55 protein-coding genes and 1 pseudogene are annotated in these 57671 nt (G+C 44.0%); 41 read left to right on the top strand and 15 right to left on the bottom strand.

Features of this window, described 5'->3' with window-relative positions; genetic code table 11:
* Positions 1-186: 186 nt before the first annotated feature.
* Both L4B77_RS04075 and L4B77_RS04070 read right to left on the bottom strand, forming a co-directional pair.
* On the bottom strand, positions 187-900 hold the full coding sequence (locus L4B77_RS04075; protein ID WP_429748658.1) for a DUF3306 domain-containing protein: 714 nt from the start codon (positions 898-900) through the stop codon (positions 187-189).
* Positions 890-1354, bottom strand: coding sequence for a DUF3305 domain-containing protein (locus tag L4B77_RS04070; RefSeq protein WP_429748656.1), 465 nt, complete (start codon positions 1352-1354; stop codon positions 890-892). Before L4B77_RS04070 ends, L4B77_RS04075 begins: the two co-directional genes overlap by 11 nt.
* Positions 1355-1766: 412 nt before the next feature.
* Between L4B77_RS04070 and L4B77_RS04065 the strand changes: the two genes are divergently transcribed.
* The 10 genes and pseudogenes from L4B77_RS04065 (at position 1767) to L4B77_RS04020 (ending at position 11171) form a co-directional block, all read left to right on the top strand.
* Entirely contained in the window at positions 1767-2597 is an 831-nt protein-coding gene (locus L4B77_RS04065) for a formate dehydrogenase accessory sulfurtransferase FdhD (protein ID WP_429748654.1), read from the top strand.
* 407 nt (positions 2598-3004) lie between these two features.
* Positions 3005-3946: an MBL fold metallo-hydrolase gene (locus tag L4B77_RS04060; protein ID WP_046225231.1), complete on the top strand. Its 942-nt coding sequence runs from the start codon at positions 3005-3007 to the stop codon at positions 3944-3946.
* A 1-nt stretch (position 3947) separates the two neighbouring features.
* The gene (locus L4B77_RS04055; protein ID WP_004733741.1) at positions 3948-4262 is read left to right on the top strand and encodes a hypothetical protein; all 315 of its coding nucleotides are present in this window, start codon (positions 3948-3950) and stop codon (positions 4260-4262) included.
* An 83-nt stretch (positions 4263-4345) separates the two neighbouring features.
* A complete protein-coding gene (locus L4B77_RS04050; protein ID WP_429748702.1) occupies positions 4346-5230 on the top strand; it encodes an MbnB/TglH/ChrH family RiPP precursor modification enzyme in 885 nt (294 codons plus the stop codon).
* The gene (locus L4B77_RS04045) at positions 5223-6008 is read left to right on the top strand and encodes an HvfC family peptide modification chaperone (protein WP_048615926.1); all 786 of its coding nucleotides are present in this window, start codon (positions 5223-5225) and stop codon (positions 6006-6008) included. Before L4B77_RS04050 ends, L4B77_RS04045 begins: the two co-directional genes overlap by 8 nt.
* Complete coding sequence (locus L4B77_RS04040; RefSeq protein ID WP_017083666.1) at positions 6005-6613, top strand: HvfX family Cu-binding RiPP maturation protein; 609 nt, start codon at positions 6005-6007, stop codon at positions 6611-6613. The genes L4B77_RS04045 and L4B77_RS04040 overlap by 4 nt, the downstream gene beginning before the upstream one ends.
* 108 nt (positions 6614-6721) lie before the next feature.
* Positions 6722-8338, top strand: a complete 1617-nt coding sequence (locus tag L4B77_RS04035) for a cytochrome ubiquinol oxidase subunit I (protein WP_429748650.1) — start codon at positions 6722-6724, stop codon at positions 8336-8338.
* A 9-nt stretch (positions 8339-8347) separates the two neighbouring features.
* Positions 8348-9484: a cytochrome d ubiquinol oxidase subunit II gene (gene cydB / locus L4B77_RS04030; RefSeq protein ID WP_429748648.1), complete on the top strand. Its 1137-nt coding sequence runs from the start codon at positions 8348-8350 to the stop codon at positions 9482-9484.
* A gap of 26 nt (positions 9485-9510) precedes the next feature.
* Positions 9511-9618 (top strand): cytochrome bd-I oxidase subunit CydX, encoded by a 108-nt coding sequence (gene cydX, locus L4B77_RS04025; protein ID WP_082151276.1) that lies wholly within the window; start codon positions 9511-9513, stop codon positions 9616-9618.
* A gap of 282 nt (positions 9619-9900) precedes the next feature.
* Positions 9901-11171 (top strand): annotated as a pseudogene (locus L4B77_RS04020) (hypothetical protein).
* 154 nt (positions 11172-11325) lie between these two features.
* Here L4B77_RS04020 and L4B77_RS04015 read toward each other — a convergent pair.
* A complete protein-coding gene (locus tag L4B77_RS04015; RefSeq protein WP_009846736.1) occupies positions 11326-12909 on the bottom strand; it encodes an ABC-F family ATPase in 1584 nt (527 codons plus the stop codon).
* Between the two features lie 448 nt (positions 12910-13357).
* Here L4B77_RS04015 and L4B77_RS04010 point away from each other — a divergent pair, with 448 nt between their 5' ends.
* On the top strand, positions 13358-15703 hold the full coding sequence (locus L4B77_RS04010; RefSeq protein ID WP_429748644.1) for an ATP-binding protein: 2346 nt from the start codon (positions 13358-13360) through the stop codon (positions 15701-15703).
* A gap of 1 nt (position 15704) precedes the next feature.
* On the top strand, positions 15705-16595 hold the full coding sequence (locus L4B77_RS04005; protein ID WP_429748642.1) for a mechanosensitive ion channel family protein: 891 nt from the start codon (positions 15705-15707) through the stop codon (positions 16593-16595).
* A gap of 158 nt (positions 16596-16753) precedes the next feature.
* On the opposite strand, the gene L4B77_RS04000 is transcribed toward L4B77_RS04005, so the two are convergent.
* Together L4B77_RS04000 and L4B77_RS03995 are read right to left on the bottom strand one after the other, a co-directional pair.
* On the bottom strand, positions 16754-18781 hold the full coding sequence (locus L4B77_RS04000; RefSeq protein WP_429748640.1) for a sensor histidine kinase: 2028 nt from the start codon (positions 18779-18781) through the stop codon (positions 16754-16756).
* Positions 18771-20234 carry a sigma-54-dependent transcriptional regulator gene (locus tag L4B77_RS03995; RefSeq protein ID WP_429748638.1) on the bottom strand — a complete coding sequence of 488 codons (1464 nt, stop codon included), beginning with the start codon at positions 20232-20234 and terminating at the stop codon, positions 18771-18773. The genes L4B77_RS04000 and L4B77_RS03995 overlap by 11 nt, the downstream gene beginning before the upstream one ends.
* A 301-nt stretch (positions 20235-20535) precedes the next feature.
* Here L4B77_RS03995 and L4B77_RS03990 point away from each other — a divergent pair, with 301 nt between their 5' ends.
* The 6 genes from L4B77_RS03990 (at position 20536) to L4B77_RS03965 (ending at position 25824) form a co-directional block, all read left to right on the top strand.
* Positions 20536-21342 (top strand): ABC transporter substrate-binding protein, encoded by an 807-nt coding sequence (locus L4B77_RS03990; protein ID WP_261839644.1) that lies wholly within the window; start codon positions 20536-20538, stop codon positions 21340-21342.
* A gap of 147 nt (positions 21343-21489) precedes the next feature.
* Positions 21490-22188 (top strand): ABC transporter permease, encoded by a 699-nt coding sequence (locus tag L4B77_RS03985; RefSeq protein ID WP_261839645.1) that lies wholly within the window; start codon positions 21490-21492, stop codon positions 22186-22188.
* Between the two features lie 10 nt (positions 22189-22198).
* Complete coding sequence (locus L4B77_RS03980; protein WP_429748635.1) at positions 22199-22918, top strand: energy-coupling factor ABC transporter ATP-binding protein; 720 nt, start codon at positions 22199-22201, stop codon at positions 22916-22918.
* Positions 22896-23480, top strand: coding sequence for a molybdenum cofactor guanylyltransferase MobA (mobA, locus tag L4B77_RS03975; RefSeq protein WP_429748633.1), 585 nt, complete (start codon positions 22896-22898; stop codon positions 23478-23480). The genes L4B77_RS03980 and mobA overlap by 23 nt, the downstream gene beginning before the upstream one ends.
* Entirely contained in the window at positions 23480-25297 is a 1818-nt protein-coding gene (locus L4B77_RS03970) for a bifunctional molybdopterin-guanine dinucleotide biosynthesis adaptor protein MobB/molybdopterin molybdotransferase MoeA (RefSeq protein ID WP_429748631.1), read from the top strand. Before mobA ends, L4B77_RS03970 begins: the two co-directional genes overlap by 1 nt.
* Positions 25298-25557: 260 nt before the next feature.
* Positions 25558-25824, top strand: a complete 267-nt coding sequence (locus tag L4B77_RS03965; protein ID WP_261839649.1) for a DUF2960 domain-containing protein — start codon at positions 25558-25560, stop codon at positions 25822-25824.
* 164 nt (positions 25825-25988) lie between these two features.
* Here the strand turns inward: L4B77_RS03965 and nagK are convergent, their stop codons facing one another.
* Together nagK and L4B77_RS03955 are read right to left on the bottom strand one after the other, a co-directional pair.
* Positions 25989-26897, bottom strand: coding sequence for an N-acetylglucosamine kinase (nagK, locus tag L4B77_RS03960; protein WP_261839650.1), 909 nt, complete (start codon positions 26895-26897; stop codon positions 25989-25991).
* 163 nt (positions 26898-27060) lie between these two features.
* Complete coding sequence (locus L4B77_RS03955) at positions 27061-27807, bottom strand: tRNA-uridine aminocarboxypropyltransferase (protein ID WP_429748700.1); 747 nt, start codon at positions 27805-27807, stop codon at positions 27061-27063.
* Positions 27808-27875: 68 nt separating this feature from the next.
* Here L4B77_RS03955 and L4B77_RS03950 point away from each other — a divergent pair, with 68 nt between their 5' ends.
* Both L4B77_RS03950 and L4B77_RS03945 read left to right on the top strand, forming a co-directional pair.
* Positions 27876-28685 carry a sterol desaturase family protein gene (locus L4B77_RS03950; RefSeq protein WP_429748628.1) on the top strand — a complete coding sequence of 270 codons (810 nt, stop codon included), beginning with the start codon at positions 27876-27878 and terminating at the stop codon, positions 28683-28685.
* Between the two features lie 142 nt (positions 28686-28827).
* A complete protein-coding gene (locus L4B77_RS03945; RefSeq protein WP_261839652.1) occupies positions 28828-29313 on the top strand; it encodes a C40 family peptidase in 486 nt (161 codons plus the stop codon).
* Between the two features lie 123 nt (positions 29314-29436).
* Here L4B77_RS03945 and L4B77_RS03940 read toward each other — a convergent pair whose 3' ends face one another.
* Positions 29437-29781: a DUF3802 family protein gene (locus L4B77_RS03940; protein ID WP_261839653.1), complete on the bottom strand. Its 345-nt coding sequence runs from the start codon at positions 29779-29781 to the stop codon at positions 29437-29439.
* A gap of 550 nt (positions 29782-30331) precedes the next feature.
* On the opposite strand from L4B77_RS03940, the gene L4B77_RS03935 reads away from it, so the two are divergent.
* Positions 30332-31198: a fructosamine kinase family protein gene (locus L4B77_RS03935; protein WP_429748625.1), complete on the top strand. Its 867-nt coding sequence runs from the start codon at positions 30332-30334 to the stop codon at positions 31196-31198.
* 37 nt (positions 31199-31235) lie between these two features.
* Positions 31236-31439 carry a CPXCG motif-containing cysteine-rich protein gene (locus L4B77_RS03930; RefSeq protein WP_372091180.1) on the top strand — a complete coding sequence of 68 codons (204 nt, stop codon included), beginning with the start codon at positions 31236-31238 and terminating at the stop codon, positions 31437-31439.
* A gap of 129 nt (positions 31440-31568) precedes the next feature.
* Here the strand turns inward: L4B77_RS03930 and L4B77_RS03925 are convergent, their stop codons facing one another.
* Positions 31569-32177: a riboflavin synthase subunit alpha gene (locus tag L4B77_RS03925; protein ID WP_429748623.1), complete on the bottom strand. Its 609-nt coding sequence runs from the start codon at positions 32175-32177 to the stop codon at positions 31569-31571.
* Between the two features lie 161 nt (positions 32178-32338).
* Between L4B77_RS03925 and L4B77_RS03920 the strand changes: the two genes are divergently transcribed.
* The gene (locus L4B77_RS03920; protein WP_429748621.1) at positions 32339-33709 is read left to right on the top strand and encodes an MATE family efflux transporter; all 1371 of its coding nucleotides are present in this window, start codon (positions 32339-32341) and stop codon (positions 33707-33709) included.
* A 115-nt stretch (positions 33710-33824) separates the two neighbouring features.
* On the opposite strand, the gene L4B77_RS03915 is transcribed toward L4B77_RS03920, so the two are convergent.
* Entirely contained in the window at positions 33825-34667 is an 843-nt protein-coding gene (locus tag L4B77_RS03915) for a DNA ligase (protein ID WP_372091178.1), read from the bottom strand.
* 308 nt (positions 34668-34975) lie between these two features.
* Between L4B77_RS03915 and L4B77_RS03910 the strand changes: the two genes are divergently transcribed.
* From L4B77_RS03910 to L4B77_RS03845, 14 genes are all read left to right on the top strand, one after another.
* Positions 34976-35305: an STAS domain-containing protein gene (locus L4B77_RS03910; protein WP_372040991.1), complete on the top strand. Its 330-nt coding sequence runs from the start codon at positions 34976-34978 to the stop codon at positions 35303-35305.
* A gap of 62 nt (positions 35306-35367) precedes the next feature.
* Complete coding sequence (locus tag L4B77_RS03905; RefSeq protein WP_429748618.1) at positions 35368-36204, top strand: OmpA family protein; 837 nt, start codon at positions 35368-35370, stop codon at positions 36202-36204.
* Entirely contained in the window at positions 36201-38300 is a 2100-nt protein-coding gene (locus L4B77_RS03900) for an SLBB domain-containing protein (RefSeq protein WP_429748616.1), read from the top strand. The genes L4B77_RS03905 and L4B77_RS03900 overlap by 4 nt, the downstream gene beginning before the upstream one ends.
* Positions 38300-38989, top strand: a complete 690-nt coding sequence (locus tag L4B77_RS03895; protein WP_429748614.1) for a P-loop NTPase family protein — start codon at positions 38300-38302, stop codon at positions 38987-38989. Before L4B77_RS03900 ends, L4B77_RS03895 begins: the two co-directional genes overlap by 1 nt.
* A 339-nt stretch (positions 38990-39328) precedes the next feature.
* Positions 39329-39733 carry an Hpt domain-containing protein gene (locus L4B77_RS03890; protein WP_429748612.1) on the top strand — a complete coding sequence of 135 codons (405 nt, stop codon included), beginning with the start codon at positions 39329-39331 and terminating at the stop codon, positions 39731-39733.
* Between the two features lie 226 nt (positions 39734-39959).
* Positions 39960-41480: a sigma-54-dependent transcriptional regulator gene (locus L4B77_RS03885; RefSeq protein ID WP_429748610.1), complete on the top strand. Its 1521-nt coding sequence runs from the start codon at positions 39960-39962 to the stop codon at positions 41478-41480.
* A complete protein-coding gene (locus L4B77_RS03880) occupies positions 41461-42573 on the top strand; it encodes a glycosyltransferase family 4 protein (protein ID WP_429748608.1) in 1113 nt (370 codons plus the stop codon). Before L4B77_RS03885 ends, L4B77_RS03880 begins: the two co-directional genes overlap by 20 nt.
* Positions 42574-42818: 245 nt before the next feature.
* The gene (locus L4B77_RS03875; protein WP_429748606.1) at positions 42819-44195 is read left to right on the top strand and encodes an O-antigen ligase family protein; all 1377 of its coding nucleotides are present in this window, start codon (positions 42819-42821) and stop codon (positions 44193-44195) included.
* Positions 44196-44288: 93 nt separating this feature from the next.
* Complete coding sequence (locus L4B77_RS03870) at positions 44289-45074, top strand: acyltransferase (RefSeq protein ID WP_261837358.1); 786 nt, start codon at positions 44289-44291, stop codon at positions 45072-45074.
* Complete coding sequence (locus tag L4B77_RS03865) at positions 45067-46185, top strand: glycosyltransferase (RefSeq protein ID WP_372068090.1); 1119 nt, start codon at positions 45067-45069, stop codon at positions 46183-46185. Before L4B77_RS03870 ends, L4B77_RS03865 begins: the two co-directional genes overlap by 8 nt.
* Positions 46182-47606 (top strand): GumC family protein, encoded by a 1425-nt coding sequence (locus L4B77_RS03860; RefSeq protein WP_429748603.1) that lies wholly within the window; start codon positions 46182-46184, stop codon positions 47604-47606. The genes L4B77_RS03865 and L4B77_RS03860 overlap by 4 nt, the downstream gene beginning before the upstream one ends.
* 277 nt (positions 47607-47883) lie before the next feature.
* Positions 47884-48981, top strand: coding sequence for a glycosyltransferase (locus L4B77_RS03855; RefSeq protein WP_429748601.1), 1098 nt, complete (start codon positions 47884-47886; stop codon positions 48979-48981).
* Positions 48978-50165, top strand: coding sequence for a glycosyltransferase family 2 protein (locus L4B77_RS03850; protein ID WP_429748600.1), 1188 nt, complete (start codon positions 48978-48980; stop codon positions 50163-50165). The genes L4B77_RS03855 and L4B77_RS03850 overlap by 4 nt, the downstream gene beginning before the upstream one ends.
* Before the next feature lie 9 nt (positions 50166-50174).
* Entirely contained in the window at positions 50175-50834 is a 660-nt protein-coding gene (locus L4B77_RS03845; RefSeq protein WP_429748698.1) for a sugar transferase, read from the top strand.
* Between the two features lie 174 nt (positions 50835-51008).
* On the opposite strand, the gene L4B77_RS03840 is transcribed toward L4B77_RS03845, so the two are convergent.
* From L4B77_RS03840 to artP, 5 genes are all read right to left on the bottom strand, one after another.
* Positions 51009-51233: a hypothetical protein gene (locus L4B77_RS03840; RefSeq protein WP_429748599.1), complete on the bottom strand. Its 225-nt coding sequence runs from the start codon at positions 51231-51233 to the stop codon at positions 51009-51011.
* A gap of 137 nt (positions 51234-51370) precedes the next feature.
* On the bottom strand, positions 51371-52039 hold the full coding sequence (artM, locus tag L4B77_RS03835) for an arginine ABC transporter permease ArtM (protein WP_372040978.1): 669 nt from the start codon (positions 52037-52039) through the stop codon (positions 51371-51373).
* On the bottom strand, positions 52036-52722 hold the full coding sequence (gene artQ / locus L4B77_RS03830) for an arginine ABC transporter permease ArtQ (protein ID WP_372040977.1): 687 nt from the start codon (positions 52720-52722) through the stop codon (positions 52036-52038). The genes artM and artQ overlap by 4 nt, the downstream gene beginning before the upstream one ends.
* Before the next feature lies 1 nt (position 52723).
* Positions 52724-53455 carry an arginine ABC transporter substrate-binding protein gene (locus tag L4B77_RS03825; RefSeq protein WP_429748596.1) on the bottom strand — a complete coding sequence of 244 codons (732 nt, stop codon included), beginning with the start codon at positions 53453-53455 and terminating at the stop codon, positions 52724-52726.
* An 85-nt stretch (positions 53456-53540) separates the two neighbouring features.
* The gene (gene artP / locus L4B77_RS03820; protein ID WP_429748594.1) at positions 53541-54269 is read right to left on the bottom strand and encodes an arginine ABC transporter ATP-binding protein ArtP; all 729 of its coding nucleotides are present in this window, start codon (positions 54267-54269) and stop codon (positions 53541-53543) included.
* A gap of 646 nt (positions 54270-54915) precedes the next feature.
* On the opposite strand from artP, the gene L4B77_RS03815 reads away from it, so the two are divergent.
* From L4B77_RS03815 to L4B77_RS03800, 4 genes are all read left to right on the top strand, one after another.
* On the top strand, positions 54916-55473 hold the full coding sequence (locus L4B77_RS03815) for an iron transporter (RefSeq protein ID WP_429748592.1): 558 nt from the start codon (positions 54916-54918) through the stop codon (positions 55471-55473).
* A gap of 63 nt (positions 55474-55536) precedes the next feature.
* Positions 55537-55875 (top strand): cupredoxin domain-containing protein, encoded by a 339-nt coding sequence (locus tag L4B77_RS03810; protein ID WP_261837368.1) that lies wholly within the window; start codon positions 55537-55539, stop codon positions 55873-55875.
* Positions 55876-55877: 2 nt separating this feature from the next.
* Complete coding sequence (locus L4B77_RS03805; protein ID WP_429748589.1) at positions 55878-56720, top strand: FTR1 family iron permease; 843 nt, start codon at positions 55878-55880, stop codon at positions 56718-56720.
* Positions 56704-57615 carry an EfeM/EfeO family lipoprotein gene (locus L4B77_RS03800; RefSeq protein ID WP_372040973.1) on the top strand — a complete coding sequence of 304 codons (912 nt, stop codon included), beginning with the start codon at positions 56704-56706 and terminating at the stop codon, positions 57613-57615. The genes L4B77_RS03805 and L4B77_RS03800 overlap by 17 nt, the downstream gene beginning before the upstream one ends.
* The last annotated feature ends 56 nt before the right edge of the window (positions 57616-57671 follow it).

Here is a 57671-nt window from a genome sequence, read left to right as displayed (position 1 = left end):
TCCGTCGACTTAACTTGGCAATCTACAATACAGTTGATGATTAGCAATATTTAGCAAATGCCATGCCAGATTATTTATCCTTACTATTCAGTAAATTAGTACGACTTAACCTCTATTTTGACGATAAAAAAACCGCTTGGGACATTTTGTCGCAAGCGGTTCATTGAGTGTTTAGTCAAAATGTACCTATTCTTTGTGTGGTATATTTTGTCCCATCTCGTTCAGGTCAGCTTCGTCTGACATTGTAGCGTCAACATCTGAAACTGTATTTTTATACAGTTCACTTCCTTGTTCGGTTATTTCGGCACTTTCTGAAGTTTCAAGTTCATTCTCCGACACCTCAAGATCGCTTCCAGAATTATCTAAAACGTCGCCTTCATCTTTATTATCAATGACCTGCTCTTCTTCTGCTGTGGTTTCTTCTTCCGTTTTGTCTTTAACCCAATCACGCAAGGTTTCAGCAACCCCTTTAGAAAGAGACGTCAAATTACTGTAATCGTCGTCGTAATCATCTAAACCATCACGAACGTTGAACTCTTCTGAGAGGAATAATTTACGCAATGCCGATTTTTTTACGCTTTCTGAGGCTTCTGACACCAATAATTGAGCAACAGACAAGTCTTCAGTCGTTTCTGATGCTATCTCCTGAGAGTCAATCGCGTGAGAATCGACAGCGTGAGCGTCTTTATTGTGTTCTGGAGACTCATTTTCTAAAGCACTATTTTCTAAAGTCTCACGCTGTAATGACTCCGATGTTTGTGCGTCTAAAGATGAAGCAGCAGACGAAGCCTCAGCGGAAGTAAGCTCAGTTCCCTCAAGCGTTTGTTGCGCTTCTAATGGTTGGTCGGTCGATTGATCAAGTTTTCGTTGCGACCAACGGCTAAAGAAGTTAGTTGCCATTTGATCGACCCGCGCCTTTACGTTTTTTACGTCTCGCTTCTAATAACTCACCATGACGACCGATGAAGGCTTCCATCCAAGCTTGAACAGGTAACGGAATGTCGTATGAAAGGACTTGGTTGTCACCGTCCATGTATTGTCCTGCAACGGTTTGTGATGCTGTAAGTAACTGAATCACAGGCTTAACACCCGAGTCGACATTATCCATCACCAAAAAAAGCTTCGGCCGCTGAGAGCTTAAGTTGAATCGATAGTCGGTACGCTCGTCTTTATGTAATTGGAGTAAACAAACGTCTTGAGTATCGTCTTCTGGCGACAGTTCAAACCCCGTCAATTCCCATTGTGTAGTGACCCAGATGCCTGTTTTGATCTCTTTCTCTACTCTTTGGACACCGATTGGCCAAGAAGCTTCTGTTTTTTCATAGTGCTCTTTGAATTCTTTTATCTGAGACATACTTTACCCAATTGATTTTCTTTGGTCTGAATGCATTTAGGACATTTTGTACTGTGTGCAATCATCTAACCTTATAAAGCAATAAACACGCCAATAGAGGTCACTCCCAAGAGCGTATCTACAGCGTTCGTTATCAAGTTGTCACTATAACGTTAGTTGATACTGGTTATTTCAGACAACTCCGCCCGGTGAACTCTGATATTTTGCGCTTTTTTAATCTAATGCTTCATGTTTCCATCAATCCCCGTTATTTTGGAATAAGATTTGCAAACGCTACTCTCAGAACTATGACATGTTCGGAGCGATAATCGAAAACGAACTAACAAACTAGCGCATTACTGAATGAGAGCTTTAGTGCTCTTGTTGACTTCTTATCTCATAAAATCGCTATCTCATTAAGTAGGAAATGACTGTGGTAAAACCCAACATAATAAAAACCAGTGAGAACCCACTTCAGACAATCGAAGTTGAAGTGTTTGATGAATATGGCGAAAAGCTCACCAAACAGATCGCGTGTGAGCGCCCTCTTACCGTGATGTTGAACTGGAAAGAGATCGTAACGTTAATGACATTGGGCTCACGTCCTGAGTCATTAGTATTAGGCTATTTGAAAAACCAAAGCTTCCTTTCTGATCCGGAAGCAGTTGAATCTATTATCATCGATTGGGAAACCAGCTCTGCTGCGGTGATCACCAAAGAAGACACGAGCCAACTTGAGCAAGCGCTTAAGAAGAAGACAGTAACTTCTGGCTGCGGTCAGGGCACCATGTATGGCAACGTAATGAAGCAGTTGGAAGATTACCAAGTGCCTCAAAACAAGATTAAGCAATCTGAAATCTACACAGCGCTTGAAGCGTTGACGCATTACAACGATACCTACAAGAAAGCAGGCGCAGTGCACGGTTGTGCGGTTTGCAAAGACGACAAGGTTCTATCGTTTGTTGAAGATGTTGGCCGACACAATGCCGTTGATACATTGGCTGGTGAGATGTGGCTTAACAAAGAGACCGGTGAAGACAAGATCTTCTATACCACAGGCCGTTTAACGTCTGAGATGGTGATTAAGGTTGCTCAGATGGGTATCCCTGTTTTGCTATCGCGCTCTGGCGTGACGCAAATGGGCTTAGACTTGGCTAAGAAGTTCGGCATCACAACGATTGCTCGCGCTAAAGGTTTACGCTTCCAAGTGTTCACAGGGGCAGACAAGATCGACTTTGATGTAAAAGGCGAACAATCAGCGTAAGTTCTTTAAAGGCCAACTTCTCTAAAGAAAATGCTATCTAAAGCTAGTTTTCTGGTGAACTTATATAAGGTGTAGGCGAAGGCTGGCACCTTTTCTTTTATTCCATTTACGCTCCTTAGCACTCCCTCTGCTTACTCCATCATTTAATCCCACAATTTTTACAGCCAGTTCGCTGTTATCCCCCTTTCTGCACATTATTTCAGCAATAGAACGCGCTTAATATTGGTGTTTAGTTTTACTTAACGTTGATTTCAAAATTACTAGATATACCAAACGTTAACAATTCTTTATCTTATGCTCCGTGAACAGAACGAAGCACGCACTTATCGTGCTGCTTGGCGAAAGTTTCACTTCTTTGAATGCTCACTTCGAAGAAAACACATAAGAAAAAAGAATTGGATAACAATATGAAACAGCCTTTAAAAGCTTTAGCAATAGCTCTTGGATTGACCTTGGGCGCCAACTGTCACGCAATTGAACTTAAGCCGGTCGATACCGACTTTACATTACAAATACTGGGTTCGGGTGGTCCTATCTCGGATGACCTACGTGCATCATCAGGTGAAATCGTATGGTGGAAAGGCAAATCACGAATCATGATTGATGCCGGTGGCGGTGTCTACCTGCGTTTCGGTCAAGCGGGTGCAAAACTTGAAGACCTAGATTTCATGGGTATCACTCACTTCCATACCGATCACGTCAATGACATGCCCGCTCTTCTTAAAGGTGGCTACTTTTTTGAACGTGAAAAGGCGTTGGAGATTTCAGGTCCAGCCGCAGGTTCAGCCTTCCCTAGCCTTAACGGTTACTTCGCAGCGAACTTTGACCCAGACCATGGCGCATACGCTTACCTTGCTGGCTTATACGATGGAACCGATGGCCTATTCCCAGTCAATCTTACCGATGTTGACTATCAATCCACAGTGCCAACCGTTGTTTACGAAAAAGATGGTTTGAAGATCACTGCTCTGGGTATTCCTCATGGTGATGTGCCTTGTCTCGCTTACCGAATTGAAAGTGAAGAAGGCGTGATGGTGATTTCAGCTGACCAAAACGGTAGCAACCCTGCATTCTTAGACTTCGCTCGTGGCGCCGACATCATGATGATGCCAATGGCGATTCATGAACAAGCCGATGGTGTCTCGACATTCATGCACGCTAAGCCTTCTGTCATTGGTGAAATTGCGAAAGAGATCAATCCAAAAATGTTGGTACTTAACCACTGGATGGGTCTAGGCCTTAAGCGCAAATCTGAATCAATCAAAATTGTACGCGAATACTACGACGGACCAATCATGTCTGGTCGTGATTTAGCGAGCTTCCCTATGTCTGCTGTAAAGGAGAAATAATATGAACAACAAAATCGCCCTATCAATCGCGATCACGTCTGTGATTAGCCTTAACTCTGCAATGGCATTTGCTGATGCACCTGCCGAAGCCCCTGTTGAAGCTAAACAATCTTCAGGACACGGTGGTAAATGTGCTGCGGGTAAATGTGGTACAGAAAAACGCTTCGAAAAAGCGGAACTGACAAGCAACCCTCAAGACCGTTTAGTGCGTGCTCGCGACGGGAAATGTGGCTTAACGGCTGAAGGTATCTCGCCAAGCAAAGAGCGCATCTTAACGGCGAATAGCAAGGTGACAGGTGGAGTATGTGGCCAGTAGAAACGCATAAAACCAAAGCTTTAAAAGCCAAAGCTTTAGCATCAAATGACCAAGCCCCTAAAAGCAGCGAGTTAAACCATAAAGTGCGAACCATTCAGAATACAGACAAAGGCATTGGGCTACGCAGTGAGCATATTGAACTGCTCGCTCGTTCCCCGAAGCATCCTGATATTGATTTTCTGGAACTGGCTCCCGAGAACTGGATTAGCTTAGGTGGTCTTAAGCGCGAACAACTACAGGATATAGCGAAGCAATACCCTTTGATCGCACACGGTTTAAGCTTATCCATTGGAGATTGTCAGCCGCTTAACACGAAGTTTGTACGTCAGGTTGGTCAATTTCTCGATGAACTGAATATTCAGGTATACAGCGAGCATCTGAGCTTCTCTCGAGACAGCCAAGGGTATCTGTATGAACTGTTACCCGTGCCACGTCACGCAGAAAACATCGGCTATTTAGCGGACAGAATCAAGCAAGTCCAAGACATCATTCAACGTCCTTTGGTAATGGAGAACATCTCTTATTACCACAACTACGGAGATGAGATGCCTGAGGGTGAGTTTATCGCTGAAATAGCAAAGCGTAGTGGCTGTGAGTTGTTGGTCGACATCAACAATCTCTACGTGAACAGTCAGAACCACCACTTTGATGCCGCTGAAATGCTTAAGGCTTTACCAAGCGATGCTATTCGCTATTACCACATTGCTGGGCATTTAGTTGAAAGTGATGGCTCAGGGGGAAGTAAAAAATCGCTGATTGATACCCACGGTATGCCGGTACAGCAAGCGGTTATTGACTTGGCGCGTTACACCTTCTCTATTCATGGCAGTAAACCGTTATTGCTCGAAAGAGACAACAACGTTCCGCCTTTGGTCGTGCTGACTGAGGAATTACGAACGATGCACAGTCAGGTTCTAGATGCTGGTGTTGCTCATCGCCCAATGAATCAGGAGTTGGTTTATGCATAACCCACCTAGCATGATGATCACTCAAACACACGCACTAACCGCACTGATACGTTCGCCACTTGAAGACAACGCAGTGTGTCGATACAGCGAGTTCATTAGAGATAACGTATTTGGTGTATTGAACAACACATTCCCGCTGTTTTGTCAGCAAGTCGACCAAGACCAACTACTGATATTGGTTGATGAGTTTGTTGTCGTGCATTACGCCTCAGAGCCAGAGTTTCATCATATAGCCACTGAGTTTGTTAGCTTTATCCAGCGTCGCACTCAACCAATGGGTATGTCTAATCTGAGTGATTTGTCTACTTTGAGTGCGAGTCATGATCTTACAGCCGACCAGCTAGCGGTGTTGGAGTACGAATGGTGTGCCTTTTGCGTTGAAATTGACGCTTCAAAGCAAGTATTGCCGATGTCATGGGCGGGTGACCTTCGTGTTGATGAACAACAGCTTCAATTGGGTTTGTTAGTCAACAGTACGATGAAGCTCGTACAGGTACCTTTCCTTGTTCATGGTGAGTCACTGACGTTTCTAACACAAAGGCGACACCCCATTTATTACGCGATTTATCGCGACCGTGACCAACGCGTCAACACGATAAAACTAAGAGAAATTGATGTTGCGATTATTCAAATAATTCAACAACAACCAAATCGTTCTTTAGCCGATATAAAACAAATAATTGCTCAACAATTGGCGAGATTCGAGTTTATTAATTGGGTCGAACATTTCAGTGAAGTTGAACTGATTGGCGTTCACTCTTTAGGAGAAAAATTATGATTAAGTCAGCCCTCAGCTGGTACGACGCTATTGTCGAAAAATGCAAACAATACGATTACTTAGTACTGCTTTCAGTACGTCTTTATTTGATTCCGGTGATTTACGTCGGTGCACGCTCTAAAGTGTTGGGCTTCTCGGGAACAGTGGCATGGTTTGGTGCTTCAGCAGCCGACGGTGGTCTTAACCTTCCCTTCCCTGAGCTACTGGCATTCCTAGCGGCAGCGACCGAAGTATTAGGTTGTATCTGTATCGCGTTAGGTCTGTTTACTCGCTTTATCTCGATTCCAATGATTTTCATGATGAGCGTAGCAAGTGCAATGGTTCACTGGAAACACGGTTGGGATGCGATTGCGACTGGTGGTATGGAAGCAACCGTTCGTCTTAACGGCTTCATCGAATGGCTCGCGGTTAACTTCCCAGGTCGTTACAACTACATCACAGAACTTGGCGACCCGGTAATGCTGAACAACGGTATGGAGTTCGCAGGCACCTACTTCGTGATGCTGTTAGTACTGCTTGTTTACGGTGGTGGCCGTTACGTGAGTGCAGATTACTGGCTACGTAAACAGTTCTCTAAAAAACAAAACAAAGCACTTCGTTGGTAATAGATTCTTTTCACACAGCTACATGTAAAACCCTTAATTAGTTCTCTCTAATTATCATCTTATTTTCCATTATCTTACCCGTCACACTCGTGGCGGGAAGGAGTTTTTATGCTTACAGATGTCGTTGATCTGTCGCGGTTTCAATTCGCAAGTACCGCTCTTTATCACTTTATATTCGTCCCCCTAACTATAGGCCTCTCCTTCTTACTCGCAGTGATGGAATCGCTGTATGTCATGACCAACAAAACCATCTACAAGGACATGACCAAGTTTTGGGGTAAGTTGTTTGGTATTAACTTTGCTGTCGGTGTTGCTACCGGCTTAACCATGGAATTCCAGTTCGGTACTAACTGGGCTTATTACTCGCATTATGTAGGCGATATCTTTGGCGCTCCGCTCGCCATTGAAGCCTTGATTGCGTTTTTCTTGGAATCAACCTTAGTCGGTATGTTCTTCTTCGGTTGGGACAAGCTTTCTAAACGTCAGCACTTATCGGTAACGTGGTTGACTGCGTTGGGTTCGAACTTCTCTGGTCTGTGGATTCTGATGGCCAATGGCTGGATGCAAAACCCGGTGGGCGCAGAGTTTAACTTCGAAACCATGCGTATGGAGATGACAGACTTCGTTGGAGTGATCTTCAACCCAGTGACTCAAGTGAAGTTCGTGCATACCGTTGCGGCAGGTTACACAACCGGCGCGCTATTTATCATGGGTATCAGTGCTTACTACATGCTTAAAGGGTGTGATTTACCGTTCGCTCGTCGTTCATTTGCAGTCGCAAGTGCTTTTGGTATGGCTGCGATTGTGTCGACAGTGATGCTAGGTGATGAATCTGGTTATGAATTGGGTGATGTTCAACAGGTGAAGCTAGCGGCTATCGAAGCTGAATGGCACACAGAAGAAGCCCCTGCCTCATTCACACTGTTCGGCTTCCCGAATCAAGAAACCATGGAAACGGACTACGCGATTAAGATCCCTTACGTGATGGGTATTATCGCGACGCGTTCTTTGGATACGCCAGTTGTAGGCATTCATGATCTATTGGCAAAGAACGAAGAACGTGTTCGCAGCGGCATCTTAGCTTATGGGCTATTAGAAAAACTGCGCTCTGGTGATAAATCACAACAAAATATCGATGATTTTGAATCGGTTAAACATGACTTAGGTTATGGATTACTGGTTAAGAAATACAGCGATAACGTGGTGGATGCAACGGAGCAACAGATCAAACAAGCAGCCAAAAACACAATCCCAACGGTTGCCCCTCTATTCTGGAGCTTCCGCATCATGGTGGTATGTGGCGTCTTGATGTTTGCCATCATTGGTCTTTCATTCGTACAAATTTGTCGTCGTAAGATTGGTACCAATCGTTGGTTACTGAAAGCAACAATATGCGCGATTCCACTTCCTTGGATTGCTTGTGAAGCTGGTTGGTTTGTTGCGGAATATGGTCGTCAGCCTTGGGCTATTGGTGAAATTCTGCCAGTAAATATGGCGGCTTCTAATCTACCCGCTTCAAGTCTATGGATCTCTATCGGATTGGTTTACTTGTTCTACACCGCGTTCTTAATTGTAGAAATGTTCCTGATGGTTAAGTTTGCAAAAATGGGCCCGAGCGCACTGAAAACAGGTCGCTATCACCATGAGCAATCAAACCAAGATCTAGCCCTTACAGGTGAGCAAAGCGCACCGCGTCAGCTAGATAAAACTATCGACCTTCATTAAGGAATTCAGATGTTTGATTACGAAAATCTTCGCCTGTTTACATGGGCAGTTATTGGCGTGTTGTTGATCGGTTTTATCATTACCGATGGTTTCGACATGGGCGTTGCGGCGTTGCTCCCTGTTCTAGGGAAGTCGGAAGTTGATCGACGAATCATGATTAACTCGATTGCCCCTCACTGGGATGGCAACCAAGTATGGTTGGTTACCGCGGGTGGCGCTATCTTTGCGATATGGCCTGCAATCTACGCGGCTGCGTTCTCCGGGTTCTATTTGGCCATGATTATCGTGTTGGCGACCTTGTGGTTAAGACCGCTCGGTATGGATTACCGCGCTAAAATCGACAACCCGCAATGGAAGAAAGCTTGTGATATTGCACTTATCGTCAGTGGCTTCATTCCTCCGGTTATCTTTGGTGTTGGTTTCGGTAACTTGATGATTGGCGTTCCGTTTGAATTTAACGAATTGCTAATGATGTCATACCAAGGTGGTTTCTGGGATCTACTCACGCCCTTCCCACTGCTATGTGGCTTGGTGAGCTTGGCGATGGTTGTCACACAAGGCGCGGCATTCCTACAGATGAAAACGACGGGTGATTTAAAACAACGTGCGCAGAAAGTGATCGTATGTATGGCGCTTGTCACTGTCGGACTGTTTATTGTTGGTGGGATATACGCGTATACACTTCCGGGTTACCTGATTACTAGCCCAGTTGTGACTGATGGTGTTTCAAACCCGTTATTAAAACATGTCATGAAGTTTGATGACTTACTGCTACATAACTACGAAAACTATCTGGTACTTTGGGGAATTCCTGCACTAGGCATCATCGGAATGCTGAGCTGCGCAGTGATGACTCGACTTAACCGCGCTGGTTTGGCCTTCGCTTCTTCGAGCTTATCGATAGCAAGCATCATAACGACAGCGGGCGTTGCCCTATTCCCAATGATCATGCCATCTAGCTTGATGCCATCGCATAGCTTAACGCTGTGGGACGGAACATCGAGTGAGTTAACACTGAGCATTATCTCGGTTGTCGCAGTTATCGTGGTGCCAATTATTTTGGGTTACACAATCTGGTGTTACTACAAAATGTTCGGTCGACTAGACAGTCAATATATTCACGATAACAGCTCGTCACTGTATTAATTAAAGATGAAATAGGAGGATAACCTATGTGGTATTTATGTTGGGTACTGGGCGTCTTACTCGCCTGCGCGTTTGGAATCATTAATGCGCTGTGGTTAGAACACACCGACTTTCTCGATGAACAAAACGAATAAAGCTGATCGGTAAAGTTACTAACAACTGCTAACTCGATAGTAAGCTAACTACTTAAAATAACTGAAAGTCCTCACTTAATACGATGCCTGCAATTTCAAAGACTGCCGACATGAGTGTTAATGAGGACTTTTTCTTTTCGCATCTAATCTCATGTGCTTAACGTCATCTTATCCAGCAAACTAGACTCTTCAAATTACTAAGTTAATCGTCAAGTTGGTGCATATCATCGACTAAGTTGCTTTCCCCACCAACCGACCTTGCTTTAATAACCCTATAGGATATTGGTTGCATATCCATCAGAACCTCAGCATCGTTTGCTGTCTCTTTCTATTCGCAGTAAGTTTATTTTAATCAACCTCACCCTGTTCATTTCTGTTTTTATCTATGCCATCTAAGAGCAGTTTAGCTTAGATAAATTGGAATCATTGGAGATCGCTGCAACCGAAAACCTCAGAAGCTCAGTCGATTTATTAACACTTAGGCGACATGAGAAAGACTTTTTGCTCGCCACGATCAAAAATACGCAGAGCGTTTCGATAAAACCGCCGACACATTGAATCAAAGATTGGTGACGTTGAACCAAACCCTAACCTCGCATGAACTTCACCTGACCGATCAAATGACGAAGATCTCCGATACTCTTCATCAGTACCAGAAACAGTTCCACCAGATCGTCGTTCAAGTGAACGACATTGAACGCACCACCCCACCTTTGGGCTTTGTCGCCGCTCTTGATGGAAAAAGAACAGCGCTGAAGTCAGCAATCGAATCAGAATCAAGTTTGGCACTGGAACTTGCGTTGTTAGAGCTGATTGAAAAAGACTTCCATTACCTCACACATATTAATAGCCAAACGAATGCAGCGTTAACCAATGCTCTTGTTGAGTTTGAACCCTACTCCCAAACTTCGATTGCGACTGAACAAGCCTATTCCGAATATAAGGCTGCGGTTGAAACTCTGTTGGTTGCTAACAGCAATCTAGGTTTGTCTGCAGAGTTGGGGCTTAGAGGCGCCTTACGTAGCAATGTTCATCAAACAGAACAAGCCATTGAAGAAGTGCAGAATGAGATAAGCCAAGCGATTACAGCGGCAGTTAGAAACACACAAAACATGTTACATCTGTTTGGTGCAGCTATCGTCGCTCTGCTTTCTCTGTTATTGGTGTTCATCGGTTGCAACATCCTGGGTTGTATCAAAGTGATAATAGAATCCACGATTCATGGTTTAACCACTGGAATAGACAAGACTGTCGCTAAGATGACAGCGAGCTTAGAACAAACTGAGCTGGTGAAAAGCCAAACCAAAGATGTGGTGAATGCGATAGAAGGAATACACTTCCAAGTTGGCGAGATGTTCGACTTAAACAGTCAGATCTCAACAGCGTCCGAAGAGCAATCGATGGTTTCGGTTGAGATTGACCGAAACATTACGGATATCGCTCACCTTGCCAGTGATACCTATACCGTGGTTTCTGGATCAGTACGTTGCAGTGAACAAGTCTCGAGTGTGAGTATGAAGCTAGAGAAGATTGTCGCGCAGTTTAAGTACTAGTGATTAGTGATTAGTGATTAGTGATTAACGCAAGCTAGTTGATTTATGCGGTATGGAAAAACAAAAGGCCTCTATCTGATTGCTAAGATAGAGGCCTTTCTAATTTTGAATACGTTCTAACGTGTTATTACGTATTAGCTCTTGCTACACGGTATTAGCCGCGTGCTTTCAAGAACTCAGCGTAAGTACCGCGGAAATCGTTGATTTTGCCATCTTTGATTTCAAGGATACGAGTTGCAAGCGAATCTACGAATACACGGTCGTGAGAGACGAAGAACAAGGTGCCTTTGTAGTTCTCAAGCGCTAAGTTAAGCGCTTCGATCGATTCCATATCCATGTGGTTTGTTGGCTCATCCATTAGCAGGATGTTTGGTTTATGCATCATGATCTTACCAAGAAGCATACGACCTTGCTCACCACCAGAGATAACCTTTACCGATTTCTTAATGTCGTCTTGACCAAATAGCATACGACCTAGGAAACCACGAACAACTTGCTCGTCTTCGCCTTCTTGGCGCCATTGGCTCATCCAGTCAAACAAGTTCATGTCTGTCTCGAAATCGTGTGCGTGATCTTGTGCGTAGTAACCGATGTTTGAGTTTTCAGACCACTTGTACTCACCAGTGCGAGGCTCAAGAGCGCCAGCCAGTGTGTTCAGCAGCGTTGTTTTACCCACACCGTTCTCACCGATGATCGCAACACGCTCACCGACTTCGAAAATACCGTCAAACTTGTTGTATAGGTCTTCTTCAAAACCTTGAGATAGGTTTTCAACCACAAGTGCGTTACGGAATAGCTCTTTAGACTGTTCGAAACGAATGAATGGGTTTTGACGGCTAGACGCTTTAACTTCATCAAGTTGGATCTTATCGATCTGCTTAGCACGAGACGTTGCTTGCTTCGCTTTCGATGCGTTAGCAGAGAAACGAGAGACGAACGTTTGAAGTTCAGCAATTTGTGCTTTCTTCTTAGCGTTGTCAGACAATAGACGCTCACGCGCTTGAGTCGCAGCTGTCATGTACTCATCGTAGTTACCTGGGAATAGACGAAGTTCGCCGTAATCAAGGTCAGCCATGTGTGTACAAACCGAGTTTAGGAAGTGACGGTCGTGCGAAATGATGATCATTGTGCAGTTACGTTGGTTTAGCGTATCTTCCAACCACTTGATGGTGTCCATATCCAGGTTGTTCGTTGGTTCGTCAAGCAGCATGATATGCGGGTCTGCAAACAGTACTTGAGACAATAGAACACGAAGTTTCCAACCCGGTGCGACTTCGCTCATTAGACCGAAGTGCATTGATTCTTCAATACCTACCGCAAGAAGAAGCTCACCCGCTTTCGCTTCTGCCATGTAGCCGTCCATTTCAGCGAACTGAACTTCAAGGTCAGCCACTTTCATGCCGTCTTCTTCGCTCATTTCTGGCAAAGAGTAAATGCGGTCACGCTCTTGCTTAATAGCCCAAAGTTCTTTGTGACCCATGATAACCGTGTCGATTACCGTGAATTCTTCGTAAGCAAATTGGTCTTGGTTTAGCTTAGCAACGCGCTCGTTTGGGTCGTAGCTTACGTTACCAGCACTTGGCTCAAGTTCACCAGATAGGATCTTCATGAACGTCGATTTACCACAGCCATTCGCGCCGATTAAACCGTAGCGGTTGCCTTCGCCGAACTTCACTGAAATATTTTCGAAAAGTGGCTTAGCGCCGAATTGTTGGGTGATATTTGCTGTGGAGATCAATGCCATTACCTTTTTAATGTGAAAAACGCCGCAACGTTACTTGTTCAGGGCTTTAACTGCAAGTATTGATTGCAATTACTGGCCATTAAGTGAGTGATAACCTAGCCAAATCATAGTTTGAGCTCCATCACACTTTTGATTTGCTATTTTATTATGAATAAACGTCGTTCTTCAATAGCAACCAAACAGCAAGCCCCGTCGAAATTAGCGTTAAAATAGCACTGATGAACATATTGAATATTGAGCATACGGCTTGTCAAACCGCGATAACCAAACCCATTTTTACAAGGGGTATTTAGACGATTATCTTGCGCTCAAACATTGATCTACCCCATGATTATAACGAACAAAATCAGAATAAAGTTTTTGTTCGAAAAACGGGATAAATTTCACAAACTGACATTAACTCACTATAGTGTTCCTAACCTCATAATTCTAAGAGACTTTTATGCGTTCACTTTTGCGCTTCTTTTTATTCACATTGGCCATCCTCTCTTGGCCTAGTCATGCCAGCTTGGACTATGACTTACCATCACAACCTCAAGTGTCGAACATCGCCCTCGATCTGGCTAAGCGTATCAGTGCACTGCCTGATCCGCTGTTTATGGAAGAATCCGATAAACATGAGGTGAGTGTTCTATTGACTGAAGTACTCCGAGTTCAAGACCAACAGATCACAACTTTTGACCAGCAGCTTCTTGATTACCGAGAAAATAGTGGCTCTGACCAATGGTTTGCTGTGGAATCAAGCTATAAAACACTAAATAGTTTGAATGTCAGTAAGCAGCGACTGCTTGAGCAAACGACGACCGCGAATAAAGAACAATTGACGGGATTTGGGCCTTTTGGCGTGACTCAGTTTAAACAAGAGTGGCACCTAACCCAGCTTAATATTGAATACTTAGTCTATTTCCAGACTCGCAGTTTTAAAGCATTGATTAAAGATATCTTTATTTCGCCAGTTCCGGTGATTTGGGCCTGCTTAAAAGTACTCTTCACCTACTTCTGTTTAGTTTGGTGGTTATCCAATAGTGCACGTTTGATTGAACTATTCCGAGTTAACTTCTTAGAGCCTAAACAGCCGCCAGCTTTTTGGATTCGGCTAATTTGGTATATAAGCCGTGCCCATCGCGCTATCGCATGGTTAGTCGCTATCACCATATCACTGCGCATTCTTTCAAGTATACCAAGCCTGCAACACCTCATTTTCTTTGAAATATTTACGTGGTGGATCTTAGGTGGCTCAATCGCCATTAGTTTTATTCTTGAGTTGGCTTACCGTATTGGTCGAACGTCAAACCAAACCGTTATTGCACTTCGTTTGTCGACGATCCGACGTTATGTATGGAGCTTCATTGTCGCAGGGGTGATCTTACAAATATCCAGTATCACCCTAGGTAAAGGCACCATCTACAATTGGATCTACAGTGCTTTGTTCTTGTGGTTCGTTTTAGTTACGGTTTCGGTTTTAAAATTATGGCGTTCAAAAGTATTCGATACGTTGCAGCACATCTCCGATCATCCGGTTTGGGTCAACTGGGCGGTCAATCGGAAAGACACGTTCCTGCTTAATATTATCGCGACAGCAATCGGCATCGCGTGGCTAACGGTTTATAACTTCCAACATCGAATTATGGCTCTGCTTTCCAATTACACATTGTTCAGCCAAGCCTTGGCTTATTTATTTAGAATTGAGGTGGCCAAGCAGTCTGATCTTGATAAGAACCAGCAGAATTTAGTGCGAATCAAAGGTGATCAAACTTATGATTACATCCTTCCGGGTTCAATCGATAGTACGCTCATTGATTACGCTGGCGATGAAATCAAACAGCTTTCTCGCTACTTGATGTCTGATAGTCCTGCAATATGCGTTGTATCGGGCGAACGTGGTGTGGGTTCAACCACTTTACTGTATACGTTACTTCATAAAGTTTCGAATGCAGAACCCGTTTACGTCAGCTGCCCTTATGCAGGCTACCCTGAATTCTTGGCGCATCTAGCCGTTAGCATTGGTTTAAAAGAAGAAGCGACTGAGATTCAGATTTTGGCACACTTGCGTAAGAGTGAAACCACTTACCTTATCGCCATTGACAATGCCCAACGCCTCGTCAAACCAATGGTCGGTGGTCTGTCGGATTTGATCCGTCTAACGAATTTACTACGCCGGTCTAAAAAGAATCACCGCATAGTGATGTCGATTGCCAAGTCTAGCTGGCGCTTTGTTGATAGAGCGCGGGGTGAGCGACTATTGTTTGATTTAGTTTGCTTCCTACCACGCTGGACAGAGAAACAAGTCGGTGAGCTTCTTAACAGTCGCATCAATATGACGTTAGATCAACCCTTGTCATTTGATGGCTTGGTGGTTCCCAAACAGTGGGACCAAGATGACATGACAGAAGAGGAACGCGCTCGTCAGGGCTTCTATCGAATTCTATGGCACTACTCAGATGGCAACCCTACCGTTGCGTTGCGTTTCTTCCGTTTATCTCTAAATCGAAACAAGGATACAGGCCAAACTGTGGTGCGTTTGTTCCACGTACCAGAAGCTCAAGAACTGGAAAACATGCCAAAACCGATGCTGGCGGTATTACGCTCTATTGTACAACTCGAAATCGCGTCCCCTGAAGTGCTGTCTGAATGTACTCAGTTGAGTATTGCCGAAATCACCGGAGTTCTGCGCTACTTTGAAAGTCGCGGTTACATTGGTTGGAATGAAGACAAAGCTAAGATCTCGGACCATTGGTTCCGCCATATAACCAACGTTCTCGACCGTCAACATTTATTGGTGAAGTAAAATGAAGAAATTATTTGTCCTATTATTTATTTGCTTGACGACTGCGGTCAGCTTCCCGACTTACGCGACAGAAGAGTTAGTCAACGTAGAAAACATCTCTAAGATTGCAAGCTTAGTGCGTTGGAGTGGGGTATTTTTCTCGATCATTGTGATTGCAACAATGTGGCTATTGCTCAAGTTCATAAATTCACTGGTGACCAGCTTTGGTAGCCAGTTTGTGCAATATCGGATGTTGCTACAAAAATTGCAGTCGTTTACCCAGTTCTTTATCTATGTCAGTACTGGGCTTATTGTCTTCATGATGAGCTTTCGTATTAATGACCAAATACTTGCTCTGATTGGCGGTACGCTCGCTGTCTCTATCGGCTTTGCGCTTAAAGACCTGGCCGCTTCATTCATCGCGGGTATCACTGTGATGATTGATAGACCCTTTCAGGTGGGTGACCGCGTCACGTTTGAGGGCAATTATGGTGATGTCATTACCATCGGTTTACGGTCAGTGCGCATGAGAACGTTGAATGATGACATCATCACGATTCCAAACAACAAGTTCTTAAATGAAGTCACGACCAGTGGTAACTATGGCGCGTTAGATATGCAGGTCGTGATTCCATTTTATGTGGGAATGGACGAAGACATCACCCTAGCCCGTGATTTAATCCAAGAAGCGGCCTCATCCAGTCGTTATATCCATTTACCAAAGCCTGTCACAGTGCTGGTTAAACAGACCATTACGGATAACTACTTAGCGATACAGCTAACGTGTAAAGCTTATGTCGTAGATACCGCGTATGAGAAGTTGTTTGAAACCGATATTACTCTGCGTGTGATGAAAGAATTTAGAAAACACAATATCACCCCGCCAAAGATATCTGTGGCGCATCAATCATAGAACGAAGATGGATTAAACGATACTAATGAGTCCTTGAGGACCAATAAAAACACCTCCAACATACGGAGGTGTTTTTAATTATGTGTGACGACATCGAGGCACCGTAAGTTTCGTTTACCGCTGTATCATGGTACACACGCAGCTCAATTTGAATGAGATCATAAGTTCGATACCAACAACTGAGGTGTCGCTTTCTTTTTAAGGTAGAGACTAAAACAACTCCCCTTACCGACCTCCGATTCAACACGAATCTCTCCACCCGTTTGACTCAAAATACTTTGCGACACCGATAAGCCAAGGCCTGTTCCATCTCGTTTAGTGGTATAGAAAGGCGAGAAGATCCGTTTTAGCTGTTCTTCACTGATACCACAACCGTGATCTTCAACGTGAATTATTGCGCCACGAGATTTATCATTTTCGACCCAATCTTCGCTTGAGATCGTCAGCGTCCCCTCTCCGTCCATCGCATGAATCGCATTCATCTGGAGATTAACCAATATCTGAAGCAATTGGTTTCGGTTAACTTCGACCGAAGTTTTAGCATTAAGTTTGGATTCGTAAACGATGCCTTTCTTTTTAGTGCCTGTTTTGACCAGTGTGATGCTTTCATCAATTATCGGGTTGATGTGTTGCCAGGTCACTTCGTCTTGTACACCGCCATGTCGGCTGTATTGCAGTAAGCTGCGGGTGATATTTCGAATTCGGTCAATCTGCTCCATGATGGCGTTCACCTCTTCACCAACACAAGTGACTTCTTCACCCAGCTCAAACTTGATGAGTTCGACATTACCAAGAATCACCGCCGTTGGATTATTGATTTCATGAGCAATACCCGCGGTTAACTCACCTAATGCTGCTAGCTTTTCACTGACCACTAACTGATCACGAGCCTGGTTAAGCAATTTAATATGTCGCTCAAGCTCTTCGGTTTTATCTTTCAAACTGGTTGTGCGCGAATGAACCTTGTATTCCAATTCTAATGCGGCTTGCTGTATCTCTTGATTGCGCTCGTGCAACAGATCCAGCATCTTATCAAACTGTTTCGCAAGCAGCGTGAGTTCGTGTTGATCATCCAAACCAAGGGGACCAATTCGCTTGTCTTGCCCCATCTGGACGAGTTTGACAACTTTGTAAATGCGCTCTATTGGCTTGAAAAGATCACGAGCACCACGGTGAACAATGAAACCAGAAGCCAACAATAACAACACGATAGTAATGCTGATTTCACCAAGATTGGTTAAGTACGTCTCTATTAGCGGCCACAACAAATAACCGGTATAAAGCATGCCAATCACGTTACCAAACTGATCATGAATCGGCTGATAAGCGGTAATGTACCAAGCATCGTACACATACGCTCGATCTAGCCACTCTTTACCTTCATTTAAAACCTTGGCATTAACTTCATGTGAAACTCGAGTACCAATAGCACGCCCGGCACTTTCTTCACTGCTCAAAGGCACATTAGTACTGACTCGAAGATCATCGAGGAATACGGTGATGGTGCCCACACGGCGATTAAAACCATCGCGTTTCGGGTAAATCAAGTTGCTAATTTGATCGACCAATTGAGTGCTATTATTCAGTAAGATTCCGCCGTCAAGAAAACCAATCACATGGTCATGCTCATCTCGAATAGAAACGACGGTTCGACTGACTAAACCTCTCGTTTCTACTCCCTGTTCATTGAGCATCGGAACTTCGGCTTTCTTCGCGAGATCTCGATCCAGAGTGTTAAGTTCATCTTGATTTAATACACTGAAAAACGACTCTTTGTGCGTCAAGTTAAGGTATTGAAGCTTATTGGTTAAATGCTCAACACTGCGCCAGCGTAAAAAATCGAGCTGATAACGTGACTTATTTTCAGACACCCAACGGGCGAAGTCTTCTTGTGAAGCATGATTCGCGAGTTTGATTCGGAATTGGTAAGATTCAGCAAAAGCTTTAACGTTGTAGGCCTGTTGGCTTTGAATTAGCTGAATACTATTTTCTGCGACATCCAAACGCTCATCAACATCAATCAACGCCCCTTGCCACGTATAATGAATTGACCAATATAAAGTAATCGTCACCAACGCACATAACGTGAGAATGATCGGAGCGGAGGTCAAAAATAATAAGCGGTAACGCACCATGGTTTTGAATCGAAACGCCCATTTTCGCCACCAAGGCCGTTTAATCGGCATAGTCAGAACCTTCTGTGCTCCAATCTTTGTACTTACGTTCTAGCGTTTTACGTGCCACCCCTAAATCTCTCGCTGCCGCAGACTTATTACCATCATGGAAACTCACGAGTTGCTCAATATGTGCTTTTTCAACTTCTTTAAGCGTCCAATTATTTGGATAACCTTCCGTGGGGCTAGCCTTTCCCATATCCGGCATGCTAGCACCATGTGACACCGTCACTGATAGGCTCGTAGGAGCTGCATTATCATTAATTTCTCGCCAATAGTGAGCGGGCGGCTTATCGAGTAAAATACATCTTTCGACTAAATTTTTAAGCTCACGAACATTGCCAGGCCATTCGTATTGGTGCAAAGCCAAAATGTCTTCATGTGCCCAATGAGGTACTGGCATCCCTAACTCGCTCGATAACAAGTGGGTAAAATATGGGACCAGTTCAACCAAATCAGACGGGCGTTCTCTTAAAGGCGCAACATCAATCTTGAGCACATTCAGGCGATAGAATAGATCTCGACGAAAATGCCCTTTATCGACCTCTTGTTGAAGATTACGGTTAGTGGCAGCAACGACACGCACATCAATTGAAATTTCTTTCTCGCATCCCACTGGACGAATCGTTCGTTGCTCCAAAACACGCAATAACGCCGCTTGCATGGACAGTGGCATTTCTCCTATCTCATCAAGAAACAGCGTACCACCACTGGCAACTCTAAATAGACCTTCTCGGTTTTTTTTAGCTCCGGTAAATGCACCGGACGTATGACCAAACAACTCACTTTCCAAAAGCTCAGGCGCAATTGCCCCACAGTTAATCGGCACGAAAGGACCAGTACGTTTACTGGCGTCATGAACACCTCGGGCAACCAACTCTTTCCCTGTCCCCGATTCTCCTTCGATAAGCACAGACGCTCTTGATGGTGCAAACTGGGTGATCAGTCGCTTAAGTTGTTTGGTTTTATCAGAGCTCCCAAGCAATTCTGTTTTAATATGCCGACTGACATCACGTTTAAGCGCATATTGCATTCGCTGGTCTAAACGTTTGTCCATACAGCGCAGAACAGCTTGAATGATTTGATCTAAATTAAACGGTTTAAGAATAAAGTCCGACGCCCCCAACTTCAGTGCTGATATCGTCATCTCTAAGTCGGCATAACCCGTCATAAAGATAACGTCCACTTTTCGGTCGGTGTCGTTAAAAACCTCTTCCCACTCAATGCCTGAACGACCAGGAAGATTGATATCAAAAACAATTAAATCGAAATGCTGATTGCTACGCAGAATTTCGGCCTCTTCGACGGAGCCTGCACACAACACTTTACCAAAGTATTTACCGAGCGCTTTTTTGAGAATCGCCTGCATACCGATCTCATCGTCCACAACCAAGACGGAAAATGCTTGATATTGAGTCAATGTATTTGAATTGAGATTTGACACATTTGAACGAGATAAAGACATAATGAACAGCCAGTAGGAAAAGTTGGGACAGAGTGTACCAATTAACCCCATGTGCAACATACTCAGTGTGCGACATTTTGTCCTAGCTCATGTTTTGATTCATTTTATCAAGATAAATGGCGTACTTTTGTCCGAAATAACAGTAATTTAATAGAATTTGATTCACTATTTATTGGCACTAACTTTGCTTGTTAAGTGATGATTTCTAATTACAAAATTAGCATCTTGTGTGCATGCTCTTCTTCGGCCCTGTAAAGCTGAGCGCATGTCATTCATTTATAACAGAATGGACAGAATAAAAATGAAAGCAATTCCTCTAGCTATTGCAGCCCTATCTATCGTCAGTTACACAGCAAGCAGCGCTGAAGACACCACACATATCAAGCTGGCTACCACGACAAGCACCTACAACTCTGGACTACTGGATTACCTATTACCAAAGTTTGAGAAAGATACTGGCATCAAAGTCGGTGTTATCGCTGCCGGTACGGGGAAATCACTTCGTATGGGTGAGAATGGTGATGTTGATTTGGTGATGACACACGCTCCAAAGGCTGAAGCGGATTTCGTTGAAAAAGGCTACGGTGTTCTGCCTCGTAAACTTATGTATAACGATTTTGTGGTTGTTGGACCAAAGAGTGACCCTGCAAAAATTGCGTCTCAAAAAAATGTCATCGATGTTTTCAAGGTAATCGCAAACAGCAACGTGACATTCTTGTCTCGAGGTGACGATTCAGGTACCAACAAGAAAGAGATGGGCATTTGGGCACAAACCAAAATGGAGCCTAACTTTGGTGGCTATCGTAGTGTTGGTCAAGGTATGGGACCGACGCTGAACATGACCTCTGAGATGCAAGGTTACACGCTCACGGATCGTGGTACTTGGTTGGCTTATCAAAACAAACTGGATCTAAAAATCCTTTTTCAAGGCGATAAAAATCTATTCAACCCTTACCAAGTGATCCTGGTTAACCCTAAACGCTACCCAACCACCCACTATAACGCAGCAAAAGTATTCAGTGACTGGCTTGTTAACCCTAAAGGGCAGAAGCTGATCAACGATTTTAAACTGCAAGGTCAGCAGTTGTTTGTTGCAAACGCAGAATAATTAATACAGCATTATTACCAATGGAATTGAATTAAGACGATCCTTTGTCTCACAATAGCTGACCAATGATGCCTCGCACGAATTGCGTCAGCTATGATTACGTCATTAACACATTCAGACTGATTGTCGACCGAAATGAGAGCTTCCATGTCCTTATGGCAAACAACGCTTGATGCATTAAATTTATTGGTGAGTTTCGATAACGAATTGTGGAAAATCGTTGCGGTATCTTTTAGTGTCTCTTTATCCGCCATTTCCTTGGTCATTGTCCCTGCAATCATCATATCCTTCCTCTTAGCCTATACCGAGTTTCCAGGAAAATGGTCACTGTTGTCGATAATTAACACCCTCCAAGCCATCCCCACCGTGGTGATCGGTTTACTGTTGTACATGATGTTGTCGCGTTCTGGCCCCTTGGGTGACTGGCAATTGCTGTTCACACAAAAAGCGATGATACTTGGCCAAATGCTGATCTGCTTCCCGGTGCTGGTTGCAATGATGCATGGCGCGTTACAAGCCAGTGACCGTCGTGCTGTTGAAACCGCTCGTACACTCGGCGTTTCAACCACTCGAGTGGCATGCACGTTAATTTGGGAAACACGCTTTCCTTTAATGGCAGCCGCCATTGCCGCATTTTCTCGCATCGTAACTGAAGTGGGATGTTCAATGATGGTTGGTGGCAATATCATGGGGATGACAAGAAATATCCCAACAGCGATTGCAATGGAAAGCCATAAGGGGGCCTTCGCTCAAGGCGTTGCACTGGGAATGGTCCTACTTGCCTTGGCATTAGCGCTAAACTTTTTTCTCTCTAGTGTGAGAGGAAAAGGCTATTTAAGAACTTAGGAGCGCTGTCATGAGTATAAAAATAACAACACAGCAAATCTCAATGCGCTTTAAGGAGCGTGTTTTATTCCATATACCTGAATTATCAATTGGTCCTAACGATGCCATTTATCTTAAAGGTGATAATGGTGTCGGAAAAACGACCCTACTTAAAATTTTGTCCGGTTTAATCCAGCCAAGTTCTGGACAGATTCAATCTCCAACCCAAAGCTGGCACCAGCTCTTATTCCCAAGGTCAAAATTTAAAAACATCATCTATTTGCACCAAACACCGTATCTTTTTGATGGTTCGGTATACCAAAATGTTGCTTACGGCATTAGATTTCATAAAGGGAGCCAAAAAGATAAGCGCGCTCAAATAATTAGCGCGTTGAGAATGGTCGCTTTAGAAACCTTAGCGGATGAGCATATTTCTGTCCTCTCAGGGGGGGAACGCCAACGCGTTGCAATGGCTCGGGCTTGGATTTTAAAGCCCTCAATTTTGCTCATGGATGAACCGAGCGCCTCTTTAGATAAAGAATCTATTGAAAGATTAGTCATTATGGCTGAAGATCTCCTTTTACGAGGCGTAAGCTTGGTCATCACAAGCCATCAAGCCAATGCGTTAACCGATTTATGTAGGAAGCAATGGTGGATCAAAGACAACACTTTGACTGAATCAACGCTTCTGAAAGTTATTCAAAAAAACAGTGCACAAGAGAACATTTATGTTGCTTCCAGCGCAAACTAGTTGGGTTATTTTGGCCGGCGGACAAGCCAGCCGTATGGGTGGAAAAGATAAAGGACTCGTTGAACTTAACGGGTCGCCGCTTATTCAATATGTTATCGACCAGCTGTCACGACAAAATGTCAGCATCACCATCAATGCAAACCGTAACTTAGACCGTTACCAAACCTTTGCGCCTGTTGTGTCTGATTCCTTCCCGGATTACCCGGGGCCATTAGGGGGGATTCATGCCGGTCTTAAAAACGCGACGACAGATTGGGTCGGATTTGTGCCTTGCGATAGTCCGCAAATTAATAGCGACCTTGTGACACGTTTTTGTGCGGCAGTGAAAGAGAACAGTGACATTCTTGTCGCTCATGATGGCGAATTTAAGCAACCGGTATTCACCCTATTCCACAAGCGTGTCCTACCAAAATTAGAAGCATTTTTGGAACGTGGTGATCGTAAAATCATCCTACTGTACAAAGACTGCGTGACTGAGTACGTCGACTTTAGTGACTCGCCAGATTGCTTTGTCAATCTCAATACGCCAGAAGAACTCACCCAATTCGGAACCCTTCGATAATGAAAGATTCTAAACAACGCCCTAACCTTCCTCTATTGGGCTTTGCTGCTTATAGTGGTACAGGTAAAACAACGGTACTTGAAGCTCTGCTGCCGTTATTGACTGAATCGGGTTTAAAAGTGGGTGTGTTAAAACATGCTCACCACGATTTTGATGTCGATAAGCCGGGTAAAGACAGTTACCGGTTACGTAAAGCGGGCGCGAACCAAATGTTGATTGCATCTCGTAACCGTCACGTGATGATGACAGAGACGCCAGAGGCGGAAGCAAATTTTGATTACTTGCTGACTCGCTTTGATACCAACACGCTTGATCTGATTTTGGTGGAAGGCTGTAAGAACATCGCTTTCCCAAAAATCGAACTGCATCGAGATGAAGTGGGCAAACCTTGGTTGTACCCGAACGATGACAACATTATTGCTATCGCGGCAGACAGCCAAGTTGAATCCGATCTACCACAAATGGCGATCAACGACTTAGAAGCGATTCGTGATTTCATCATCGATTACGCGCAGTCCTTTGACCTTTCATCTACAACAGGCAAAGCCGTGTCATGCTCATCTTCAAAAGACACAGCGCCCACAGTGTGTTGTGATTCGTTGTCTCCTGCTGGTCTAACCGTTTCTCAAGGCCAACAAAAGATTGTTGATAGTATTGACGCACTCGATCTCACTGAGAGTGTTGAATTGTTGCAGGGCTATGGCCGCGTATTGGCGGAAGATGTCATCTCACCAATCAATGTTCCTCAAAATACCAACTCTGCGATGGATGGCTATGCGATCCGTAGTCAAGATCTAGAATTGGACAGCTACAACATCGTTGCGGAAGTCATGGCCGGTCACAGCTACCAGCAAACCGTTCAACAAGGTCAAGCGGTTAAGATCATGACGGGCGCACCAATGCCAGAAGGTGTTGATGTTGTCGTGATGCGCGAACAAGCCGTTCAAGATGGCGACACCGTTAGCTTTCCTGACGCTAAGATCTCGGTTGGACAAAATGTCCGTATGGCCGGTGAAGATTTAAAGATCGGCCAACCTGTCTTTACCCGTGGCACACGCATTGAAGCGCCAGAAATGGGCATGATGGCGTCGTTAGGTTTTGGTACCTGCCCGGTTGTGCGTAAAGTGAAAGTGAGTGTGTTCTCGACGGGAGATGAAGTTCAAGCGCCGGGTAGCGAACAAAAACCCAACTCTGTCTACGACTCGAACCGTTTTACGATTATCGGCATGCTTCAAAAACTTGGCTGTGACATCGTCGATTACGGCATTATTGAAGATGACGAACAAAAGATGATCGACGTGCTGCACTCTGCATCGCTTGAAACCGACATGGTTCTGACTTCGGGTGGCGTGTCTGTTGGTGATGCAGATTACATCAAGCTTGCGTTAGATAAGCTGGGTGAAATCAACTTCTGGCGTATCAATATGCGTCCGGGGCGCCCTCTTGCTTACGGCAAAATTGAAGACAAACCGTTCTTCGGTTTACCGGGTAACCCAGTGGCTGTCATGGTGTCGTTCATTAACTTTGTTGAGCCTGCGATCCGTAAGCTTCAGGGTCAAACCAACTGGACGCCAGTGAAAGCAAACGCAGTCGCCACTGAACAACTGCGTTCACGCCAAGGCCGTACTGAATTTAGTCGTGGAGTATTCTCGATGAATGAATTCGGCGTGCTTGAAGTGAAAACAACAGGTAAACAAGGTTCAGGTATTCTGCGTTCAATGAGTGAAGCAAACTGTTTAATCGAGATCTCACCAGCGGTTGATACCGTAAAAGTGGGTGAGACAGTGACGATCATTCCTCTGCAAGGCCGCGTTTAATTCAAAGCGAAGATACGACATTGACTTAGCAGATTTTGCCAACACATAAACGAAGCCCCCTCACATAGAGCTGTCGATGTTAAGGGGCTTGGATTGTGGTTTTTATCGTTAAAGCGAACCTGTTCAGCCCCTAAAAGGCAAACACTTAAATAACGCTAAACGGTTAGACCGATAATTTTAAGATTTCTTACCATTACCTTGAGCCAAGTACGGTTTTTATGTAGAGTGCGCGCAAAGTAATAATCCTATTGGAGAGCACCATGGCTCGTACCATTCTGTACACTTACAAAGATGAAGACAAAGAGTTACTGTTTTCAAAACAAGAACACCGCACGATCCAAGAAGCAGTTGCCGAAGCGGAAGGCATCGACATCACTGAGTATCTCAAAACTGAGCAACAGCTTGAGTTGATTTCAGATACGAAAGCGGTTCGCAACTACCAAGACAACTACTTCCGTAAGCTTGGCTTTACTAAGCTTACCTTGAAACAAAAAGACAACCTTGGTGTGGGTAAAAAAAAGAAGTAAGCCCTCTGGCTCTTTTTCTTGATATATCGCTTCTAGCTTGTTGTTTTGCGTTAAAAAGCGAAAACACTGAACAATAAAAAATGCCGCAACCTCTTTCGAGATTGCGGCATTTTTATTTGTGCTTTGTAACTATCTAACCTTAGCTAGCGTAACTTAAGTCACCATTACTTAATGTTAAGGAATGCAGCGCCACGAACGCCGCCTGAATCACCGTGCTTCGCTTTGATGATCTTTGGACATTTCGCTACAGACAACAGATATTTAGGCACACGTTTGGGCATCTCTTGGTAGATAAGCTCGAAATTTGAAAGACCGCCGCCCAGTGCAACTACGTGTGGATCCAGCCCTGTAAACAGGTTGGCAAAACAGATGGCCAACAACTCCATGAAACGATCTACGTGCTCAGCCGCTTTCGCTTCACCCTCGTTATACGCTTGAATGATCTCAATCGCTTTCTTCTTCTCGCCAAAGTAGTGCTCGTAAATTAACTCAAAACCACGGCCAGATAAATAGCTGTCTAAACAACCTTTCTTGCCACAACCACAGCCCAATAACGGTGCGTTGTCGCCAAGGTGGAACCATGCATCAAGAGGAAGGCGCATATGGCCAAGCTCGCCAGCAACATGGTTACGACCAGAGAACACTTTGCCTTCGTAAATAAGACCGCCACCAAAGCCTGTACCGAGAATTAGGCCAGCAACTGAGGGTTCATCTTTCAACTCATCATCCCACGCTTCTGAAAGCGCAAAACAGTTTGCATCATTTTCGATTTTTACACTGCGGCCAATAAGTGCTTCTAAATCTTTTCGCAGTGGTTTACCTGTTGAAGCGGGTACGTTAACGACAAGCATAGTGCCGTCATCGGCGTTTTCCATACCAGGAAGACCAAGGCCAATTTTACCTTCGCAAGAGAATTCGCTGTCGTATTTCTGAACCAACCCTGCAATCGTATCAAGCAGTAATTGATAGTCGTCTGTTGGCGTAGGTACACGCTCTGTTGCTACTCGCTCAAGTTTCTCATTGAATGCACCAAACTCAATTTTTGTGCCACCAACATCGAAGCCGTAATACATGAAATCTCTCCAATTTTTCCCTAAATTCGGGTAAATAAAATGTTTAAATAAAACAACTAASGAGCATTATCCATAACACTCCCCCTACAAACCGTGATAGATAACAAACTTATCTCGTGATCGAGTCTGTTTGAACAACAAGTCAGCACAAAGCGGTTAAAGGTTAGAGTGACGTCTCATTTTTACTGTGTTCGATGAAGGCATTCAAGCAAGGTTGAGTCGGATTCGACTTATAACGCGTCTTACTTAACATGTAGCTTTCTCGAAATGCTTCAAACCAAAGCTGTAAAGTCTTGGCCCCCTCTTCTTCACCAGCCTGTTGGAGCACTAAGCTCGCGACTTCGGCAGTCGAAAGGTGTTGCTCATTGTCTGACTTTCTCATCATGTACTGGGAAACCGATTCAGGCTTTATCGATAAGACAGGTAAAGGTTGCAGATATTCTGAACGGCGGAAGATGCGTCTCGCTTCACGCCAGCTTCCATCGATGAAGATAAGTAACAGTGTTTTATCCGAATCACGCATTTGAGGTAAATCTTGAACCACACGCGTTTTGTCGTCGGTGTAATCTTCAGGGAATACAACAACGGGTTGGTATTTCTCATCGTTAAGGATATCCAACATCTCTTGATTAGGTTCTGTTCGGTGCCAAAGATAGGCATAACTGTCCTTGACCGTATCCATGATCAATCGACCGGTATTACTCGGCTTCATGATTTCGTTGTCTGATAAGATCAACATGGTCGCGACGTTGGTATCTATATTGGGTTGATGTTCACACAGACAACTGTCTTGCTTGATTTTACAGTACTCGCATCGCACGACTTTACACCCCCGTGCGTTAAACGGCTTGGTAGCAAGAGACAAACGGTGTTGGTATAAACGGTGGAAAGCGTGAATTCTCATGAATATTAACGATAGATCTAGAAAAGTGGCACGATTGTACTTACAGTAACCTGATAATGATAGAAGGAATTCCCATGCAAGATCCATCACTGCTGCGTCTCATTTGTTTTATTGTCGTTTTCGGATTGTGTGCGCTTTGGGAATGTCGCTTTCCACGTAAAACGCTGACTCAAAGCAAGTGGTTTCGTTGGGGGAACAACTTCGCATTAGTTGCCTTGAATAGTGTTCTGTTAGCCACACTTATCCCTATCGCTGCATTCCAAGCCTCAATCATTGCACAAGAGCATCACTGGGGTTTATTCAATATCTTGTCCCTTCCTAAAGCGCTGGCTATTGTCATCTGTGTGATACTGTTAGATTGCGCCATTTACCTACAGCACTTGGTATTTCACCGTGTGCCTTGGTTATGGAAGTTACATCGAGTTCACCATGCGGACCTCGATATTGATGTGACAACCGGCACTCGCTTCCATCCGATTGAAATGATACTTTCGATGCTAATAAAAGTGAGTTTAGTGGTCGCTCTCGGCGTCCCGGTTATTGCCGTAGTGATATTTGAAATTGTTCTTAATGCGAGTGCGATGTTCAACCACAGTAATGCGCGTCTACCACTGTGGATCGATAAGCAGTTGAGAAAAGTGATCGTGACACCAGACATGCACCGAGTGCATCACTCTGTCATTGTTAAAGAGACGCATTCGAACTTTGGCTTCTTCTTATCTGTATGGGACATCTGGTTTAAGACTTACCGCGCTCAACCCAAACTAGGCCACGATAAGGTGCATATTGGTGTGCCCGAGATTCAAGATGGTAAGGAGCAACGGTTGGATTTGATGCTGCGTCAACCGTTCGCGCATTTCTCGCCTCCCAACCAAGTAAAGTAAAACTACTAAATTGGGGAGGTTAAGTCGCTCCGTACCCAGCAGTGATTGTTCAACGTAACGGTAAATAAGTATGATTAATTTGTTTCGTATACTCGAAGCCGTTGATGACGTTTGATTTTAGTTTTTATTAGAAGAGTGACATATGAAAATAAAAAGAATACTAGCTTTGATAGTCACCTTGACGACTTTGGTTGCTTGTAGCTCTACGCCTATCCCTTACAGAGACATGAATGCTCTATCGAAACCGCTATCAAAATCAGAGCAAATGACAACGAATGCCTACATGACAGTATATAAGCATTGGCAAGGTGTACCTTATCATTTTGGTGGCACATCATTCCAAGGCATTGACTGTTCAGCCTTTGTGCAAATAGCAGTCCAAGATGCCGCTCAAAAAACCTTACCGAGAACGACAAAAAACCAAAGTAAGCAAGGTGTAAAAATCGCCTATGAACAAGCAATGAGCGGTGACTTGGTGTTTTTCAAAACCTCATTGAACGTCAGACACGTCGGTGTTTATCTGGGCAATAAACAGTTCCTACATGTCTCTACCTCTAAGGGCGTAATTATCTCCAGGCTAGATAACCCTTATTGGGCTTCAAAATTTTGGCAGTTTAGACGTATATAAAGCATCAAAACTCTACTTATACCCTAAATCTAGCTCCTTGTTTAAAATGAAGAATTCTAAACGCTGGAGTCAGCTCTCAAGTCTCAAGCGTCAACGCTTAAAATCAGGACGATGATGAGATATCTAGTCGTATTTTGCGACAGCCGAATCAAATAGATTTTTCACTAACGCAATATATTCATCTAAAAATACGATTTGCTCGTTAGTCGCTTTCTTGCCCCATACCCCCGCAAGCACTTCACTTAAATCGGCAACGACCGCATCCGCTTCTTTCAACAACTGAAAACGAACACTAGAGTGCAGTTCAGGGTTCTGTTCGAAAATCGCCATGATGTTAGATGAAATCATGTCGGTGACAATGTCTTCAACACTTTCATCGCCCGTATCCCCTTTGGCATTGGTAAATACATCCAGATTGAATGATAAGTGCTCAATTAAAGCCAGATAGCCATCAGTTTCTACAACCACAATAAATCTCCGTTTTTAAGCTCAAGAGCAGACGAATACGTCTCAAGCTAATAGTATGTTAATGAAGACATTTGTCACCACTTTCTTCTAAAAAGTGGTATATAAATGCTCTTCGCAAGCCTGTAAGGTCAAAAATACATCAATATAGAAACAAAGCCTAAACGTCGAATATATAATGGCTTTCCAATGCTGACTGATCCTTTGAATACTGACTGAACAGCGTGTCTTTGTGGCCTACACTTTAACATTCTCACTTGCTCAACTTTAGCGTAGACAATAACAACCCTTCCGAACTTTTCCAATCAGGAATCTGACACTCAATGTTGAATGTGAGATTTATACCAAATTCCGTATCATCGCCAGACCATTTTTTTTGCTAAATCAAATGCATGTCATCAGCTTGAGTTCACAGATCCACCAATTGGTTCGCCCTTAACAGGATTAAGACTCAAGAACATTGACCAGTACATCTATAAATTATTGAAATTTATCCTAGACTAACACTATCAACTCACCGCTATTCAAACTAACAGTTCTTTGAGGATTTCCTATGTGGCAGGCCATTTCTCAACAGCTTTCAGATACACTTTTATTCAACTTTCCGATCACCGAACGTACTAAAGTTCCTGGTGGTGACATTAACGATTGCTACATGATTAGTGATGGTAATGAGCGCTACTTTGTGAAAGTAAACCAGCGAGAATTTCTACCTAAATTTGAAATGGAGGCTGAGAACCTTCGTTTATTAAGAGAGACTTCTACTATCTATGTCCCTGAACTGGTACTGATCGGTAAAGCTAAAGACTGTTCGTTCATCATCCTCAATTACTTACCAACGAAACCGCTTGAAACGAGTAACAATAGTTATGATTTCGGAGTACAACTTGCTCGACTGCATCAGTGGGGAGAGCAAAAAGAGTTTGGTTGTGATCAAGACAACTACATTGGCAGTACGCTTCAACCTAACCCGTGGCATAAAAAATGGTCGCGTTTTTTCTCCGAGCAGCGTATTGGTTTCCAGCTCCAGTTGTTGAAAGAAAAAGGCATCGATTTTGGTGACATCGACGATATCGTCAATACGGTCAACATGAAATTGGCGGGCCATAACCCTAGTCCTTCTTTGCTTCATGGCAATTTGTGGCATGGTAATGTTGCTAACTCCGCGTTTGGCCCGATTTGTTACGATCCTGCCTGCTATTGGGGTGACCATGAGTGTGATATTGCGTTAACAGAGTTATTTCACGGGTTCCCGCCCGCATTTTATGAAGGCTATCAAAGCGTCGTACCGCTCGATGTGGGTTATCCTGATCGAAAAGACATTTATAATTTGTACCATCTTCTTAATCACTGCAATCAATTTGGCGGTGAGTATTTAGCACAAACTGAAGCATGTATTCAGAAGATTCAAGCGTTCTAGTATCGATCACCGTAGGTCAGTGTGAGGAGAGTTCACCATGCACAAATACACCGAGAAACACGTCTCTTGCCCTCATTGCGGGCATGGCATAAGCATAACGCTCGATGCGTCAAACGGCAGCCAAGACTTTTATGATGATTGCCCGGCTTGCTGTCACGCCATCCATTTAGATATGCAAGTTGACGAAGTCCGAAATCGGATCAATCTATCGATTGATGCCGATGACGAACAAGTGTTCTAAATAATGCCAATGGTTGATTGAGTACACCACAATCCCAAAAGAGCACTTGATGTGCTCTTTTGATCTGAACGAAGGGCCGAAAATACCAAATTCGCCGCTATCAATAATCGTCAACGGCGACAAATCGAACTATTTCTGATTCGCCAGAACGCGTTCAACCGTATCCACTATCGCTTGTGTTTGAGGGTCGAATTCAATATTCACATCATCCCCGACCTCACGAGCGCCAAACAGAGTGCGATTCAGTGTTTCTGGGATCAAATGTACCGAAAAACGGTTGCCTTCAACTTCACCAATCGTCAATGAACATCCATCAACACCGATGTAGCCTTTGCTCAGTACATATTTCATGGATGCTTCTGGCAGTTCGAACCACAGCGTACGGTTGTTTTCCGTTTTAATCACTTCGACTAGCTTTGCCATCAGTGCGATGTGACCAGACATACTGTGACCGCCAATCTCGTCACCAAACTTAGCAGCGCGCTCGACGTTGACCTTGTCACCAACCTTTAACTGGCCGAGATTGGTTAACCTCAATGTTGCTTGCATTAAATCAAACGCAACGTGGTTTGCTGAAATATCAATGACGGTTAAACAGCAGCCGTTATGAGCAACTGAAGCACCAATCGCTAAGCCTTCAACCATGTTATCAGTTAACTCAATGGTATGAGTTTGAAACGACGCTTTTTTGTCAATCGCAACCACTGTTGCCATGCCTTGAACGATACCTGTAAACATAAGATTCCTATTGAGCGTATTACCCACAGTTTTTCATAGCAGTTATTGTGACATTTCTTTATGATTCGTCCAGTGGAAGCTCAAATTCTGTGTCTCTGATTCGTTCAGAATCTCCATTCCTACACCATTACCCTAATTTTATCTCTTATTTGGAGTTGTTTGTGCATCGTTACAAAGAAGAAGCGTCTAATCTGATCAAACTTGCGACCCCGGTTTTGATCGCATCCATTGCACAAACTGGAATGGGCTTTGTCGATACCGTAATGGCTGGCGGCGTAAGCGCGATTGATATGGCGGCGGTGTCGATTGCTGCCAGTATTTGGTTGCCATCGATTCTATTTGGTGTCGGGTTATTAATGGCGCTGGTTCCTGTTGTGGCACAGTTGAACGGCTCGGGTCGTCAAATAAAGATTCCGTTTGAAATTCAGCAAGGTGTATTTTTAGCGCTTGTCATCTCTGTTCCAATCATTGGAGTGCTTTTTCAAACGCAACTGATACTTGAATGGATGTACATTGAACCACTTATGGCCCAAAAGACCATCGGTTATATCAATGCCGTGATGTTTGCTGTTCCTGCTTTTTTGCTCTTCCAAACGCTAAGAAGTTTTACTGATGGTATGTCTTTAACCAAGCCTGCAATGGTGATTGGTTTTATTGGCTTACTTTTGAATATCCCACTCAATTGGATGTTTGTATACGGTAAGCTAGGAGCCCCTGCTCTTGGTGGGGTCGGTTGTGGCGTGGCAACGACCATTGTGTACTGGGTGATGTTCGCTTTATTGTTTGCCTACGTTTTAACATCAAAACGTTTAGCGAAAATCAATATCTTTGGCACGTTCCATAAACCACAATTAAAAGCGCAAATCCGTCTGTTTAAACTTGGCTTCCCGGTTGCTGCTGCTATCTTTTTTGAGGTAACCCTATTTGCGGTTGTTTCCTTATTAGTCGCTCCATTGGGTCCATTGATCGTTGCAGCACATCAAGTCGCGATTAACTTCTCTTCACTGGTATTCATGATTCCAATGAGCATTGGTGCTGCAGTGAGTATTCGTGTTGGTCATAAATTAGGTGAAAGCAACACAGAAGGAGCAAGGATCGCGACACATGTGGGGATTATTATTGGGTTGATAACAGCGTTTATGACGGCAGCGCTAACGGTGCTGTTCAGAGAACAAGTCTCGCTGCTGTATACAGAGAACACCGCTGTAATCACGGTGGCAATGCAACTATTGTTATTCGCTGCGGTATATCAATGTACTGATGCCATTCAAGTGATTGCGGCAGGTGCTCTACGCGGATACAAAGACATGCGCTCAATCTTCAACATCACCTTCGTTGCCTACTGGTTGCTTGGTCTTCCTATCGGCTACATCTTAGGTATGAAAGATTGGATTGTTGAACCTATGGGCGCACACGGCTTCTGGATTGGTTTCATTATTGGACTCACATCAGCGGCGATTATGCTGGGTATGCGCCTGCACTGGATGCACAAGCAAGACGACGATGTTCAGCTAGAATTTAGCGCTCGTTAAAGAGCGTTACCGATCCCGTAGGCAAAGAGACTTTAAGAGCACTGACTGAGCAGGGCTCTTTTTATTGCCGATCAACTTATATATTCTGGTTTAGATACCATAACTGTTTTTATTGTTAATACTCGCTCTTTTCCCGAACAAAGCGTGCAAACTTGGGTTTACCATTTTGAGTAAATCCGTTGTAGCGAAACGTGATCTGACTGCCAATTTCGGGGGGAGCCAATCGCATTTTGTCGCTAAATCCGCTCCCAATATAAAACTCGACACCGTCTTCGGTATGAACCAGTATTGAGCCCATCATCCCCTTATATTTGCCCGTACCCGCTTTATAGCCAATAACGGTTGCTTCCGCATCGTGGTGCCTTTTTAGTTTCAACAAGTCGTTACTTCGACCTGCTTGATAACGACTCGTGATTTTACGTAACATCAAACCTTCACCATTACGCTCGTCCACATTATCTAACTGATAGAATAAGCTGTCTTCACTATGAATTGGCGAATGCTCAACATAACTAACATGAGGCTCATCAATTACGCGAACCCAATGAATAATATTGTAATAGCGTTTCTGATAGTCACCTGCCGCACCTGGCATATCAAACAACATGAGATCGATTTTCTTCCATGCGGCATCACTAGGCGTATGATCTAGCACGGTTTGCTGAACAAGATGAAAATTACCTCGCCCTGCCCACAACTCCCCTTCTAAACGCACTTTCGGTAGTTTTTTGACAAACCACTTAGGGGCATAAATTCGATTGCCGTTGCGAGTAAAGAGTTGCTCTCCATCCCACAAAGCTCGGACCCCATCCAGCTTTTCACTGGTCCAGTACAGGGACACATCGATGCCTTGTTGATAGTTATTGGCCAACACCAGATCGTCGGGTGGTAAGTAAGAAGAATGAGATGGGAGTGAACACGCCCAAAGGGTCGCAATTGCCAATTTCGTTAATCTCATTACCAGCTCCAAGTTGTTTAACTTTCATTCCAAGAAGGCAACATCGTAAGCAATATTTCGTCACGGATGGCGGCATTTCATTAAAGATGCGACTCAAACAGCAACCTTATTTAATGCACCGTTTCATTCATCCCGAAAATGAGTTATCGATCTCATAACTCACCTCATATGTCGTTCTCAGAATGAGAAAATGCCCCTCTCAATATGAAAATCAACAAACCCACCTCATTAACCAATTGAAAAATAACAACATAAAAACTGGCACATTACGTGCTCTTGTTACTGCATACCTTCAAGGAGATAACATTATGGAACTACGTAAAATTGACTTAAACACAACGACACTGACTCTTTCGATTTTTGGTGATTTAGACGCTGCGGGTAGCCGCGATGCACAAATCGATATTGATGACGTAATTTCTAATGATGGACATCCAGAGATTGAAGTGGATTTCAGCCAAGTTCAGTTCCTTGATTCCTCTGGCGTAGGAGCCATTGTTTACATGTTCAAACGTCTTACCGAGCGAGAAAGAAACATGCGTTTAGAAAATGTCTCAGGTCAGCCGCTAGAAATAATGAACCTGCTACGTATCGGTCACGCGATCCCTGTTAACTCAAAAAATCCTACAAATTCATGAAGATCCATTAAGCTAGAAGTAACAAAAAATAATAATAAAAATTAGCAACATGGGACGTTGGCATGAAAATACTGAAAAACTACATAGCGCTTTCTCTGTCCTCTCTCGTTCTGGGTGGCTGTACTAGCTACCCTGAGCAAGGCACAGGGGGATTAGCTGAAAGTTATGATTCTATCAATGATCAAAACTCCGATTTCTCTCCTGTCATGCCAGACGAACCTCTTGGTCCAGAACATGGATTGCGTTTTGATTGGCAGCTCACTAAGTTGCATCTTGATGCCTTAATTCAGGAAGGCGCGCGTTGGTGCTTTCCCGCGGCAGTTGTCCAAGCGATAGAAAAGCAAAATCGTATTGCTCGTGAACTGCAAGGCGGCCTGCTTCTCGATGCAGCCAACGACCTTATTATTCAAAGAAAACGCTTAAATCAACTGGAAGTCAAACTGGACTTTGTCACCGCTCAAGCCCGCTGTGAGCCACCCAAAAATGAAACCCAATTCAGAATGCAATTGTCGGTTATCGAACAGTTGTATGACCTGCTTAATATTGACAACCAATTCGCTGAAAATTCGATTGAAGTCAACCCGAAGTACATGGGAAGACTCGCGGAAGCAACCAGCCTACTGAAACAACATAAATCTCTCGATCTTATCGTTACCGGCCATGCCGATGCGACAGGTACCGAAGAATATAACGATAAGTTAGCACTAGGACGAGCGAAGCAAGTTGAACGTTATCTGACTATCTTTGGTTTAAGTGCTCAGCGAATCAAAGCTGTCTCTGTTGGTGAAACCGTCCCTCTTTTTGAAGGTGAATCTGACGGCACACGCTTGACCAACCGCCGAGTGAGTATCGAAGTTGTCTCGCCTAAGAATGCGGAGAAAATGGGAGGTGGACTATGAAAGCCTTACTCGCTTTTATCATCACCCTATCGTTATGCTTTTTGAATGTTGCGAATGCTAGTGACGAGTTTTCAGATGCCGTTCAAGTCGGTGACCTTATTCAAGTCAACGTCCCCGGAGAAAGTACTTTAAACACAGGGTTCCAAGTCGATAAACGTGGCCGAATAACCCTCCCTGAGGTCGGCGCGGTGTTTGTTGCAGGTTATGACAGTGACCAACTTAACAAAGTCGTTCTAGAATCACTGGCAACCGCTTATAAAGATCTCTCAAACGCCTCCATTTATGTAAAAGAGCAGCAAGTCATCATCTCAGTCCAAGGTTATGTGGAACAACCCGGCGAATACACGCTGTCACTCGGCTCTAGCATTCAAATGGCGTTGTATGCGGCCGGCGGTCTACGTCCGGGCGCACAATTAGACAAACTTATCTTAAAGCGCGGTGATGTTCGAACGGAATTCAACTATAAACGTTTTCTTGATTCGGGGGATGAATCCACCCTTCCAACCCTTCAATCACTTGATTCTCTGTTTGTTCCGGCTTCTCCACTCGTCGGAAACATTGAACAAGAGTTTGATGCCGCGAAGTTGGCGAACTCCGGTGACAGTGCTGATTCTCGAAATTCCATCAAAGTATTTGGTGAGGTTAACGCTCCGGGCTCTTTTACTTACAAAGAAAATTCAGATTTAGTGGATGTATTAATGCGTTCTGGTGGTGTCACTCGTTATGCGGGTGTCGAGCAAATCCGTGTGATCTCAAACAATACGCCGACTCTGTTTAATTTAAAACGCTATTTAGATTCTGGCGATGAAAGTATGCTGCCAGTGCTTCGCCCGGGCTCAACGATTTTTGTACCGAAACAAGAAGAAGAGATCAAATCGGGCGCCAATACGGTCTATGTGATGGGTGAAGTTGCTGCACCAGGAGCCTTTGAAGGCAAAAAAGGGGCAACGTTCATGGACATTCTTGCCAACGCTGGCGGCCCAACGCGCTTCGCAGAATCGCGTCAAATTCGCGTGATTAAGTCCAACGGTCGGGTGCTTAAATTTGACTTAGCAGCCTATACCGAAGGGCTCGCTAACTCTGCGCCACCGACCATCCAAGCCGGTGATGCGATTTTCGTTCCTGAAAAAACAGACATGAACGAGAAATCTTGGTTGAAAATCACACCAGACAGAGCGGTTAACGTGATTGGTGAAGTGAATCGTCCAGGTCGTATCGAATGGTCAGATGAAATGAACTTCATGGGTTTGTTGGCACACGTTGGTGGCCCTACGCTACGCGCTGACACATCGAAAATTGAAGTGGTGACGGGAAGAAAGTTAGTCGTATTTAACCTTGATGAGTTTATCCAAAACGGCGCTCCACGAGACCAAATGCCCAATATTCAAGCAGGATCAATCGTCCGAGTTCATGACTTACCACAAGATCCTTCAGACAATAAGTCGCAATGGGTTCGTCAAAGTTCAGAAGCTTCAATTTATATCTTTGGACAAGTGAATGCTCCCGGTCGTTACCGCTTCACCAAAGACATGCATTTCTTAGACATACTGTCTGCGGCTGACGGTCCCACAAAAGATGCTGACATCCACAACGTTCGCGTCACACACCGTGACAAAACCTATTCACAAGTCAGTAAACTGAACCTATCACTGTACTTTGAAACTGGTGATGAATCGTTACTGCCAAACGTCACCACCGGCGACACGATTTATATCCCAGAGAAAGGGAAAAATTGGTTAGATAGACCGAAAGAAGAGACCGTTCGAGTGCTTGGCGCTATCAATAATCCGGGGCGTTATGTGTTCAACGACAATATGACGATTCTTGATATTTTAGCGGAAGCCGCTGGCCCTACTGACAATGCTTACGTGGAGAAAATTACCATAGTGAACATGTCATGCTGCCAAGGCCAAGCACGAACTTTTGACCTTATTGAGTTCAGTAAAACCGCGAACATTTACAACCTTCCGGTATTACGTGCCGGCGATACGATTTACATCCCAGACCGTCGTGAAAGCTTTATCGAGAAAGCACGTGTTGGCTTAGATGACATCCTACGTATTACGACCACCATCTTGTTAATAGGAGCGCTATAATGACTATCTCAGCGACCCATACCGAAGTCGAGCAACTGTATTTAGCTTCAGAACTTAATGGCCAAAAATCAATATGCGTAACCGCCTGTCACTCAGGTGACGGCGTAACATCCGTTGCAACGGCATTAGCCGAGCGCTTTCTTCTTGCCGGCCACTCAACGCTGTATGTTGATCTCAACTTATTCAACCCTGCCTTCAAAGATCTGAATTTGCTAGAAGACAATCAACAAGCTCAATTGATAGAGCATGTTGAAACTCAGCGCATGTTCATTGGTGTCCCTGCTCCACAAGTCGTATCGACTCAGCTCGCTTATAAAGACCCCGCGACACTGAAAAAAGCCGTCACGCAGTGGTTAAGCAAATACGACCGTGTCGTCATTGATACATCACCACTGCTTAATATTAATAAGAGAAACATTCCGGCTCAATCGGTTGCCAGTGCTTGCGACGGTGCTCTAATCGTTGTCGCCTATGGTGAAACTTCAACGCATCATTTAGAGCAAGCAAAGAAACTTCTCGATGCTCAAAACATTTCATTAATGGGCTGTGTAATGAATATGAAACAAACACCGAGCTTTGCACAAGAATTGGTAAGACAAATCAATCGAATGAAATTCATACCGGTCAAGCTTCGTGATAGCTTGGCAAATAAACTGTATCAAAACGAGTTTTTAAACCTGCCTATGTAACTTTGTTTTGCAACTTTATTGCTGTCATTAAAACCGGACAGCGACCTAACCCGTTGAGCTTCATTGCAGCAGTCTTTTGTTCAAGGTGTTGAGCTAACTCTGCTTTATTTAACCCAAGCCCTCTAGTTAAACACCTAGATTCATATGAAAAAAACCATTAAATCATACTGTTACGTATTGGGGGCGATAAATATCCCCCCTGACTCTATAGCTTGTGATGCCATATTTTATGGCAAGCAGTTGAAATTGTTCTAGAAAATGACTAAAACTTAATAGTAGTTAGGCGATTAAACTCAATAAGATAGTTTGAATGGCAACTTAACAAAAGGACCTCTGTGAATGAATCCAACGGTAGCGCCACAAACACCAGAAAATGCAGGTAGACCCGCAAATCATGAGCTTGTCGACGAAAGTATTTTAGAGCAAATAATTCGTGATACCAGTACGGACATCATCCCAATTTTGATTGGCCATTATGTTGAAGAATCACAAACACGCTTGGTCGCCATCAAACAGGCAGCCGCTCAGAAAGACGCCCAGACTCTTGAGTTCGAGGTCCACACCCTTGCCAGTGCAGCGCTTTCATTAGGGAATCGCCCTTTGGGGGAGTTATCTCGAGCTCTGGAAAAGCAATGTTTAGAACAGAGCCATGATGCCGCATTTCAACGAGTTGATGAATTACTGGAACTCGCAGAGCGTTCGATCAAAGCCTTGCTTGAAAGGAACGAGGTCGGCTTCAGTTAACTTTGGAGGTTCATCATCAGTATCAGTATCAGTATCAGTATCAGATAAAAACTCAACACAGTCGTTATTACGATGTGTCCATCATGATCACCACCGTGACAACTTATATCGGCTGCTTGTTAAAAGATTCCATGCGGTAGATAACAAATACACACGACTCGTATTGATGGTTACAAATCACTATGTTATTGGTTAGTTAGGATAATGTTTCAAAAGGAATTGTACAATGCGTCCTAAAGTATTGTTAGTTGAAGACTCCACCTCCCTTGCCGTACTTTACAAACAGTACGTCAAAGACGAGCCCTACGATATTTTCCACGTTGAAACTGGCGTGGAAGCCAAGACATTTATAGAAAGGCACAGCCCACAACTCGTTATCCTAGATTTAAAACTGCCCGATATGCCAGGCGAAGAGGTTTTGGATTGGATCAGTGACAACGATATTCCAACGGCAGTCATTATCGCCACTGCTCATGGCTCCGTAAACATTGCGGTCGACCTTATCCAACGTGGTGCGGAAGATTTCTTAGAGAAACCGATTCAAGCGGATCGACTCAAAACCTCTGTTAGCTTGCATCTAAAAAGAGCAAAACTTGAAAACCTGGTCGATGACATGCAAAGCAAGTTCGATCGTGATCGCTTTCATAATTTCATCGGCTCTTGCCTACCCATGCAGGCGGTTTACAAGATCATTGATTCTGTCGCCCCAACGACGGCCAGTGTTTTTATCAATGGTGAAAGTGGAACCGGTAAAGAAGTCTGCGCGGAAGCGATACACAGAGAAAGTCAACGCCGTGATAAACCGTTCGTTGCGATTAACTGTGGTGCTATCCCTCGAGATCTAATGGAAAGTGAAATCTTCGGCCACGTTAAAGGTGCCTTTACGGGCGCCACGACCGACCGAAAAGGTTCAGCAATGCAGGCGCATGGTGGTACCTTATTTCTCGATGAGCTTTGTGAAATGGAGCTAGAGATGCAGAAAAAGCTTCTGCGATTCTTACAGACAGGCACCTTCACCCCACTCGGCGGTAACCGAGAAATTAAAGTAGATGTCAGAATTATTTGTGCGACCAACCCCGATCCCTTAGTTGAAGTGGAAGAAGGTCGGTTCCGAGAAGATCTTTATTATCGTGTCCATGTCGTGCCTATCGAGATGCCACCACTCAGAGAGCGTGGAAGTGACATTGTCACCTTGGCTAACCACTTTTTGAAACTGTACGCGAAACAAGATAAGAAGAAATTCAAGTCAATCGATAAAGAGACACAGACACTGTTTAGACGTTACCCGTGGCCTGGCAACGTGCGCCAATTACAAAACGTCATTAGAAATATAGTGGTGTTAAACAATGAAACCACAATGACGAAAGAGATGGTGCCGCCACCAATCAACAAAACAGACATCGCCACACCGAATCGTGTTAGCCCAATACGGAATATAACATCGGAAACCGTGCCCCAACCTACCGCGATTCCAGAAGCGAAGTGGCCCCCCTTAACTCCGGAAGAGCTCGAACACGAGAGCCGTCCGCATAGCCCGGCTCAGCAAGCCCCTATCACTCCTCCATTGACAACCAGCGATGGGGCGATTCGTCCAATGTGGCAAATAGAACGCGAAGCCATTCAACACGCCATCAACCATTGCGATGGAAATGTGTTAAACGCGGCTGTATTGTTAGAACTGAGCCCTTCTACTGTTTATCGTAAGAAACAGGCTTGGGAATCGGAAGATGAGTACAATCAAGCCTAATCAAGGTGTGCTCAACATAAACCTTCATGAGATTTGGCTGTTAATCGACAGCCAAACTTTTGGAGGTATAGAAACGCATGTTTTAGAGTTAGCACAAGGCCTGAGATCGGAAAGTGCTCTGTATTCAGAGGCTATTCGAGTCGTTCTTTTAACGAAATTTACCCCTGAGCCGATCATCGTTGAAAAATTGCATGCGCTGAACATCCCTTTTAGTTACCTCTCCGATTTAGCTTCATGCTCTGGTGGTTCAAACGTCAATAGTGCCGTGCAGCTTAAACGTGCGGTTGAACATTATCAGCCAAGGCTTATACACGCTCATGGTTACAAAGCCAGTTTGGTCAGTAAGCTAATCAAGCTCTTACCGCGTTTAAATCACACCAAACAAATCACTACTTATCACGCAGGTGAAACGCCAACAGGCAAAGTATGGGTGTATGACTGGCTCGACCGTTACAGCAGCTTCCTTTCAGATCAGTCGCTTGTGGTCAGTGAGAAGATTAAAGCGAAAGTACCGAGTAAAACCCATCAATTGAATAATTTTGTAAAAGTGCCCATCGGATTAACAAACGTCTCTTCATCCAGTCCATTCCATGTTGGTTTTGTGGGACGATTAAGCCATGAAAAAGCGCCGGACAGATTTGTAGCATTGGCTAAACAGTTTGCCGATGTTCAGTTTGAACTTTTTGGTGATGGGCCTGAAATGGGAGCGTTAGTTAAATCACCATCCGATAATGTTATCTTTCACGGGCATCAGACCAATATGGACGACGTCTGGAGCCAAATCGATCTGTTAATCATCCCTTCCCGCTTCGAAGGCTTACCTATGGCGGCATTAGAAGCCATGATTCGCGGCATTCCCGTCCTCGCCACCTCGGTTGGTAACTTGCCTCAGCTCATCGATCACCAAGTTAACGGCTACCTCGCTAATACAGAAGCCGAGCTAGCACAGTTTTTATCTGTGTGGATGTCATTGTCGAACGAGCAACGTGACTCTCTCAAGAGTAACGCGATAAAAACCGTCAAAAAACAATACTCGCCACAAGCGGTTGTGCCGCAGTTGTTGGAAATCTATCAACTCGACCGTGAATCCTAGCCTTAGTCGATAAACTGGTTATTTTAGCCTGATAATTTAGCCGTTCCCGTCAGTGTTATAGTGATTCTCAAAATGCCAAAACTCACCTCAAGGCTAAAGCCTCTTTTAATAATCCAACAGCAAATCAGTCAGTTAAACAAAATGCATAACTGGCACTCACTTTGCAATCTTTAACATCAGGCGTAACGACGTCTTAAAAGATTGCGAGCGAATCATAAAGCGTTTATTTGCCAATAGAGGTCACAATGGTCAACCCTGAAGCCAACAGATTGCCAGTCATCATCACGATCAGCACCTTGTGTGTTGGGCTTGGTGTTGTTTGGTACTTTGTGCCGCATCCTGCTGTCATTGTGGCGCTCGCTCTTGTGCCATTGGCCGGGTTATTCGTGTTAAACAAGACATTCTGGCTAGTGCTACTGTTCGTTGTTTTTTCATTTTTCCGAATTCACGAAGCCATACCTCAGCTTTATTCGTTAAAAATACCGCTGATGCTCTCATTAGGTGCGCTGTCAGCTCTGCTTTGGCATGCATTCATCAGTAAAGAGCTTAAAATCTTCTGGCACCCTTGTTTACATTGGCTCGCCATATTTTGGGTGTTGGTGTTCATTGGTATTATCTTCGCGTCTAACAGACCCATAGCACTTGCTGAATTCAAAGGCGTTTATTGGAAAATCATCGTCATGACGCTGGCGATTACATGGCTAGTTAACACCACGGAAAATCTCGCAAAAACCGCGATGACGATTATCTACGCGGGCGCTTTAGTCAGTGCTATTGCGGTGTACAACTCAATCAATGGTATTGGGCTTGTCGAGGGCTCACGCGTGACGATTGGCCGCGATTTTGGTTCGATGCTGGGGGACCCAAACGACCTCGCTTTGGTGTTACTTTTCCCACTCGCCTTTGCGATTAGTCAAACCACGACGCCTGGTATCAGCTATTTTAAACGGATAATAAGTGCACTAATTTGCATTTTATTGTTGGCCGCCATTATCGCCACTCAAAGTCGAGGCGGATTACTGGGGTGTATTGCGGTTATTGGTATTTTTGCATGGAAATTAGTTCGTTCTAAAGTTCTCTTAATCTCGGTAGGCACTATCGCCGCCGTGGTACTCTATTTGGTCGCCGGAATATCAGACAGAGCTTCAGGTGGTGCTGCTGAACAAGGTATCGATGAATCGGCCATGGGGCGCATTTATGCATGGGAAGCGGCTGTAAAAATGGCCATAGAAAACCCATTAACTGGCGTCGGGCTGAACAACTTCTTCTCAAACTACTTCTTTTATAGCTCACACTGGGACGGACTGAATCACGCCGTTCACAGCACTTGGTTTGGTGTATTGGCAGAGACCGGATTTATTGGTTTGATCATTTTTGTCTGCATTATTGTTTCTTTGATCAAAACTGCTCGCGCAACCCTAACGAGGCTAACAAACACGACCACACAAATCGCGCCTGAACTTAACGCGGTCGCCTACGCGATCTATGCAGGTCTGATTGGTACCATTGTGTCGGGGACATTTTTGACTCAAGGCTTCAACTGGCCAATTTATATCCTCGCAGCACTCACAGTTTGCGTTTCAAACGTATCTCAAACTGCCTGTCAAAATGAGAAAATCTAAAAACCATTTTTTAAGTCATTGAATATAATAAGTTTACTTACTGGCACGCAATATGAAAGTAGATCTGTATAACAACAGAGAAGGAATTTCATTATGACGTCAGCATCCATCCATCAATTCAAACATTGGCTTAAGTTTCATCCTAATTCTCGAATTCGGAATGTGTTTTTCATTTTAAAAAATATCAGAAGCGCAGAGCTGCCAACCCCTCAAGTCCTTAATCGCTGCCTATATCAAGTGCACAAGCTTGTGGTGAATTTGGTTTCTGGTTTTACACGGTTCTTCTACTGGACGCCGGCTTTCAAAGGTCGTGTGGCCCAATGTGGCAAACGCTTGTACCTGTATGGTGGTCTTCCTTTTGTCAGTGGCCCGCTACAAATTACGATTGGCGACAACTGCCGCATCTCGGGACACACGACATTTTCAGGCTGTACACAACCTCTCGACGGCTTAGAGCATCCATTACTGTCGATTGGTAACAATGTCGATATCGGTTGGCAATCGACTATTGCCGTTGGAGGTAAAGTCGTTATCTCCGACAATGTACGCATCGCAGGGGGCGCTTTCCTATTTGGTTATTCTGGACACCCGCTTGACGCAAAACGCAGAGCGGCAGGTGAAGGCGATGACCCTCAGCAAATCGGTGACATCATTCTTGAGCAAGATGTTTGGTTAGGCACCAACGTCACGGTTAAAGGCGGGGTAACCATCGGCGAAGGCGCCGTGATTGCCGCAGGCAGCGTTGTAACCAAAAACATAGCACCGTTTTCTATTGCAGCGGGTAATCCGGCTCGAGTGGTGGGTCACATCAAATCCGTGGAAGTCACAGAGTCGGATGTATTCGATTCATTAGAAACTCATGGAGGCGACCATGCGTGATTTGATCGTATTTGGTGAAGACTTCGGTGGGCTTCCCTCTTCAACCCAACACTTAGTGCGTCACCTTGCCAAAAAACATAAAGTACTTTGGGTCAATTCCATTGGCCTTAGACAACCACGATTGAGTGTTAAAGATGCGGCTCGTGCGTTCAATAAGTTGTTTGGCAAAACCAAAGCCGTCACTCAAAACCTGCTCGACTCTGACGGGCTCGACAACATTACCATTGTTAACTTGAAGACCATTCCTGCGCCCGCTTCTAAATTATCTCGCAAACTGGCTCAGCAAATGATGTTACGTCAATTAAAACCGGTTATAGCGGAACTAAATCTCAATGCGCCTATTCTCTGGACTTCCCTTCCGACCGCTGCTGATTTATGCGGACACTTAGGTGAATCCTCAGTGGTTTATTACTGTGGCGATGATTTCAGCGCTTTAGCTGGGGTTGATCATGACACGGTAGCGCAACACGAGTCTGAGTTGATCGATAAAGCGACGCTCATATTCGCGGCTAGTAACAAGCTGATGGATAAATTTCCAAAGCATAAAGCACACTTACTGCCACACGGTGTTGACGTAAACCTATTTTCGACACCGACACCAAGAGCAAAAGATTTACCCAGTCACCATCGCCCTATTGCTGGTTTTTATGGCAGCCTTTCTCAATGGCTTGATTATGAAATGATTGATCACGTTGCGAATGCGATGCCGGAATGGGATTTTGTTTTTATTGGCCCAAACGAGCTTGATACACTCATGCTGCCTAAGTTGAGTAACGTCCATTACCTTGGCCCTCGTCCACATCACTCATTGCCAAGCTATTCTCAACACTGGGATGTCAGTCTATTGCCATTTGTTGATAACGAACAGATCCGAGCGTGTAGTCCGCTCAAGCTAATGGAATACCTTGCGGCAGGCACACCCATTATTACAACGCCTTTTCCGGCTTTGGCTCCCTATCAAAAGCACGTCACGACTGTCAGCAGTGCAAACCAAATGATTTGGGCGCTTAACCATGCGCGCCAACTGAGCAATTCATCGATTTCTGTCGTCGAACAAGACAGCTGGCAGAACCGTGGTAACTTCGTGCATTGGATGTTGGAATTATTATGAATAATCTGAAATTGCGGTTATTAGTCATCATCAATGCGATGTGGCGTCAACGCTACGTTATCGCGCTACCAATACTTATTTTGCCATTTGTAGGCTTTGGTGTGAGCAAGTTGGCGCCGACTAAATATGACGCGCATACCAGTATGTTGATCCAAGAAACGGCGAAAATGAACCCTTTCTTGGAAGACATCGCTGTTTCAACCATGCTAAAAGATAGGATCAGTGCGCTTCGTACACTGCTTCATAGCCGTCATGTGCTTTATTCAGTCGCTGATGAGCTGCAATTAACCACACCTGATATGCCCGAGGTTAAGAAGCAAGAGATCATCACCGACTTGTCTGAGCGTTTATCGGTGACTCAACTTGGAAAAGACTTTCTAAAAATTAGCTTAACGTCCAACACGCCAACAGGAATGGAAGCCACGCTTCGCTCAGTGAGTGAACATTTCATTGAACAGTTGCTCGCGCCGGAACGTTCGTCGATTGCAGACTCAAGCGACTTCTTGAAAATTCATATCGACAAGCGGAGTGCAGAACTGGAAGAAGCGGAAGAAGCGTTAGCTTTGTACATGAACGAAAACATGCAGTCGACACCTGAAGTTCAAAGTCAAAGTTTAAATCGCTTAGCTTCACTCAAGCAAACACTGGCAGAAAAAGAAGCCGAGTTATCCGGTGTCGAAAAAAGCTTAGGGTCAATCGATCAACAACTTTCAAAAACCAATCCAGTCATTGGCCGATTAGAAGACCAGATCATCGATATCCGCAGTGAACTCACCCTACTTCAAGCCAAATACACAAACAAACACAGTGCTGTACAAGCTAGAGTTCGAGAACTAGACAGACTCGAAAATGAGAGAAAGAGTTTGCTTGAGGTAACCCAGCCAACGATGAACAGCGACCAACTTTGGGATATTGCAAGTAGCACAACATTGAACAAACTTTCTGATACTCAACCTCTTTTAGTCACTCAACTACACAGCTTACAACTGGTTCGTGCACGCTTTGAGTCTTTAAGTGAAGAGACAAAAAGCCTTCGTACTATGATTTTCGAATTGGAAAACAAAGCAAACAACTTTGGTGAAAATGCAAAAGAGATGTACCGCCTTAAACGTCAAGTTGAAATCAAACGTCAGCTATCCGATGAGCTGACAGAGCGTTATGAAATGGCTCAACTAACGGGATCGCTTGGTGTATTCGAACAAGACAAGCGAGTTAAAATTATTGATTTACCCTTTACCCCGAGTATCAAATCAAACATGCCGACTGTCGTCTTTATTCTTGCCGGTTTGGTCGCTGGGGTTGGTTTAGGCATAGGTTTAGCGGTGTTATTGGAATTGTTCGACTCTTCAATCAAACGTAAAGACGAAATCGAAGATATCTTAGGCGTACCCGTGATTACCGTCATTCCAAAAATGAGCTAATCCGATTTCATTTTAAACCAAGACACCAGCCTAGTGCTGGTGTTTTACTCTGAAACAGCGTCTTTCTGGGCCGGTCCAATGAAAGCGGCGCTTTAGCGGCTTAATTCCTCCCATCATTTCTATTTGACTCCCATTTTGAGAATGTCCCCAAGAGAGCGTTTGAAAATCCATAAATTACTGATAAATAACACTTAATTATTTGGCACAACTCGTGCAAACATGTCACTAGAAGAAAAAAGTAAAACAACGACGAGCGTTTTATCTCAGGGAGAACATGATGGAAAACCAACTCACAACACATAGAAAAAAGGTCATACATGTTGTTCAGCATCTTGCACCCGGCGGTCTAGAGACACTCACCTTAGACTTACTTCGTCTTGCTAAACCTAGCGATCAAGTATTGATCGTGAGCTTAGAGGGAACAAAGCAACAGGCGATTAAAAACTGGCCTAGACTGGAACCTTTCCAAAACCAAATTGTGTTTTTGGATAAAGCTCCTGGCGTACAATTCAATATCATTCTCAAATTGATCAAAGCGTTTCAGGGGATTCAACCGGATGTGGTTCATACCCATCATATTGGTCCGCTGCTCTACGCTGGCTATGCCGCTCGCGTGACGGGGGTGCCAACTCGAATCCATACCGAACATGACGCTTGGCATCTCAACAACAAACGTCGCCGCTTACAAGCGCTTGCTTTAAAGGCTGCTCAACCCACGTTAGTTGCCGATGCGACTCGAGTATACAATCAACTGCGTTGTGCTTTTTCATACAAAAACATCATTACCATCAAAAATGGCGTGGATTGTGAAAAATTCCAGCCAATGTCGAAATACCATGCGAGAGCAAATCTAAACCTGCCGACAGACAAACACATCATCGGTTGTGCAGGCCGACTCGAGCATGTGAAGGGCCAAGACCAACTCATTAAAGCACTGACTCTGCTACCTGAAAACATGGTTGTCGCATTGGCTGGCAGCGGTAGCAAACGCAATCAACTTGAGCAATTGACTCGCCGCTTGCATTTGAGTGACCGAGTCATCTTTCTTGGCCTCGTTGAAGACATGACCACGTTTTACGGAGCGTTAGATACCTTCTGCCTACCTTCGCGCCACGAAGGGTTACCTCTTTCAACACTTGAAGCTCAAGCGTGCAATATTCCAACCGTCGCGATGGACGTTGGTGCTGTCGATGAAACCTTATGCCCAGTCAGTGGAACACTCGTCAAAAACGGCAGTATCACCGGGTTGGCTAGCGCCTTGCTAGAAAAACAACATCAAGACTCTTCCTCTCCTCGTACTTACGTGCTGGAAAACTTCGATATTGTAAAAATGGTTGCCTCATACAACGACATTTCTGAAGGAGCGTACGTATGATCGATTGGATACTTGCTGGTCTCTGTTTATTGTCGGGCGCTTTGATTGTTTATCATCACGCAGCGTACCCTTTATTGTTGCGTTGGTATGCAAAACGCCATCCAACGAGTACCGTGTGCGAAAGCGCACGTTGCTACAAAGACGAACAACAAGATTGCACCCTACCCACTATCTCTATCCTTGTCCCTGCGTTTAACGAAGAGCAATGGATTGCTGACAAGATACGCAACCTCTCGGCTCTGAATTACCCAAAGAAAAAACTGGATGTCATTTTGGCCTGTGACGGTTGCACCGACAACACGGTAGAGATCGCTCAAATGACCATTCAAGAAGCTATCTGTAGCGATATTCACTTTGAGATACACGATTATGCGCAAAATAGGGGCAAGGTTGCCGTGATCAATGACGAAATGGCCCGTATCTCTAGCGATATTACGGCACTTAGTGATGTTTCAGCCCTGATTTCATTAGATGCACTGTTAATTGCAGGCGCTCACTTTGAAAGAGACACGGTAGGTGTTGTCAATGCCGCTTATCAACTCTGCCCAACGGGAAACGAGGGAGAAAATACCTATTGGCAATATCAAACAGCAGTAAAGCAGTGTGAAGCGTCATTGGGTTCCAGTTTAGGTTCTCACGGTGCGTTCTATCTGTTCAGAACAGCACTGTTTACCCCACTGCCCCTGAACACCATCAATGATGACTTCATTTTACCCATGCAGATCGTCAAACAAGGTTACATCGCTGAATACGAAACACAGATGGTGGCGTTAGAACTTGAGGCGTCAAACCTAAAAAGCGATTTCAAACGCCGCTTAAGAATTTCTGCTGGCAACATGCAGCAAGCGATTCGACTATTTGGGCTATTCAACCCTAAATTTAAAGGCATCGCTTTTGCTTTCTTCTCAGGAAAAGGCTTAAGGCTGTTAACCCCCTACTTAATGATTGTGTGTCTTGTTTGTTCCATTCTTTTGAAAGAACACTTAGCGTTCGAGATCTTGCTTTGGACACAAGTTGCGGTTTATAGCATAGCCGTGTGTGGTTGCATCATGCCTCAATACCTAATCAATAAGCCTATTTCGTTAATCTTCTATTTAATCATTGGTCATTATGCCAACTTCATTGGTGGCATACGTTACCTACTGGGATTTGAAAACATCCCTTGGACTCGATCGAATCGTTAAGGACTCACCATCATGAACATTAACCAAACTTCAAATCAAAACTTATACCAAAGCAAGATCTCCCGCGCGAAACGCACGTTCGATGTTGTCTGCTCTCTATTGGCGATTGTGATCTTGTCTCCGGTGTTTCCATTTATCGCGCTGGCCATCGCATTAACGTCTCGTGGCCCGATCCTCTATCGCCAACTTCGCGTTGGAAAATCAACGCCGGACAAGATGGAGATCTTAGAAATCATGAAGTTCCGCAGTATGTATGAAGACGCTGAAGCGCGTTCTGGTGCGGTGTGGGCGACGGAAAATGATCCACGAATCACACCGGTTGGTCGCTTTTTGCGAAAAACACGACTTGATGAACTCCCACAACTGTTCAATGTACTAAAAGGTGACATGTCTTTGATCGGCCCTCGCCCTGAGCGCCCAACGTTTTACAGAAAATTAGAAAATGAAATTCCTTACTTTGCTGACCGCACCTATGGGGTTATGCCTGGTATTACAGGGCTTGCACAAGTGAATCAAGGTTACGACACCTGTATTGATGATGTACGTCGTAAAGTCGGTTTCGACCACAGTTATGCATTAAGCCTTTGCTCTATGAAATCATGGATTACCGCGGACCTAAGCATTATAACCAAAACGATTGCGGTCATGGTCGATGGGCGTGGACGCTAATGTAAGATCACGTCGCCGATGGAACGAAACCGAGATCGCTTTGCAGTCAAGTCAGGGTAAAGCGTTAAAGCGCTAGCGTGCATCTTGGTGATACTTCGAACATTCACTCGCATGGCCAATAAAAAATACCGCCGATATTTTCGGCGGTATTTCAGTAAGCGTTGAGAGCGTTCGTTATTGACGAGCGATAAACCAATCCGCAACCTTTGACATCAAAAAGTAGAACGGAATAAATAACAGTAGGTATAACCCTAAATCCATCAAGAATGACAACGCTTGTAAATCAGCGAAACGACTTTCTAACGCTTGCTTCATCAAAGTCGCAAACACAACGGTTATAAATATCACCACATAACGGGAAAGCTGATTACGTGGTTTCGGTTGTACTGGTTCGCGCACCGTATGTTCTCCTGGATAGCTCACGATTAAGTATGAGTTCGTTATCGGTTTTTATCGTATCACCAAAAATACAAAAACCTGCAATGTATGCGCACATAAATTGCAGGTTTATTAAGATTTTCAAATCACTCGCAGTATTACGCCACTTCGAACGCGAGTGCTTTCTTCTCTACCTGACGGAAGATCAGCGTCAGTACACCATTAACCGCTAGGTAGAATGCACCGGCAATCCCAAACACGGTCAGTGTGTCGTAAGTTTGGCCGTTAATCCGTTGAGCATAGCCCATCAGATCCATGATGGTGATGGTACTGGCCAGTGACGTACCTTTAAACACGAGAATCACTTCGTTCGAATAAGCGGGAACTGCACGACGCAGCGCATAAGGCAATAACACTTTCAGCGTGGCGACTTTGTCCATACCCAGCGCGCGGCAGGCTTCCCATTGTCCGGATGGAATCGCGTTGAATGCGCCCTTGAATAACAGCGTACTGTATGCAGCGGTATTCAATGCTAAGGCTAACATTGCACAGAACCAAGGTTGGCTTAACCAAGCCCATAGAAAGCTTTCACGAATCCAATCAAATTGACCAGGACCGTAATACACCAAGAAGATCTGCACCAATAACGGTGTGCCAGTGAATAAGGTGATGATGCCACGGGTCAACCAATGTATCGCGGGCAGTCTTAATATCAGAGTGACCGTCATCAACAAAGACAAGATACAACCGACAATGAGAGATGCTCCGGTCAGTTGAAGACTGGTCGCTAAACCGTCAAGCATTTGAGAGAGGTATTGTTGATTCATGCCATCGCCCCTTTATTACCCAAACCTTGAATTGAGAACTTACCGTCAATCACTTTAACCAATCTTTGGGTAATTAACGTGATGACTAAGTAGATAGCGGCGGCTGTTGCGTACCATGTAAACGCCTCATGGGTGGCTGCCGATGTTAATTGCGCTTGTTTCAATAGATCGGTTACACCAATCAGTGAAACCAGTGCCGTATCTTTAAGTAGCACTAACCATTGATTGGTTAAACCGGGTAGCGCGTGTCTTACGGCTTGCGGCAATACAATTCTGAAAAAAGCGTACGATTGAGGAATACCTAAAGCCGTCGCGGCTTCTCTCTGCCCTCTACTTACGGCTTTTAATGCACCACGAATGGTTTGCGAAGCGTAAGAAGCGAAAATAAGAGATAAGGCAATAACACCCGATATGAACGGGCTGACTTCAACAAAGTCCCCCGTGAGCATAAACAGTACTTGTGTCGAGCCAAAGTAGATAAACAATACAACCAAAATTTCGGGTAGCCCACGAACGATAGTCACGAACATGGTTGTCGGCCATTTGATCGCAATGTGGCGAGACATTTCACCACCCGCAAATAGGACAGCTAACACCAATCCAACCAATAGACTAACGAACGCAAGCTGAACGGTCATCCAGCTTGCTTCGACGAGTCCTAAAGAGTAACCCGTTAACTGCATATTACTTACCAAAGTACTTATTGAAGATCTTATCGTATTCGCCGTTTGCTTTTACCGTCGCAAGCGCAGTATTCAACTGTTTCACTAACTCTGGGTTACTCTTATTGACAGCAATACCGAACCCGTTACCAAAGTATTCTGGATTGGTGATTTGCTTGCCAACGTACGTTAGATTGTCTTGCTTCTTGAACCATTCCGCCACAACAGCAGTGTCGCCGAATACGGCATCAATACGACCATTTTTCATATCAATAAAGGCATCTTGGTAGCTTGAGTAAGGCACCGCTGTTACGCCCTTCATTTGTTCAATTAGGTAGCTTTGGTGAGTCGAACCGTTCTGTACACCAACGCGCTTACCTTGAAGTGCCGCCTGGTCTGCAACTTTACCTTCGATTGAGATGAAAGCGGCAGCGTTATCGTAATAAGCGTTGGAAAAGCTCACTTGTTGAAGACGCGCGTCAGTGATATCCATTGCCGAGATAGCCGCATCGTAACGCTTAAATTTCAGCGCAGGGATCAAGCTATCGAATGCTTGATTGTGGAAAGTACAAGTCGCTTTCATCTCTTCACAAAGCGCGTTGGCTAAATCAACGTCAAAACCTTGGATTTGATTGTTCTCGTCCATGAACTCAAATGGTGCGTAAGTCGCTTCCATTGCAAATTTAATTTCTTCTTGAGCCGCTGCATTCGCTGACATCAATCCAATAAGTGAAGCTAGTAGAATCTTTTTCATTTTGTTACTCCGAATACAGTGTGATAGCGGCCTGTGGCCATTCTTATAATTTGGTTGTTTTAATCGATGTTGTGTTTAACTAAATCTAGTGAGTCAGATACTCAGCAAACTCAGGTGTCTTAGGATTAACGAATGAATCGCGGGTGCCGTGTTCAACGATGTACCCTTTCTCTAGGTACAGAACGTGGCTAGCAATCTTCTTCGCGAAATCCACTTCGTGCGTCACAACCACTTGAGTGATACCCGTACCGCTCAAATCTTTAATGATGCTAACAACTTGATTGGTGATCTCAGGATCAAGCGCCGCTGTTGGCTCATCAAACAACAACACATCGGGTTTCATCATTAATGCACGCGCAATAGCAACACGCTGTTGTTGTCCGCCAGACAGTTGAAGTGGCCAAGCGTCTGCTTTGTCGGCAAGTTGAAGAGTCTTAAGTACGTCTTGAGCTTGCTTAATCGCTTCTTGCTTATCCAAACCCGCTACTTTTGTTGGGGTTTCAATCAAGTTTTCCATCACCGTCATATGTGGCCATAAGTTGTATTGCTGGAACACCATGCCAACTTTGCGACGGAGTTTAAGACCCTGCTTCTCTTTAATTGGGCTTGAAAAATCGAATTGCTCGTTCGCAATATCCAATTCACCGTTATCCGCAATTTCCAATAGGTTCAAAACACGCAGCAGTGAACTCTTGCCTGCACCACTAGGACCAAGCAACACCAAGGTTTCGCCACTCTCACAGTTAAAACTGATGTCGTGAAGAACTTGGGTATCACCGTATGATTTATTGATGCTCTTTACTTGAATACTCATGCCACAATACTGCATTAATTGTCATTTGTTGGTTATTCTATTCAAGTTGAAAGTTTATGCAAGATAAATGTATAAAAAACTAATTTGTTGAATTTATGTAATAAATATTGCACAAAAAACAGCCGCAATAACTGGTCTTACATCAAAAATTGCAAGTCACTGATAAAAAAGAGCTATAGACAACAAGCAAACGTTTACCTATGAATTCACACATTAAAGACATATTGACCAACGCCCAATTTATGCACTAGCAAACGCTCATCCATATGCATAAAAAGGAAGTGACCCGCCAATTTAAAGCACCAACTTAACACGCTGAGAGTGCGTAATTTCTCTTTCGAACGTTTGCGATCTATTCCATTAGTATTAAAAGCGATTTTGTATATTGAACTTCCTATAGAGCGTCACGCTGCAATTAATGCATCAATGTATTGTTATTCGTAAAGATAGCTTCGCGTCAACGATGCTTGTTCAGCGATTACTGATGAGAGTAACGGTGCCTTCCAAAAGCAAGATCCAAAACCAATAGTAAACCACCAATAGCTGTTAATTAGTTTTCATAAAAAGCAAACGGACCGACTTGATTCAGTAGTGTTAATGATTATAGTTATCATTAACACTACTATTGAATATGGAATCTTGAATAATGAAATTAACGCCACTTATTTTGACGACAACATCCCTTGCACTATTTTCAGGTGCTGTGCTTGCTCAAGAATACCCAGTTGGTCAACCTGTGATTAAGCATGGAATGGAAATACAAGGAGTCTATCTCCAATCTATCACGATGGATTCTCAAGGCATGGAAAATGGACATAGTGTGTCATCTCAAGATTCTGATGTGCATTTAGAGGCCGATATTCACGCAGTAGAAGAAAACTCAAATGGTTTTGCTGAAGGAGCTTGGATGCCCTATCTCACGATAAAATATTCCATCAATAAACTGGGGGATGATACCACTGTACAAACAGGCGAATTCATGCCAATGGTGGCGAGTGACGGACCTCACTACGGTAAGAACATTAAACTCAATGGCCATGGTAAATATAAAGTTACTTTTACTATCTATCCGCCTTCCTATAACCAGAACGCACCGTTTGGGCGTCATATAGATAAAGAAACAGGTGTCGCACCATGGTTTAAACCATTTAACGTGTCTTGGGAGTTTAACTATGCCGGTGTCGGCCGAAAAGGCAGTTACTAAGATTATCTATTCTAGGGGATCTTATGGGTTCCCTTTTCTATACTTAATACACTGATGCTAAATATGAAAATAAACTCTCCATATCTACTTTTGCTTTTGTTTTTCTCTTTTTACGCGACATCAGCAGAAAAGTTCACCATCGATCTTGCAATAAACAATGGTGTATTTACGCCTCAAGTGCTGAACGTACCAACAAAAAAAATTATCCGTATTAAAGTGTCCAACATTGGCGATCAACCGGCTGAATTTGAAAGCACTCAGTTACGTAAAGAAAAAGTCTTAGCGCCCGGCGCAAAATCTGTTGTGGTTATTGCTCCATTAAGGGAAGGATCGTATGTGTTTTTTGATGACTTTCATCTCGACCTGCCGAAAGGAAAAATCATAGCAAGGGAGCATGAATAGCCATGGGGCAAGTGACCTTTGTTATTTGGCGCGAGAGTATCGAAGCGCTACTTCTTATCAGTATTATTTACGCTTGGCTCAAACAAGGCACAGATACCCACCATGGATTAAAATATTTATGGTTTGGTGTTGTTATTGGGTGTGCAACATCCGTGATGCTCGCATTACTCATTTACGGTGTGTTTAATGTTCTTGACGATACTGAGCAATCTATATTCATGATCGGAATGGAGATAGCAGCCTGCCTATTAATCATTCAAATGGTTTATTGGATGAATGGACACAGTCAATCAATAAAATCAAACATAGAGTCAGGTTTAACAGCACAAATCCAAAAGCAAAGCTGGTGGGGTGTGACCTTCATCATTGCGATTGCAATTACACGAGAAGGCAGTGAAATCGTAGTTTTCTTATCCAGCTTCATCATGGCATTAAATAAGAATAATGCCGCCGAATTTTTCATGTCGGTATTCAGTGGTATTTCCATAGCTGTATTGACTATTTATTTGTTCTCACTATGTAATCGCTTCATTCCATGGCGCATTTTTTTCAACGTTACCGGCGTAATATTATTATTCCTAGCGGTTTCATTACTACTCAAAGGTATGGAAGAGAGCATTAACCTATTACTCGAAAATGACTATTCAATACCTGAGTTTCTATATTTCACCGCATGGGATACATCAGGGATCATTGATGACTCCAATTTATTCGGCAATTTACTGTTCTCGTTCTTTGCCTACCGTTCTCAGCCAATTTGGCTAAGTGTTATCACATTTATTGTTTTTTGGTTAACGATGGCATGGCTATTTTTACGTGGAGGTAGAAATGAACAACAGAGCTAAAACCCTCATTAAACTCAGTTGTATCGCCCTCTTTTTGACCTCAAGCTATCGCATCCAAGCTAAAGCACTCCGAGCACCGATACAAACAGGTAGCGACGTGATCGTTGCTAAAGGTGATATTCCAACGCCTGATAGATATAAACCTGCAACACATGCATTCATGACTTATACCGTGAATAATATTGATGCCATCATTTCTCTTTTAAAAAAAGTAAGAGTCTCGATTAACAACAATAATTTAATCGATGCGCAAAATGACTATGTAAAGGCCCATCAACATTATGAAATGATTCGTCCTATTGTTGGCTTATTTGGCCATACAGATCGTGTTATCAACGCACGTGCTGACTATTTTTTAAAAGGAGAACGTGATTACCGCTTTAAAGGCTTTCATCTCATTGAATATTTGCTTTTTAAAATGAAAGATACACCAGCCGCATTAGATGCGATTGATGAATTACTTATGCTTATCACCGATCTCAAACAACGAGTTGAGAAAGAGCACATTGAGATCCCGAAATTGGTCCAATCATCGGCCGATTACCTCGAGATGATCCTTGAGGTAAAACTTAACGGTCAAGAGAGTATATACAGCCACTCAGACCTCTCTGACATGGCAGCAAATATACTGGGTTCACAAACCATTATTGACGAAATTGAACCATTTATTTCACCACAAACATTGAAGCCTATTGTTAAAAATTACCAGAAAATCAATCAAATATTAAATCAATACGCAACAGATCAAGGCCATTTTAGATCCTATGAAAAACTGGCGAGCCATGATAAGAAAAAGCTCTATTCATTATTATCAAATCAAGCTTATTTACTGGCAACGTTAAGATCCAACTTAAACCTCGATGTTTACTATAAATATGAGGCGGAAGCACTATGAACGATAAAAAAACACAATCAAAATATCAACTTTCTCGCCGTCATGTATTAAAAACA

The sequence above is a fragment of the Vibrio minamisatsumaniensis genome, from assembly GCF_050337445.1.
Lineage (GTDB): Bacteria > Pseudomonadota > Gammaproteobacteria > Enterobacterales > Vibrionaceae > Vibrio > Vibrio artabrorum.
The sequence above is the reverse complement of the archived record's forward strand: the minus strand, read 5'-3'. Positions and strand labels throughout refer to the sequence as shown.

What these genes read in the sequence shown, in the direction of transcription:
- L4B77_RS04075 (WP_429748658.1), bottom strand. Translation starts at nt 900, where the DNA reads ATGGCAACTAACTTCTTTAGCCGTTGGTCGCAACGAAAACTTGATCAA.
- L4B77_RS04070 (WP_429748656.1), bottom strand. Translation starts at nt 1,354, where the DNA reads ATGTCTCAGATAAAAGAATTCAAAGAGCACTATGAAAAAACAGAAGCT.
- L4B77_RS04060 (WP_046225231.1), top strand. Translation starts at nt 3,005, where the DNA reads ATGAAACAGCCTTTAAAAGCTTTAGCAATAGCTCTTGGATTGACCTTG.
- L4B77_RS04055 (WP_004733741.1), top strand. Translation starts at nt 3,948, where the DNA reads ATGAACAACAAAATCGCCCTATCAATCGCGATCACGTCTGTGATTAGC.
- L4B77_RS04045 (WP_048615926.1), top strand. Translation starts at nt 5,223, where the DNA reads ATGCATAACCCACCTAGCATGATGATCACTCAAACACACGCACTAACC.
- L4B77_RS04040 (WP_017083666.1), top strand. Translation starts at nt 6,005, where the DNA reads ATGATTAAGTCAGCCCTCAGCTGGTACGACGCTATTGTCGAAAAATGC.
- L4B77_RS04035 (WP_429748650.1), top strand. Translation starts at nt 6,722, where the DNA reads ATGCTTACAGATGTCGTTGATCTGTCGCGGTTTCAATTCGCAAGTACC.
- cydB (WP_429748648.1), top strand. Translation starts at nt 8,348, where the DNA reads ATGTTTGATTACGAAAATCTTCGCCTGTTTACATGGGCAGTTATTGGC.
- cydX (WP_082151276.1), top strand. Translation starts at nt 9,511, where the DNA reads ATGTGGTATTTATGTTGGGTACTGGGCGTCTTACTCGCCTGCGCGTTT.
- L4B77_RS04010 (WP_429748644.1), top strand. Translation starts at nt 13,358, where the DNA reads ATGCGTTCACTTTTGCGCTTCTTTTTATTCACATTGGCCATCCTCTCT.
- L4B77_RS04005 (WP_429748642.1), top strand. Translation starts at nt 15,705, where the DNA reads ATGAAGAAATTATTTGTCCTATTATTTATTTGCTTGACGACTGCGGTC.
- L4B77_RS04000 (WP_429748640.1), bottom strand. Translation starts at nt 18,781, where the DNA reads ATGCCGATTAAACGGCCTTGGTGGCGAAAATGGGCGTTTCGATTCAAA.
- L4B77_RS03995 (WP_429748638.1), bottom strand. Translation starts at nt 20,234, where the DNA reads ATGTCTTTATCTCGTTCAAATGTGTCAAATCTCAATTCAAATACATTG.
- L4B77_RS03990 (WP_261839644.1), top strand. Translation starts at nt 20,536, where the DNA reads ATGAAAGCAATTCCTCTAGCTATTGCAGCCCTATCTATCGTCAGTTAC.
- L4B77_RS03985 (WP_261839645.1), top strand. Translation starts at nt 21,490, where the DNA reads ATGTCCTTATGGCAAACAACGCTTGATGCATTAAATTTATTGGTGAGT.
- L4B77_RS03980 (WP_429748635.1), top strand. Translation starts at nt 22,199, where the DNA reads ATGAGTATAAAAATAACAACACAGCAAATCTCAATGCGCTTTAAGGAG.
- mobA (WP_429748633.1), top strand. Translation starts at nt 22,896, where the DNA reads ATGTTGCTTCCAGCGCAAACTAGTTGGGTTATTTTGGCCGGCGGACAA.
- L4B77_RS03970 (WP_429748631.1), top strand. Translation starts at nt 23,480, where the DNA reads ATGAAAGATTCTAAACAACGCCCTAACCTTCCTCTATTGGGCTTTGCT.
- L4B77_RS03965 (WP_261839649.1), top strand. Translation starts at nt 25,558, where the DNA reads ATGGCTCGTACCATTCTGTACACTTACAAAGATGAAGACAAAGAGTTA.
- nagK (WP_261839650.1), bottom strand. Translation starts at nt 26,897, where the DNA reads ATGTATTACGGCTTCGATGTTGGTGGCACAAAAATTGAGTTTGGTGCA.
- L4B77_RS03950 (WP_429748628.1), top strand. Translation starts at nt 27,876, where the DNA reads ATGCAAGATCCATCACTGCTGCGTCTCATTTGTTTTATTGTCGTTTTC.
- L4B77_RS03945 (WP_261839652.1), top strand. Translation starts at nt 28,828, where the DNA reads ATGAAAATAAAAAGAATACTAGCTTTGATAGTCACCTTGACGACTTTG.
- L4B77_RS03935 (WP_429748625.1), top strand. Translation starts at nt 30,332, where the DNA reads ATGTGGCAGGCCATTTCTCAACAGCTTTCAGATACACTTTTATTCAAC.
- L4B77_RS03930 (WP_372091180.1), top strand. Translation starts at nt 31,236, where the DNA reads ATGCACAAATACACCGAGAAACACGTCTCTTGCCCTCATTGCGGGCAT.
- L4B77_RS03925 (WP_429748623.1), bottom strand. Translation starts at nt 32,177, where the DNA reads ATGTTTACAGGTATCGTTCAAGGCATGGCAACAGTGGTTGCGATTGAC.
- L4B77_RS03915 (WP_372091178.1), bottom strand. Translation starts at nt 34,667, where the DNA reads ATGAGATTAACGAAATTGGCAATTGCGACCCTTTGGGCGTGTTCACTC.
- L4B77_RS03910 (WP_372040991.1), top strand. Translation starts at nt 34,976, where the DNA reads ATGGAACTACGTAAAATTGACTTAAACACAACGACACTGACTCTTTCG.
- L4B77_RS03905 (WP_429748618.1), top strand. Translation starts at nt 35,368, where the DNA reads ATGAAAATACTGAAAAACTACATAGCGCTTTCTCTGTCCTCTCTCGTT.
- L4B77_RS03900 (WP_429748616.1), top strand. Translation starts at nt 36,201, where the DNA reads ATGAAAGCCTTACTCGCTTTTATCATCACCCTATCGTTATGCTTTTTG.
- L4B77_RS03895 (WP_429748614.1), top strand. Translation starts at nt 38,300, where the DNA reads ATGACTATCTCAGCGACCCATACCGAAGTCGAGCAACTGTATTTAGCT.
- L4B77_RS03890 (WP_429748612.1), top strand. Translation starts at nt 39,329, where the DNA reads ATGAATCCAACGGTAGCGCCACAAACACCAGAAAATGCAGGTAGACCC.
- L4B77_RS03885 (WP_429748610.1), top strand. Translation starts at nt 39,960, where the DNA reads ATGCGTCCTAAAGTATTGTTAGTTGAAGACTCCACCTCCCTTGCCGTA.
- L4B77_RS03880 (WP_429748608.1), top strand. Translation starts at nt 41,461, where the DNA reads ATGAGTACAATCAAGCCTAATCAAGGTGTGCTCAACATAAACCTTCAT.
- L4B77_RS03875 (WP_429748606.1), top strand. Translation starts at nt 42,819, where the DNA reads ATGGTCAACCCTGAAGCCAACAGATTGCCAGTCATCATCACGATCAGC.
- L4B77_RS03870 (WP_261837358.1), top strand. Translation starts at nt 44,289, where the DNA reads ATGACGTCAGCATCCATCCATCAATTCAAACATTGGCTTAAGTTTCAT.
- L4B77_RS03865 (WP_372068090.1), top strand. Translation starts at nt 45,067, where the DNA reads ATGCGTGATTTGATCGTATTTGGTGAAGACTTCGGTGGGCTTCCCTCT.
- L4B77_RS03860 (WP_429748603.1), top strand. Translation starts at nt 46,182, where the DNA reads ATGAATAATCTGAAATTGCGGTTATTAGTCATCATCAATGCGATGTGG.
- L4B77_RS03855 (WP_429748601.1), top strand. Translation starts at nt 47,884, where the DNA reads ATGGAAAACCAACTCACAACACATAGAAAAAAGGTCATACATGTTGTT.
- L4B77_RS03850 (WP_429748600.1), top strand. Translation starts at nt 48,978, where the DNA reads ATGATCGATTGGATACTTGCTGGTCTCTGTTTATTGTCGGGCGCTTTG.
- artM (WP_372040978.1), bottom strand. Translation starts at nt 52,039, where the DNA reads ATGAATCAACAATACCTCTCTCAAATGCTTGACGGTTTAGCGACCAGT.
- artQ (WP_372040977.1), bottom strand. Translation starts at nt 52,722, where the DNA reads ATGCAGTTAACGGGTTACTCTTTAGGACTCGTCGAAGCAAGCTGGATG.
- L4B77_RS03825 (WP_429748596.1), bottom strand. Translation starts at nt 53,455, where the DNA reads ATGAAAAAGATTCTACTAGCTTCACTTATTGGATTGATGTCAGCGAAT.
- artP (WP_429748594.1), bottom strand. Translation starts at nt 54,269, where the DNA reads ATGAGTATTCAAGTAAAGAGCATCAATAAATCATACGGTGATACCCAA.
- L4B77_RS03815 (WP_429748592.1), top strand. Translation starts at nt 54,916, where the DNA reads ATGAAATTAACGCCACTTATTTTGACGACAACATCCCTTGCACTATTT.
- L4B77_RS03810 (WP_261837368.1), top strand. Translation starts at nt 55,537, where the DNA reads ATGAAAATAAACTCTCCATATCTACTTTTGCTTTTGTTTTTCTCTTTT.
- L4B77_RS03805 (WP_429748589.1), top strand. Translation starts at nt 55,878, where the DNA reads ATGGGGCAAGTGACCTTTGTTATTTGGCGCGAGAGTATCGAAGCGCTA.
- L4B77_RS03800 (WP_372040973.1), top strand. Translation starts at nt 56,704, where the DNA reads ATGAACAACAGAGCTAAAACCCTCATTAAACTCAGTTGTATCGCCCTC.